The 57,671-nt window shown below is 72.5% G+C and carries 42 protein-coding genes (2 of these 42 running past the window's edge); 13 read left to right on the forward strand and 29 right to left on the reverse strand.

Going from position 1 to position 57,671, the window contains the following annotated elements; all coding sequences use genetic code 11:
- On the forward strand, positions 1–253 hold the end of the coding sequence (locus ACFW6B_RS04775) for a YceI family protein (protein WP_386591996.1). 368 nt of this gene lie to the left of the window's left edge; 253 of the gene's 621 nt are visible here — the last part of the coding sequence; the start codon falls outside the window, past its left edge; its stop codon occupies positions 251–253.
- 187 nt (positions 254–440) lie between these two features.
- On the opposite strand, the gene ACFW6B_RS04780 is transcribed toward ACFW6B_RS04775, so the two are convergent.
- Positions 441–1,799, reverse strand: coding sequence for a hypothetical protein (locus ACFW6B_RS04780; RefSeq protein WP_386591998.1), 1,359 nt, complete (start codon positions 1,797–1,799; stop codon positions 441–443).
- A 120-nt stretch (positions 1,800–1,919) separates the two neighbouring features.
- On the reverse strand, positions 1,920–4,961 hold the full coding sequence (locus ACFW6B_RS04785) for a carbohydrate binding domain-containing protein (protein ID WP_386592000.1): 3,042 nt from the start codon (positions 4,959–4,961) through the stop codon (positions 1,920–1,922).
- Positions 4,962–5,249: 288 nt separating this feature from the next.
- On the opposite strand from ACFW6B_RS04785, the gene ACFW6B_RS04790 reads away from it, so the two are divergent.
- Positions 5,250–7,112 (forward strand): ricin-type beta-trefoil lectin domain protein, encoded by a 1,863-nt coding sequence (locus ACFW6B_RS04790; protein WP_386592002.1) that lies wholly within the window; start codon positions 5,250–5,252, stop codon positions 7,110–7,112.
- Between the two features lie 119 nt (positions 7,113–7,231).
- Here ACFW6B_RS04790 and cimA read toward each other — a convergent pair whose 3' ends face one another.
- The 5 genes from cimA to ureA all read right to left on the reverse strand — a co-directional run bounded on the left by cimA (position 7,232) and on the right by ureA (position 13,234).
- Complete coding sequence (gene cimA, locus ACFW6B_RS04795; RefSeq protein WP_386592005.1) at positions 7,232–8,836, reverse strand: citramalate synthase; 1,605 nt, start codon at positions 8,834–8,836, stop codon at positions 7,232–7,234.
- 333 nt (positions 8,837–9,169) lie between these two features.
- Positions 9,170–9,760, reverse strand: coding sequence for a TetR/AcrR family transcriptional regulator (locus ACFW6B_RS04800; RefSeq protein WP_386592007.1), 591 nt, complete (start codon positions 9,758–9,760; stop codon positions 9,170–9,172).
- Between the two features lie 15 nt (positions 9,761–9,775).
- Positions 9,776–10,813 carry an agmatine/peptidylarginine deiminase gene (locus ACFW6B_RS04805; protein WP_386592009.1) on the reverse strand — a complete coding sequence of 346 codons (1,038 nt, stop codon included), beginning with the start codon at positions 10,811–10,813 and terminating at the stop codon, positions 9,776–9,778.
- A 10-nt stretch (positions 10,814–10,823) separates the two neighbouring features.
- Positions 10,824–12,533 carry an urease subunit alpha gene (locus tag ACFW6B_RS04810; RefSeq protein WP_386592011.1) on the reverse strand — a complete coding sequence of 570 codons (1,710 nt, stop codon included), beginning with the start codon at positions 12,531–12,533 and terminating at the stop codon, positions 10,824–10,826.
- Positions 12,530–13,234: an urease subunit gamma gene (gene ureA, locus ACFW6B_RS04815; protein WP_386592013.1), complete on the reverse strand. Its 705-nt coding sequence runs from the start codon at positions 13,232–13,234 to the stop codon at positions 12,530–12,532. The genes ACFW6B_RS04810 and ureA overlap by 4 nt, the downstream gene beginning before the upstream one ends.
- A gap of 165 nt (positions 13,235–13,399) precedes the next feature.
- Between ureA and ACFW6B_RS04820 the strand changes: the two genes are divergently transcribed.
- The gene (locus tag ACFW6B_RS04820; protein ID WP_386592015.1) at positions 13,400–14,833 is read left to right on the forward strand and encodes a cytosine permease; all 1,434 of its coding nucleotides are present in this window, start codon (positions 13,400–13,402) and stop codon (positions 14,831–14,833) included.
- Between the two features lie 112 nt (positions 14,834–14,945).
- Here the strand turns inward: ACFW6B_RS04820 and ACFW6B_RS04825 are convergent, their stop codons facing one another.
- Together ACFW6B_RS04825 and ACFW6B_RS04830 are read right to left on the reverse strand one after the other, a co-directional pair.
- Entirely contained in the window at positions 14,946–16,034 is a 1,089-nt protein-coding gene (locus ACFW6B_RS04825) for a branched-chain amino acid aminotransferase (protein ID WP_386592017.1), read from the reverse strand.
- A gap of 267 nt (positions 16,035–16,301) precedes the next feature.
- Entirely contained in the window at positions 16,302–17,345 is a 1,044-nt protein-coding gene (locus ACFW6B_RS04830) for a 3-isopropylmalate dehydrogenase (RefSeq protein WP_386592019.1), read from the reverse strand.
- A 208-nt stretch (positions 17,346–17,553) separates the two neighbouring features.
- Here ACFW6B_RS04830 and ACFW6B_RS04835 point away from each other — a divergent pair, with 208 nt between their 5' ends.
- Entirely contained in the window at positions 17,554–19,155 is a 1,602-nt protein-coding gene (locus tag ACFW6B_RS04835) for a purple acid phosphatase family protein (protein ID WP_386592022.1), read from the forward strand.
- A gap of 129 nt (positions 19,156–19,284) precedes the next feature.
- On the opposite strand, the gene ACFW6B_RS04840 is transcribed toward ACFW6B_RS04835, so the two are convergent.
- Positions 19,285–19,416 (reverse strand): hypothetical protein, encoded by a 132-nt coding sequence (locus ACFW6B_RS04840; RefSeq protein ID WP_386592024.1) that lies wholly within the window; start codon positions 19,414–19,416, stop codon positions 19,285–19,287.
- 204 nt (positions 19,417–19,620) lie between these two features.
- Positions 19,621–21,051: an MFS transporter gene (locus tag ACFW6B_RS04845; protein WP_386592026.1), complete on the reverse strand. Its 1,431-nt coding sequence runs from the start codon at positions 21,049–21,051 to the stop codon at positions 19,621–19,623.
- 67 nt (positions 21,052–21,118) lie between these two features.
- Here ACFW6B_RS04845 and ACFW6B_RS04850 point away from each other — a divergent pair, with 67 nt between their 5' ends.
- From ACFW6B_RS04850 to ACFW6B_RS04860, 3 genes are all read left to right on the forward strand, one after another.
- Entirely contained in the window at positions 21,119–22,090 is a 972-nt protein-coding gene (locus tag ACFW6B_RS04850; RefSeq protein ID WP_386592028.1) for a LysR family transcriptional regulator, read from the forward strand.
- A 160-nt stretch (positions 22,091–22,250) separates the two neighbouring features.
- Positions 22,251–23,117, forward strand: a complete 867-nt coding sequence (locus tag ACFW6B_RS04855) for an alpha/beta fold hydrolase (protein ID WP_386592030.1) — start codon at positions 22,251–22,253, stop codon at positions 23,115–23,117.
- 89 nt (positions 23,118–23,206) lie between these two features.
- Complete coding sequence (locus ACFW6B_RS04860) at positions 23,207–23,413, forward strand: DUF5988 family protein (RefSeq protein ID WP_386592032.1); 207 nt, start codon at positions 23,207–23,209, stop codon at positions 23,411–23,413.
- Between the two features lie 118 nt (positions 23,414–23,531).
- On the opposite strand, the gene pruA is transcribed toward ACFW6B_RS04860, so the two are convergent.
- Both pruA and ACFW6B_RS04870 read right to left on the reverse strand, forming a co-directional pair.
- Positions 23,532–25,163: an L-glutamate gamma-semialdehyde dehydrogenase gene (gene pruA / locus ACFW6B_RS04865; RefSeq protein ID WP_386592034.1), complete on the reverse strand. Its 1,632-nt coding sequence runs from the start codon at positions 25,161–25,163 to the stop codon at positions 23,532–23,534.
- Positions 25,164–25,414: 251 nt separating this feature from the next.
- On the reverse strand, positions 25,415–26,341 hold the full coding sequence (locus tag ACFW6B_RS04870; RefSeq protein ID WP_386592036.1) for a proline dehydrogenase family protein: 927 nt from the start codon (positions 26,339–26,341) through the stop codon (positions 25,415–25,417).
- Between the two features lie 164 nt (positions 26,342–26,505).
- Here ACFW6B_RS04870 and ACFW6B_RS04875 point away from each other — a divergent pair, with 164 nt between their 5' ends.
- The gene (locus tag ACFW6B_RS04875) at positions 26,506–27,747 is read left to right on the forward strand and encodes a PucR family transcriptional regulator (RefSeq protein ID WP_386592038.1); all 1,242 of its coding nucleotides are present in this window, start codon (positions 26,506–26,508) and stop codon (positions 27,745–27,747) included.
- A gap of 40 nt (positions 27,748–27,787) precedes the next feature.
- On the opposite strand, the gene ACFW6B_RS04880 is transcribed toward ACFW6B_RS04875, so the two are convergent.
- Positions 27,788–29,215, reverse strand: a complete 1,428-nt coding sequence (locus ACFW6B_RS04880) for a PLP-dependent aminotransferase family protein (protein ID WP_386592040.1) — start codon at positions 29,213–29,215, stop codon at positions 27,788–27,790.
- A 47-nt stretch (positions 29,216–29,262) separates the two neighbouring features.
- Here ACFW6B_RS04880 and ACFW6B_RS04885 point away from each other — a divergent pair, with 47 nt between their 5' ends.
- Positions 29,263–30,579, forward strand: coding sequence for an MFS transporter (locus tag ACFW6B_RS04885; RefSeq protein ID WP_386592042.1), 1,317 nt, complete (start codon positions 29,263–29,265; stop codon positions 30,577–30,579).
- Between the two features lie 87 nt (positions 30,580–30,666).
- Here the strand turns inward: ACFW6B_RS04885 and ACFW6B_RS04890 are convergent, their stop codons facing one another.
- A complete protein-coding gene (locus ACFW6B_RS04890; protein ID WP_386592044.1) occupies positions 30,667–31,254 on the reverse strand; it encodes a TetR/AcrR family transcriptional regulator in 588 nt (195 codons plus the stop codon).
- Positions 31,255–31,377: 123 nt separating this feature from the next.
- On the opposite strand from ACFW6B_RS04890, the gene ACFW6B_RS04895 reads away from it, so the two are divergent.
- Together ACFW6B_RS04895 and ACFW6B_RS04900 are read left to right on the forward strand one after the other, a co-directional pair.
- A complete protein-coding gene (locus tag ACFW6B_RS04895) occupies positions 31,378–32,961 on the forward strand; it encodes an MFS transporter (RefSeq protein ID WP_386592046.1) in 1,584 nt (527 codons plus the stop codon).
- Positions 32,962–33,198: 237 nt separating this feature from the next.
- Positions 33,199–36,171 carry an AAA family ATPase gene (locus tag ACFW6B_RS04900; RefSeq protein ID WP_386592048.1) on the forward strand — a complete coding sequence of 991 codons (2,973 nt, stop codon included), beginning with the start codon at positions 33,199–33,201 and terminating at the stop codon, positions 36,169–36,171.
- A gap of 81 nt (positions 36,172–36,252) precedes the next feature.
- Here ACFW6B_RS04900 and serA read toward each other — a convergent pair whose 3' ends face one another.
- The 6 genes from serA to ACFW6B_RS04930 form a co-directional block, all read right to left on the reverse strand.
- The gene (serA, locus tag ACFW6B_RS04905; protein ID WP_386592050.1) at positions 36,253–37,842 is read right to left on the reverse strand and encodes a phosphoglycerate dehydrogenase; all 1,590 of its coding nucleotides are present in this window, start codon (positions 37,840–37,842) and stop codon (positions 36,253–36,255) included.
- Between the two features lie 305 nt (positions 37,843–38,147).
- Complete coding sequence (ilvC, locus tag ACFW6B_RS04910) at positions 38,148–39,149, reverse strand: ketol-acid reductoisomerase (protein ID WP_386592052.1); 1,002 nt, start codon at positions 39,147–39,149, stop codon at positions 38,148–38,150.
- 135 nt (positions 39,150–39,284) lie between these two features.
- Positions 39,285–39,812 carry an acetolactate synthase small subunit gene (gene ilvN, locus ACFW6B_RS04915; protein ID WP_037622651.1) on the reverse strand — a complete coding sequence of 176 codons (528 nt, stop codon included), beginning with the start codon at positions 39,810–39,812 and terminating at the stop codon, positions 39,285–39,287.
- A gap of 20 nt (positions 39,813–39,832) precedes the next feature.
- On the reverse strand, positions 39,833–41,689 hold the full coding sequence (locus ACFW6B_RS04920; RefSeq protein WP_386592055.1) for an acetolactate synthase large subunit: 1,857 nt from the start codon (positions 41,687–41,689) through the stop codon (positions 39,833–39,835).
- Positions 41,690–41,916: 227 nt separating this feature from the next.
- Complete coding sequence (locus ACFW6B_RS04925) at positions 41,917–45,132, reverse strand: EAL domain-containing protein (protein WP_386592057.1); 3,216 nt, start codon at positions 45,130–45,132, stop codon at positions 41,917–41,919.
- Positions 45,133–45,522: 390 nt separating this feature from the next.
- Complete coding sequence (locus ACFW6B_RS04930; RefSeq protein WP_386592184.1) at positions 45,523–46,464, reverse strand: 2-hydroxyacid dehydrogenase; 942 nt, start codon at positions 46,462–46,464, stop codon at positions 45,523–45,525.
- Between the two features lie 75 nt (positions 46,465–46,539).
- On the opposite strand from ACFW6B_RS04930, the gene ACFW6B_RS04935 reads away from it, so the two are divergent.
- The gene (locus ACFW6B_RS04935; RefSeq protein ID WP_386592059.1) at positions 46,540–47,547 is read left to right on the forward strand and encodes an aldo/keto reductase; all 1,008 of its coding nucleotides are present in this window, start codon (positions 46,540–46,542) and stop codon (positions 47,545–47,547) included.
- 122 nt (positions 47,548–47,669) lie between these two features.
- Complete coding sequence (locus ACFW6B_RS04940) at positions 47,670–48,824, forward strand: PQQ-dependent sugar dehydrogenase (protein WP_386592060.1); 1,155 nt, start codon at positions 47,670–47,672, stop codon at positions 48,822–48,824.
- Between the two features lie 10 nt (positions 48,825–48,834).
- On the opposite strand, the gene ACFW6B_RS04945 is transcribed toward ACFW6B_RS04940, so the two are convergent.
- The 8 genes from ACFW6B_RS04945 to gatB form a co-directional block, all read right to left on the reverse strand.
- On the reverse strand, positions 48,835–49,050 hold the full coding sequence (locus ACFW6B_RS04945) for a DUF6191 domain-containing protein (RefSeq protein ID WP_386592186.1): 216 nt from the start codon (positions 49,048–49,050) through the stop codon (positions 48,835–48,837).
- 46 nt (positions 49,051–49,096) lie between these two features.
- Complete coding sequence (locus ACFW6B_RS04950; RefSeq protein WP_386592062.1) at positions 49,097–52,183, reverse strand: AAA family ATPase; 3,087 nt, start codon at positions 52,181–52,183, stop codon at positions 49,097–49,099.
- A 182-nt stretch (positions 52,184–52,365) separates the two neighbouring features.
- On the reverse strand, positions 52,366–52,563 hold the full coding sequence (locus tag ACFW6B_RS04955; RefSeq protein ID WP_386592064.1) for a hypothetical protein: 198 nt from the start codon (positions 52,561–52,563) through the stop codon (positions 52,366–52,368).
- Positions 52,564–52,765: 202 nt separating this feature from the next.
- The gene (locus ACFW6B_RS04960; protein ID WP_386592066.1) at positions 52,766–53,377 is read right to left on the reverse strand and encodes a hypothetical protein; all 612 of its coding nucleotides are present in this window, start codon (positions 53,375–53,377) and stop codon (positions 52,766–52,768) included.
- Between the two features lie 34 nt (positions 53,378–53,411).
- Positions 53,412–53,987 carry a GNAT family N-acetyltransferase gene (locus ACFW6B_RS04965; protein ID WP_386592068.1) on the reverse strand — a complete coding sequence of 192 codons (576 nt, stop codon included), beginning with the start codon at positions 53,985–53,987 and terminating at the stop codon, positions 53,412–53,414.
- A gap of 4 nt (positions 53,988–53,991) precedes the next feature.
- A complete protein-coding gene (locus tag ACFW6B_RS04970) occupies positions 53,992–56,307 on the reverse strand; it encodes an MMPL family transporter (protein WP_386592070.1) in 2,316 nt (771 codons plus the stop codon).
- A gap of 183 nt (positions 56,308–56,490) precedes the next feature.
- The gene (locus ACFW6B_RS04975) at positions 56,491–57,012 is read right to left on the reverse strand and encodes a hypothetical protein (RefSeq protein ID WP_386592072.1); all 522 of its coding nucleotides are present in this window, start codon (positions 57,010–57,012) and stop codon (positions 56,491–56,493) included.
- Between the two features lie 99 nt (positions 57,013–57,111).
- Positions 57,112–57,671: the final stretch of an Asp-tRNA(Asn)/Glu-tRNA(Gln) amidotransferase subunit GatB gene (gene gatB / locus ACFW6B_RS04980; protein WP_386592074.1), read on the reverse strand. The gene runs 955 nt beyond the window's last position; only the last 560 of its 1,515 coding nucleotides appear in the window; the start codon falls outside the window, past its right edge — the gene reads right to left on this strand; its stop codon occupies positions 57,112–57,114.

The following is a 57,671-nucleotide window of genomic DNA, read 5'->3' on the forward strand; positions in this document are numbered from 1 at the left end:
CGGTGACGACTACCGGATCACCGGCGACCTGGAGATCCTCGGCACCACCAGGCAGATCAGCATCGACCTGGAGTTCAACGGCACCGCGAAGGACCCGTTCGGCAACGAGCGCGTGGGCTTCGAGGGCAAGGCCGAGATCCTGCGCTCCGAGTGGGGCCTCACCTGGAACGCGGCCCTGGAGACCGGTGGCGTCCTCGTCTCCGACAAGATCAAGCTGAACTTCGACATCTCGGCGATCCGCGACGCCGCCTGAGCGGCCGGCTCCCCGGCCCGCGCCGGGCCGACCCTTCCGGCACCGGCCGGCCCCGCGACATCCCGAGCGCGCCCGCCCGCTTTCTCCGTACGGAGGAGGCGGGCGCTCTCGTGTCTTCCCACGATCCGCCCGCGGGCCGGTCTCCGGGCGATCCGCCGCCGGGGCGCACCACCGGGCGCGCCGGGCCTCAGAAGCCGCCCCCGAAGTCGCCGCCGCCCCCGCCGAAGTCGCCTCCGCCGCCGTCGCCGAAGCCGCCCCCGAAGTCGCCGGGGTCGAAGTCGGCGCCGGAGACGTCGCCCCCGTCGTGGCCACCGCCGAAGTCGCCGTAGCCGGTGCCGTACGCGGCGCCGTACCCGGGGCTCGCCATCATGCCGCCGAGCACGGTCCCGACGAGCAGGCCCGGCAGCACACCGCCGCCGAAGTAGCCGCCCGCCCAGGGGCCGTACGCCGGGCCCGCGTCCCAGTACGGGCGGCGGCCGTACTCCGTCTCGACCTCGCGGACCGCCGGTTGCTCGCCACCGGTCAGGCGCATCCAGTCCGCCTTGCAGACCGGGACCTCACGGGGCGCTCCCCCGGCGGGTGTCCAGGCCGCGTCCGTGACGGACGGACCGTGCCGGGGGTCGAAGAAGCAGGGCGCGCGGCGTTCGGGGACCGGGCGGCCCTCGCGGCGCGCCGCGAGCACGGCGAGGGAGAAGCGGCCCTCCTCCAGGGCCTGGGTCACGGCGCGCACGTCCTCGGGCCGCCGGGCCTCGGCCATGTACGACTTCGCCTGTTCGTAGGCGTCCAGCGCGCGTTCGTAGTCCGCGCGCATCGCGTCGTCGGCACCGGCCTCCGCGGGATGGAAGTCGAGCCGGTCGAGTTCCTCGCCGAAGGCGGTGATGTCCTCGTCCACGACCACGCGGAGCCGGTCGAGCGCGGCGCGCTGCTCCTCCTCCTTGCGGCGCCGGTTGCGCCGCACGACGGTGTACGCGCCCGCGCCGCCGACGACGGCCAGCGCGCCGACCGCGATCAGCGCTCCCGTCGGGACGCCTCCGCCGTCCGCGGCACCGTCGCCCCAGCTCGCGGGGGCCGAACCGTGGATGTCGGCGAGCGCGCGGTCGGTGAACTCGTTGAGCTGGGTGTTCGCGTCCGAGACGCCCTGGACGCCGGCGACGAGGTTCTGCACGGCCGAGCGGGACATCACGGCGGAGTCGGCGCGGGCGTCGAAGCGGTCGCCCAGCCTGATCGCGTAGAGGCCGGTGATCCCGGTGTCGGTGCGCAGGTTCCGGAAGAGGTCCTGGGTGGGGAAGTCCGCGGGGAGCACGGCGACGAAGAGCGGCTTGTCCGCCTTCTCGATCTTGGCGGCGAGGGCGTCGGCCTCCGGGGCGGAGAGCAGGCCGGAGGCTGCCGGGTCCACGTAGACCGGGCCCTCCTTCAGGGCCGCCGCGACGGTGGAGACGTCGGTGGCGGCGTGGGCCCGGGGCGCCGGGAGCCACACCGTCGCCAGGGCCGCGAGTATCAGTGCGACCCACAGACCTGGATGTGCTCGGGTGCGTGCGGCCCTCATGCCTTGAAAGTACCCGAACCGGGGCGAAAGCAGACATCGGGAGAGTGAGGCCCGCCGCCTCCGGAACACGGGCCGGCCGGGGCTGACGGTTCAGCCCCGGCCGGCCCTGCGCTTTCTCCCTCACGCCGCGCGGTACGCCTGGGCCAGCTTCGCCACCGCCTCCCCGTAGTGGCCGGTCAGCAGCAGGTGATCCGCGTCCGCGAAGGGACCCGCGTTCGCCGCGGTGACCGACGTGCCGATCTTCTGCTGGACGAGCAGGCGGGCCTTCGTCACGACCCTGCGGGCGATCTCGTCGGCGCCGGACCGCTCCGCCGCCGCGGCCACCCGGGCGAGCTGGCGGAGCGTGGTGGCGCCACCCTTCGGTGTCTCCGTCAGCGTGGTGAGCCCCCATCCGTACGGGAACTGCGGGTCGTAGGAGGTGTCACCGACGTTGATCGGGAGCTGGGACTGGGACTTCGGCCAGGTGACCGGGAGCTGCCCGGTGAAGGCGCGCTTCCCGTAGAGGACGTCCGCGACGCCGTCGCCCTCGGTGCCCGGGAGCCAGGAGGCCACGAGGGCGTCGATGTCGCCGAGCCGGTCGCCGATGAGCTGCGGGCGGCCCGAGACGATCAGCACCGCGCACTTCATGGCCGCGCACACCTTGTCGACGGCCGCCTTGTCGGCCGCGGTCAGCTCCAGGTCGTTGCCGTTGCCGACGTCGCCGACGCCCTCGGCGTACGGGGTCTCGCCGACGACGACCACGCCGACGTCGTACCCGCCGGTCGGTGCCGAGGCGTCCTTGGAGTAGGTGACGTCACCGCCGGCGTTCCGCATGCCCTGGAGGATCGTCGTGCCCTCGGTGATGTTCCCGGACGAGCCCTGCCAGGTGATGGTCCAGCCGCCGCTCTGGTTGCCGATGTCGTCGGCGTTCGAACCGGCGACGTACACCTTCTGGGACTTCTTCAGCGGCAGTGCGCCGCCCGCGTTCTTCAGCAGGACCTGGGACTCGGCCGCCGCCTGCCGAGCGACGGCCCGGTGCGCGGCCGAGCCGATCCGCGAGGCGCCGCTCGTGTCCGCGTACGGCTTCTCGAAGAGGCCCAGCTCGAACTTCTGGGTGAGGATGCGCGCCACGGCGTCGTCGATCCGCCGCCCGGTGACGCGGCCGGCCTTCGCCTCGTCCGTGAGCGTCGTGCTGAACTCCTTGTACGAGTACGGCACCATCATCATGTCCACGCCCGCGTTGACCGAGGTGCGGACCTGCGAGGCGTAGTCGCCGGGGAGCTGGTCGATGGCGTTCCAGTCGCTGATCACGAAGCCGTCGAAGCCCATCCGGCCCTTGAGCGCGCCGTTGATCATGTCGGCATCGGCGTGCATCTTCACCGGGCCCCGGCCGTCCCCGACGACGTCGAGCGAGGAGAAGGACGGCATGACCGAGCCGACGCCCCGGTCGACCGCGGTCCGGAACGGCGCCAGGTGAACGGCCTCCAGTTCCTTGCGGGTGACCTTGGTGACGCCCTGGTCCACTGTGTACGAGCCGGTGGTGGACGTGCCGTAACCGGTGCCGCCGTCGCCGACGAAGTGCTTGGCGGTGGCGAGCACCTTGTCGTCGTCCTTCAGGTCGCTGCCGTCGCGGGCGCCCTGGAATCCCTGGACGACCGTCTCCATGGACTCCACGAGCGCCGGGTCCTCGCCGAAGGACTCGTAGGAGCGGCCCCAGCGTTCGTCGCGTGACACGCACAGGCAGGGGGCGAAGTCCCAGGGGACGCCGGTGGCGCGGACCTCGGCCGCGGTCACCGCGCCCGTCCGTCCGGCCAGGGCGGGGTCACGGGTGGCGCCGAGGCCGATGTTGTGGGGCATGACCGTCGCGCCGACGAGGTTGTTGTGGCCGTGCACCGCGTCCACGCCGTAGATCAGCGGGATCTGGAACCGCGTGGCCTGCGCCCGGAGCTGGTAGCCGTCGATCATCTTCGCCCAGGCCGCGGCCGTGTTGGGGGTCGGCGTGGAGCCGCCGCCGGAGAGCAGGGACCCGAGGCCGTAGGAGGCGATGTCGCCGCCGGTGCCGATCGCGCCGCGCTCGGCCTGGGTCATCTGCCCGGTCTTCTCCTCCAGGGACATCCGGGAGAGCAGGTCGGCGACGCGCTTCTTCACGGACAGCTTCGGGTTCAGATACGGCAGCCCGTGGGCGTCGACGACGACCTGCGGGGTCTCGGCGGGGGCCTTGGCCCCGGTCACCGTCAGCTTGAGGGGGATCGTCTCGGCCGCTTCGGCGGACTTGTCGCGCAGGGTCCGGACGGCGACGGTGCGGCTCGCGCCGGACGCCGTGCCCGCCGGGAAGGTGATCTCACCCTTGACGGGGGTGTAGTCCCTGCCCGGCCGGGCGCCTCCGCCCGCGCTCTCGTACGCGACGGTCACGGGCTCGCCGATCGGGGCGGAGCCCGTGGTGGCGACGGAGATCCTCACCCGCGCCGTGCCGCCCTCCTCGACCGGGTAGACCGCCGAGTCGGTGGTGACGGAGGCGCGCAGGGACTGGTCGGCCCTGCCGTACAGCTCGACGCCGTCCATGGCGAACTGCCCCCGGACGCCGGCCGGCAGGCTGACGGCGTAGCCCCACATCCCGGTCAGGCCGAGGACGTGGTCGATTCCGCCGACGGGCTGGTAGTCCGTGCGGTAGACGAAGTCGGCGAAGGGGATCTCGATCCGTTTCCAGCCGCTGAAGTCATCGGTGAAGGAGGTCGTCCACAGCTCCGACGCCTCTCCGTGTGCGCCGCCGTCCTTGATCTCGAAGGTGATCTTCTTGCCGGTGGCGCGGCCGTCCCACCAGAAGCGGACGCCCTGGTGCGCGGACCAGTCGTGGGCGGGCCGGTCCGCCGCGAAGTCGTGGGTGAACCCGCCGTAGCCGCTGATGTCGTAGTCGCCGGTGAGGACCTTGGTGCCCTCGGGCGCGTCGGACCGTGCGGTCAGGGCTAGCTTCGGCGGGTCGTCGCTGTCGCCGCCCCAGGTGAAGATGCCCTCGGCGGGCTGGTTCGCGAAGGGCACCTCGCCCTCGAAGCGGTCGATCGGGACGGGCGCCGGATCATCGGCCGCCGCCGTGCCCGCCGAGGCGAACGGAAGCAGTCCGGCGATCAGCGCGGCACCGGCCAGCAGAGCGGTTCTTCGTACGGAATTCCGATCGAGCCCGGTCAATGGGGTTCCCCTCGACTCTCACGTGGTGGTGACGACGTGCTTCCCGACGATGACGTGCTGCTCCGTTCCTCGCTCTTCTTACGACTTAGATCACGGCGTGAGTTAACTGGTGCCCCGGCAACCCGTCAAGACTTCACGTCAGAACCGGTACAGACCCAAGTCCCGGCCGGATCAGGGCGGTTGTTCCTTCAAAATCTGAACGCGCGACCCCTTGACGCGACTTCACAGCCGTCATTTACTCACGCCTCGCACGCCTCCCAACCCCCACCTCCAGAAGGGCGGCGCTCCATGAGGAGATCCACCAGGGCGGCCCGGCTGATCGTCGCCGGGCTGCTCGCCACCGCCGGGTTCACGGCGGCCACGCCCGCGCACGCCGCGGGCGAACAGGTCACCGCGTACCTGACGACGACGGACGACGACGGCGGACGCCATGTCGTGCGCGGGCTCCAGGCCCAGGCCCCGTTCGCCTTCCAGCCGGGCAGCGGCGGCGGCGGCGAGAACATCACCGTCGACGAGAACACCCGCTACCAGACCTTCACCGGCGGCGGCGCGTCCTTCACGGACACCGCGGCCTGGCTGATGAACGGCAGCGGCGCGCTGTCCCAGAGCACCCGTGACGCGACGATGCGCAAGCTCTTCTCCCCCACGGACGGGATCGGACTGTCCTTCCTGCGCAACCCGATGGGCGCCTCCGACCTCGCGCGCTACGGCTACACCTACGACGACGTGCCGGCCGGGCAGAGCGACCCGGACCTGACGCGGTTCTCCGTCGCGCACGACCTGGCCGACGTGGTACCGCTCACGAAGCAGGCGCTCCAGCTCAACCCGTCCCTGACGGTGATGGCCTCGCCGTGGACGGCACCGGCCTGGATGAAGGACAGCGGGGCGCTGAACGGCGGCTGGCTGAAGGCCGAGCACTACGGCGCGTACGCCTCGTACTTCGTGAAGTACCTCCAGGCCTACCGGGACCAGGGCGTCCCCGTCTCGTACGTCACCGCCCAGAACGAGCCGACCTGCTGCTCGGGCTACCCGTCGATGAGCTGGAACGCCTCGGGACTCGCCTACTTCACCAAGAGCGAGCTGCTGCCGAGGCTCCAGGCGGCCGGGCTGTCCACGAAGGTGCTCGCCCACGACTGGAACTGGGACGTGTACGACTCCTACGCCGCCCGGACCGTCGACGACGCGGCGGTCCGCTCGCACCCGAACTTCGGCGGGATCGCCTGGCACGGGTACGGCGGTGACATCGCGAAGCAGACGTCCGTGCACAACCAGTACCCGGGTCTCGACGCCTTCGGGACCGAGCACTCGGGCGGCACCTGGATCGCCAACCAGCAGCGCGAGGACATGCTCGACATCGTCGGCTACACCCGCAACTGGGCGAAGTCGGTGACCAAGTGGTCGCTCGCCGTGGACCAGAACAAGGGCCCGCACAACGGTGGCTGCGGCACCTGCACCGGGCTGATCACCGTGCACAACGGGGACGGGGCGAGCGGGACCGTCGACTACACGGTCGAGTACTACACGATGGGGCACCTGACGAAGTTCGTCCGGCCCGGGGCGCAGCGGATCGCCTCCACGGCCTCGTCGGCCGTCCCGAACGTCGCCTGGCGCAACCCGGACGGGTCGAAGGCTCTGATCGCCTACAACGACGGGGCGGCGGCGAAGACGGTCACGGTCAACTGGGGCGGCCAGCACGCGACGTACTCGCTGCCCGGAAAGACGTCGGCGACCTTCACCTGGTCCGGCACCCCGTCGGGCGGGGGCGGACAGACGGGCGCGTTCACCGGGCTGGCCGGCAAGTGCCTCGACGTGGCGGGCGCGTCGAGCGCCGACGGCACCGCGGTGCAGCTCTACGACTGCAACGGGACCGCCGCGCAGTCCTGGACCGTGGGGGCCGACGGCTCGGTGCGCGCGCTCGGGAAGTGCCTCGACGTCACGTCGGGGTCCACGTCCGACGGCGCCAAGGTCCAGCTCTACGGCTGCAACGGCTCGGGCGCCCAGCGGTGGTCGTACAACTCGTCGACGGGTGACGTGGTCAACACCGCGGCGAACAAGTGCCTCGACGTGACGGACAACTCGTCGGCGAACGGGGCGCGGGCGCAGATCTGGTCGTGCACGGGCGCAGCCAACCAGAAGTGGCAGCTGCGGTAGCGCTCCGGCCGCGGCCGGGAGACGGCGAACGCCGGAGGGGCGCGGTTCCGCCGCCCCTCCGGCGTTCACGGCCGGCCGCGCCGGAGGGTGCGCCCGCGCCCCGCCGGCGTCCGGGCCGGTTACGACGCGGGTTCCACCCCGGCCCGCAGGAGGCCGTAGGTGTAGGCGTCCTCCAGTGCCTGCCAGGAGGCGGCGATGACGTTCTCGGCGACGCCCACCGTGGACCACTCCCCCGCGCCGTCGGACGTGGAGATCAGGACGCGGGTCGTGGACTGCGTGCCGTGCTTGCCCTCCAGGATGCGGACCTTGTAGTCGACCAGCTCCAGGCGGGCGAGCTGCGGGTAGATCTGCTCCAGGCCCACGCGCAGGGCGCGGTCCAGGGCGTTGACCGGGCCGTTCCCCTCGGCGGTGGCGACGATGCGCTCGCCCTTGGCGAAGAGCTTGACCGTGGCCTCGTTGGCGTGGGAGCCGTCGGGGCGGTCCTCGACGATGGCCCGCCAGGACTCGACCTCGAAGTAGCTGCGCACCCTGCCCTCGGCCTCGGCGCGCAGCAGGAGTTCGAAGGAGGCGTCGGCGGCTTCGTAGGTGTAGCCCTTCAGTTCGCGCTCCTTGACGCGTTCCACGACCCGGCCGACCAGTTCGCGGTCGCCGCCGAGGTCGACGCCCAGTTCCTTGCCCTTGAGCTCGATGGAGGCGCGGCCGGCCATGTCGGAGACCAGCATGCGCATGGTGTTGCCGACCTGCTCGGGGTCGATGTGCTGGTAGAGGTCGGGGTCGACCTTGATGGCGGAGGCGTGCAGGCCGGCCTTGTGCGCGAAGGCGGAGACACCCACGTAGGGCTGGTGGGTGGAGGGGGTCAGGTTGACGACCTCGGCGATCGCGTGCGAGATCCGGGTCATCTCCCGCAGCGCGCCCTCGGGGAGCACCTTCTTGCCGTACTTGAGCTCCAGGGCGGCGACCACCGGGAAGAGGTTGGAGTTGCCGACCCGCTCGCCGTAGCCGTTGGCGGTGCACTGGACGTGGGTGGCGCCCGCGTCGACGGCGGCGAGGGTGTTGGCGACGGCGCAGCCGGTGTCGTCCTGGGCGTGGATGCCGAGGCGGGCCCCGGTGTCGGCCAGGACGGTGGAGACCACGGCCTGGACCTGGGCGGGGAGCATGCCGCCGTTGGTGTCGCACAGCACCACCACGTCGGCGCCGGCCTCGTGCGCGGCGCGCACCACGGACTTCGCGTACCGCGGGTTGGCGCGGTAGCCGTCGAAGAAGTGCTCGCAGTCCACGAACACGCGGCGGCCCTCGGCGACCAGGTGGGAGACGGTGTCGCGGACCATCTCCAGGTTCTCCTCCAGCGTGGTGCGCAGCGCGAGCTCCACGTGCCGGTCGTGGGACTTGGCGACCAGCGTGATCACCGGGGCACCGGAGTCCAGGAGTGCCTTGACCTGGGGGTCCTCGCTCGCCTTGCCGCCGGCCCTGCGGGTGGCCCCGAAGGCCACGAGCTTCGCGTGCCGGAAGTCGATCTCCTCCTGGGCGCGGGCGAAGAACTCGGTGTCGCGGGGGTTGGCGCCGGGCCAGCCGCCCTCGATGAAGCCCACCCCGAAGTCGTCCAGGTGCCGCGCGATGGCCAGCTTGTCCGCCACGGTGAGGTTGATGCCCTCGCGCTGCGCGCCGTCGCGCAGCGTCGTGTCGAAGACGTGGAAGGAATCGTCGACTTCGCTGGTTTCCGTCATGGTCTCAAGACTCCTGTGTTGAAACTCGGCCTACCGGAATGACCGGCTCCACCGTCCCCCAATGATCCCGCGCGCGCCGCGCTCCCGGCTGAAGGTGGGCCAGAAACGCGAAAAACCCCTCGCGGGTGCGAGAGGTCTGCGCGCGGGTCGAGGACGACGGTGTCCGCCCGCACCTGGTCGTGCGTGGCGGTCACTGCGGACCGGCGCGCCTGCTGCCAATAATCATGGCGAACGAGAGCACGGGGGCAGTGTGGCACATACCGCCCGCGTGATCACACGGCGTCTCAGGATGCGAGCACTGGGCTACCTGCCCGGGACGGGCGAAACACCCGTTCAGCCCAGCGAGGAGTCGAGGAACTCCTTCACGTGGGACAGGACCTGCTCGCGGTCGGTGCCGCGCAGGCCGATCGCCACGTGGATGGAGAAGCCGTCCAGCAGGGCGCGCAGCCGGGCGCCGAAGCGGTCCGCGTCGACGGGGCGGAACTCGCCGCGCGAGACGCCCTCGGCGAGCAGGGCGACGAGGTCCCGGTGCCAGGCGCCCTCGATGGCGGCCTGCCGTTCGCGGGCGTCGTCGTCCGCGTTCTGGGAGTGGTTCCAGACCTCCAGCCACAGGGTCCAGTGCGGGTCCCGGGGGCCGTCGGGGACGTACAGGTCGACGTAGGCGTCCAGGCGCTCGCGGGCGGTTCCGCGCGCGGCGAGCAGCCGGCCGCGTTCGGTGCCGAGGCGGCCCTCGCTCCATTCCAGGGTGCGCAGCAGCAGCTCGCCCTTGGAGCGGAAGTAGTAGAGGAGGTGGCCGCTGCTCATGCCGACCTCACGGCCGAGCGCCGCCATGGTGAGGTTCTCCAGACCGCGCCCGGCGATCATCTCCATGGCGACGGCGAGGACCTCCTCGCGCGGTGGCGCGTTCTTCCGCGCACCGGCCATCCGCGACTCCTGTTGTCAGACCTTCGGCTGCTGCTGGGTGATGCAGTGGATGCCACCGCCGCCCGCGAAGATCGTACGTGCGTCCACCAGGGTCACGCTCCGCTCGGGGAACAGCTTCCGGAAGATGTCCGCCGCGGTCTCGTCGCGCGGGTCGTCGAAGCCGCACAGGACGACGCCGCCGTTGCAGAGGTAGTGGTTGATGTACGAGTAGTCGGCCCAGTGGCCGTCGGCCTCCAGGACGGTCGGGGCGGGGACCTCGACGACCTCGACGGCACGCCCGCGCGCGTCGGTCTGGGCCCTCAGCAGTCCGATGACCTCCCGGCTGACCTCGTGGTCGGGGTGCGCGGGGTCCTGCTGGGAGTGGGCGACGATCACGCCGGGCCGGGCGAAGGCGGCGACGATGTCGACGTGGCCGAGGGTGCCGAAGCCGTGCGGGGGGTAGTCGCCGGTCAGGCCGCGCGGCAGCCAGATGGCCTTCTCCGTGCCGAGCTGGGCGTGGATCTCCGCCTCGACCTCCTCGCGGCTCCAGCCGGGGTTGCGCTCGGGACCGAGCTGCACGGTCTCGGTGAGCAGCACGGTGCCCTCGCCGTCGACGTGGATCGCGCCGCCCTCGTTGACCAGCCGGGAGGCGTACGTCTTCGCGCCGGCGAGGTCCGCGACCTCGGCGCCGATCCTGGAGTCGCGCTCCCAGCGGGCCCAGCGCTGGGCGCCCCAGCCGTTGAACGTCCAGTCGACGGCGGCGAGTCCGCCCTGCCCGTCGGTGAGGAAGGTGGGCCCGATGTCGCGCATCCAGGCGTCGTCGAGTTCCCGCTCGACGGTGTCGACGCCGGGGCCGAGGAGTTCGGCGGCCTGCGCGGACTGGCCCGGGCCGCACACCACGGTGACGGGTTCGAAGCGGCGGACCGCGCGGGCCACCGCCGCCCAGGCGGCACGGGAGGCGGCGAGGTCCTCGGGGCTGTCGAAGGTGGGGTTGGGGCCCGGCCACGCCATCCAGGTGCGCTCGTGCGGGGTCCACTCGGCGGGCATGCGGAAGCCGTCGGCGGCAGCAGACATGGGGTGATCCTTACAAGAAGTACAGGCGGTTGAGGGAGACCGAGTCGGCGGGATCGGAGCGCAGCGGTTCGCCGTCGAGGGTGACCAGGCCGGTGCGTCCGTCCACGTCGACCGCTCCGGTACGGGAGTTGCGGCGCAGGTCGGCGGGTCCGATGCCGCGGGTGCCGCGGACCGCGACGCGGCGGCGGCGGGTGGGCATGGTGTCGTTGCCCTGGTCGAGGGCGGCCTGGGCGACGAAGGCCACCGAGATCTCGGCGGGGGTCGCGCCGTGGGCCCCGAACTGCGGTCCGAGGACGAGGGGTTCGCAGGTGTCGGTGGCGGCGTTCGGGTCGCCGACCACTCCGTAGGCGGGGAAGCCGGCCTTCAGGACGAGCTGCGGTTTGGCTCCGAAGTACTCGGGGCGCCACAGCACGATGTCGGCGAGCTTGCCGGTCTCGATGGAGCCGACCTCGTGGGCGAGGCCGTGCGCGACGGCCGGGTTGATCGTCAGTTTGGCGATGTAGCGCAGGACGCGTTCGTTGTCGTGGTCCTCGGGGGCGCCGAACTGCGCCTTCATCTTCCCGGCCATGGCGAAGGTGCGGCGCACGGTCTCGCCGGCGCGGCCCATGCCCTGGGCGTCGGAGGAGGTGATGCCGATGGCGCCCAGGTCGTGCAGCACGTCCTCGGCGCCCATGGTCCCGGCGCGGATGCGGTCGCGGGCCATGGCGGCGTCGCCGGGCAGGTCGGTCTTCAGGTCGTGGACGGAGACGATCATGCCGTAGTGCTCGGCGACCGCGTCCCGGCCGAAGGGCAGGGTCGGATTGGTGGAGGACCCGATGACGTTCGGGACACCCGCCATCTTCAGCACGTTGGGGACGTGCCCGCCGCCGCAGCCCTCGATGTGGAAGGCGTGGATGGTGCGGCCTTCGAGCACCGCGAGGGTGTCCTCGACCGACAGGCACTCGTTCAGCCCGTCGCTGTGCAGGGCCACCTGGACGTCGTGCTCCTCGGCGACCCGCAGGGCCGTGTCCAGGGCCCGGGTGTGCGCGCCCATGTCCTCGTGGACCTTGAAGCCGCTGGCCCCGCCCTCGGCGAGCGCCTCGACCAGCGGAGCGCCGTGGGAGGAGGAACCCCGGCCGAGGAAGCCGATGTTGACGGGCCAGGCGTCGAAGGCGGAGAACGCGTGGCCCAGCGCCCAGGGCGAGTTGACGCCGACGCCCCACACCGGGCCGAACTCCTGGCCGATGACGGTGGTGACGCCGGAGGCGAGCGAGGCCTCCATGATGCGCGGTGACAGCAGGTGGACGTGGGTGTCGACGGCTCCGGCGGTGGCGATGAGTCCCTCGCCGGAGACGATGGAGGTGCCGGTGCCGACGACCACGTCGACGCCGTCGAGGGTGTCGGGGTTGCCGGCCCGCCCGATCGAGCTGATGCGGCCCTCGCGGATGCCGATGGACACCTTCCGGACGCCCTGGACGGCGTCGATCACCACGACGTTGCTGACGACGACGTCGCAGGTCTCCCGGACGGCGGCGGCCTTCAGGTGCAGCCCGTCGCGGGCGGTCTTGCCGAATCCGGCGAGGAACTCGTCCCCGGGGAGCTGGGCGTCGGACTCCACGCGGACGGTCAGCCCCGAGTCGCCGAGCCGGATGCGGTCGCCCGCGCGCGGGCCGTGGGTGGCGGCGTACTCGTGGGGGGTGAGGCGGCGGGCCTCGGCGGGGTGGCCTCCGGGGCGGCTCATCGCTCGGTCTCCTGGTCTCGGGTGTCCGGTACGCCGAGGTAGCCGCAGGCGGCGGCCCGGCGCAGGGCCTCTTCCCTGGCTCCGGGCGCGTCCAGCGGTCCGTCGACCAGGCCGGCGAAGCCGATGGCGACGCGGGCTCCGCCGATGGGCAGCAGACCCACCTCGGCGCTCTCCCCCGGGCCGAAGCGGACGGAGGAGCCGGCGGGCACGGCCAGCCGCATGCCGTAGGCGGCCGGGCGGTCGAAGTCGAGCCGGGGGTTGGCCTCGAAGAAGTGGAAGTGGGAGGTGACGGAGACCGGGACGGCGGCCGTGTTCGTCACGGTCAGGCGGACGGCCGCCTCGGGCTCGGCGTGCTCCGGGCCCGGCAGCAGGGCGCCGGGCGCCCGCTCGCCGAGGCCGCCGCCGATGGGGTCGCTGACCACGGCGAGGCGCGAGCCGTCGTCGAAGACGGCCTCGACGTGCACCTCGGTGACGATGTCCGCGACGCCGGGCAGGACGTCGTCGGGGCCGAGGACCGAGCGGGCCGCCTCGACGGCCTCGGCCAGCCGCCCGCCGTCGCGCGCGGTCTCGCAGACGGTGTCCGCGATCAGCGCGGTGGCCTCCGGCACGTTGAGCCTGAGCCCCCGCGCCCGGCGGGCGCGGGCCAGCTCGGCGGCCGAGAACAGCAGCAGTCGGTCACGTTCCGTGGGGGTCAGTCTCACGCCGCGACACCTCCTCGCCTTCCTCCATTTAGAGCGCCACTCTAAACGTGGATTTCATGGAAGGGAATCATTGACGGAGAGGCATCGAAGACGTCACATTGAACGCCGCTCTAACTCTTGGTGCTGTCCCGCACCACGCCAGGCGGCCGTCAAAGGAGACCAGCCATGCCGATCGAACAGCGCGGAGTCGACACCATCCCCGAGGAGGAACGCACCAGCGGGCCGCGCGACCTCGTCTCGATCCTGCTCGGTTCCAACCTCTGCCTCGGGGTGATCATCTTCGGCTGGCTGCCGCCCTCGTTCGGACTCGACTGGTGGTCCTCGGTCAGCTCGATCGTGGCAGGCACGGTCGTCGGGACCGCGCTCACCGCGCCGCTGGCGCTCGTCTCCCTGCGGACCGGCACCAACCTCTCCACCTCCTCCGGCGCGCAGTTCGGCGTGCGCGGACGGCTGGTCGGCTCGGTCGTCGGCCTGCTCCTCGCGCTCGGCTACACCGCGCTGACCGTGTGGATCGGCGGCGACGTGATGGTCGGCGTCCTCGGCCGCCTCTTCGGCCTGCCGGCGGACGGGCTGTCGTACGCCGTGGTGTACACGGTGCTGGCCGCCGCCACCGTCGCGGGCGCCGTCTACGGCTACCGGGTGCTGCTCGCCATGTCCCGCGCCCTCGCGATCGGCATGTCGGCCCTGCTGGTGGCCGGCGTGATCGCGTACGCCCCGCACTTCACCACCGCGGCGCTCCCGGAGGCCGGCGGCTATCTGCTCGGCTCCTACTGGCCCACCTGGCTGCTCGCCGCGGTGGCGGCGGGCCTGTCGGGCCCGATCGCGTTCATCACGCTGCTCGGCGACTACACCCGCTACATCTCGCCCGAGCGCCACTCCTCCCGCACGGTCCTGCGCGGCACCTGGCTCGGCCTGATCGCCGGTCTGCTGGTCCCCCAGCTCTTCGGCACCTTCACGGCGTACGGGGCACGCGCGGCCCTCGACTACGCGGGCCCGCTGGTGTCCGCCTCCCCCGGCTGGTACCTGGTCCCGCTGCTGCTGGCCGCCTCCGCGGGCTCGGTGGGCAACGCCGGTCTGATGCTCTACTCCATGGGCCTCGACCTCGACGCGATCCTGCCCCGCGCCTCGCGCGCCCGTGCCACCTGCGCGGTCGCCGTCGTCGCCATGCTCTGCGTGTTCGCCGGCCACTACGCCTGGGACGCCCAGTCGGCGATGACGTCCTTCGTCCTGCTGCTGACCGCGATCGGCACCCCGTGGGCGGTCATCACCCTGATCGGCTTCGTCCGCTGCCGCGGGGTCTACGACGCCGACGCCCTCCAGGTCTTCAACCGCCGCGCGCGCGGCGGCGTCTACTGGTACCGGGCCGGCTGGAACGCGCCGGCCACGGCGGCCTGGGCGCTGGGCGCCGTCGTCGGCCTCCTGGCCGTGTCCCTGCCGTCGTACGAGGGCCCGCTGCTGTCCCTGACGGGCGGGGTGGACTGCAGCTTCATCCTCTCCGGCCTGGTCGGCGGCATCGCCTACCTGGCCCTGGCACCGAACCCCGCGTCGCACCGGGTCGAACCCGCCCGGGAACCGGCCCACGCCGAGAGCGGGCTCTAGTACCGCGGCACCGGGTCGCTCCACCGTGTGGCGCGGCCCGGTGCGCGGCGAGGAAACGGCCGGTCCCCGTGACCCTGGGGGGAAACGGGGACCGGTGGCGGGAACGGGGGGATCAGCCCAGCGGGTGCATCCAGCCGTGGGTGTCCTCGGTGATGCCGCGCTGGATGTCGAGCAGGGCCTCGCGCAGGCGGAGGGTGACCTTGCCGGGCTCGCCGCCGGACTGGAGCCACTCGGTGCCCTCGCGCTTGACCGTACCGACGGGGGTGATGACGGCGGCGGTACCGCAGGCGAAGACCTCGGTGAGGGTGCCGTTCGCCGCGTCGGTCTGCCACTGGTCGATGGAGACGCGGCCCTCCTCGGCGGTGTAGCCGAGGTCGCGGGCGACGGTCAGCAGGGAGTCGCGGGTCACGCCCTCCAGGATGGAGCCGGTGAGGGAGGGGGTGACGATCCTGTCGCCGTACACGAAGTACAGGTTCATGCCGCCGAGTTCCTCGATCCACTTGTGCTCGACCGCGTCGAGGTAGCAGACCTGGTCGCAGCCCTTGGCGGCGGCCTCCTTCTGCGCGAGCAGCGAGGCGGCGTAGTTGCCGCCCGTCTTCGCGTCGCCCATGCCGCCGGGGACGGCGCGGACGCGGTCCTCGGAGAGCCAGATCTTCACGGGCTTCACGCCACCCGCGAAGTAGGCGCCGGCGGGCGAGGCGATGACGAGGAAGAGGTACTCGTTGGCGGGCTTCACGCCGAGGCCGACCTCGGTCGCGATCATGAAGGGGCGCAGGTACAGGGACTCCTCGCCGCCGTGCGCGGGAACCCAGTCGCGGTCCTGGCGGACCAGCGCGTCACAGGCCTCGATGAAGGTCTCCACGGGAAGCTCGGGCATGCCGAGCCGACGGGCGGAGGCCTGGAAGCGCTTGGCGTTCTTGTCGGGGCGGAAGGTCGCGACGGAGCCGTCGGGCCGGCGGTAGGCCTTGAGTCCCTCGAAGATCTCCTGCGCGTAGTGCAGGGTCATGTTCGCCGGGTCGAGGGAGAGCGGTCCGTACGGGACGAGCTGGCCGTCGTGCCAGCCGCGGCCCTCGGTCCACTTGATGGTCACCATGTGATCGGTGAAGTGGCGGCCGAACCCCGGGTTGGCCAGGATCGCCTCGCGCTCGGCGACGGCGAGCGGACTGGCGGAGGGCTTGAGCTCGATCGTGGGCTGCGTCATGAGTGGTTTTGTCCTTCACCGGTTGTATGTGACGGGCCGCACTCGCACCCGGACCGTCCGTGGCCAGTGCTAGGACGTCCGAGCATTCCCTCGTTCCGCGGCTCCGCCCTCGATTATCGCGCGCGGAGGACCATGGACGAAACGGGGTGAACACGGCCCAGGGAATGACCCAGGGGACTGATGGTGGCACCCGGCGAGGGAACGGCGAAAGCCGCCGGGTGCGGATGCGACCCGGCGGCTTTCACGGAACGTGGGTGGTGCGCCGGGTCAGCCGGCTACGCGCAGGGCGAGCGCGTCGCCGATCTCCTCGGTGCTGCGGGCGGGCTTGCCGACGCGCTCGGCGAGGTCGGCGGAGACGGCCTCCTCGATCCGGGCGGCCTCGGCCTCGTAGCCGAGGTGGCGCAGCAGCAGGGCGACGGACAGCACGGTGGCGCTGGGGTCGGCCTTGCCCTGGCCCGCGATGTCGGGCGCCGAGCCGTGCACGGGCTCGAACATCGAGGGGAACTCGCCGCTGGGGTTGATGTTGCCGGAGGCCGCGACGCCGATGCCGCCGGAGACGGCCGCGGCCAGGTCGGTGATGATGTCGCCGAAGAGGTTGTCGGTGACGATCACGTCGAAGCGCTCGGGCTGGGTGACGAGGAAGATCGTCGCCGCGTCCACGTGGATGTAGTCGGTGGTGACCTCGGGGAACTCCTCGGCCACCTTGTTGAAGATGTTCGTCCACAGGTGGCCCGCGAAGGTCAGCACGTTGTTCTTGTGGACCAGCGTCAGCTTCTTGCGCGGGCGGGCCTGGGCGCGGGCGAAGGCGTCACGGACGACGCGCTCGACACCGAAGGCCGTGTTGACGGAGACCTCGGTGGCGACCTCGTGCTCGGTGCCCTTGCGGATGGTGCCGCCGTTGCCGGTGTACGGGCCCTCGGTGCCCTCGCGGACGACCACGAAGTCGATCTCCGGCTGGCCGGCGAGCGGGGTCGCGACACCGGGCAGGAGCTTCGACGGGCGCAGGTTGACGTGGTGGTCGAAGGCGAAGCGGAGCTTGAGCAGGAAGCCGCGCTCCAGGACGCCGGACGGGACCGAGGGGTCGCCGATCGCGCCGAGCAGGATGGCGTCGTGCCCCTTCAGGGCGTCGAGGTCGGCGTCGGTGAGGGTCTCACCGGTGGCGTGGTAGCGCTTGGCGCCGAAGTCGAACTCCCTGGTCTCCAGCTTCACGTCCTGCGGGAGGACGGCGGAGAGGACTTTGAGGCCCTGGGCCACGACTTCCTGGCCGATGCCGTCACCGGGGATCACTGCGAGATCGATGCTGCGAGACATGACGGCACCGTACTCCTTGTCCCATGGAATGACACGCGATGTCCGCCATACGGACAGCACGGTGTCGTGGGACGTCCGCGTTCCGGTACGGCGGGTGTCGCGGGGCGGCCGTGTTCCGGCACGGCGGGCGCCGCGGCACGCCTACGCTTCGACACACGTTCACCCGTACGTATGAACGCCGTTGACGCTGGATGGGAACTTTCCACACATGACCGCTCCCTCCGCGGGGACCTCCCCCGAGTCCCCCGTCCCCGATGTCGGCATCCCGTACCAGCTCGCGCGCAACATGAGCATGGCCGAGCAGTACGAGTACCTGAGGACGAAGCTCACGCGGCGCCGGGCGCTCGTCGCGGCGAGCGCCTTCGCGGGCGGCGGGCTGCTGGCCGGCTGCGCCCGGGGAGCCGAGGCGCCCGACCGGGCGGCGTCCGTCTCCTCGCCGCGCCCGGCGACCAGCCGGGTCCCCGGCTCCGCCGTCACGCCGTTCGGCCGCCACCTCGCCTTCGGCGCGGACCCGAAGACCCAGATGCGGATCTCCTGGCAGGTGCCGTTCGCGGTCAGGAAGCCGTTCGTCCGGGTGGGCCCGACGCCCTGGAACCTGAGCCGCAGGATCGAGGCCGAGGTCCGCCACCTGCACACACCGGGCCTCACCGGGCAGCGCGCGGCCCTGGACCAGTACTACCTGCACGCGGCGCTCGACGGACTGCGCCCCGGGATGACGTACTACTACGGCGTCGGCCACGAGGGCTTCGACCCGGCGGGCAGGGAACGGCGTTCCACGATCGGCCACTTCCGCACGGCACCGGCCCACCCGGGGAAGTTCGTGTTCACCGCCTTCGGCGACCAGGGCGTCAACTCCGACGCCCTCGCCAACGACAAGGTGCTCCTCGGCCGCGGCCCCGCCTTCCACCTGCACGCGGGAGACATCTGCTACGCGAACGGGACCGGCTCCGGAAAGCAGTCGGACGTCTACGACCCGGCCGCCTGGGACCTGTTCCTCAAGCAGACCGAGACGGTGGCGAGGACCGTGCCGTGGATGGTGACGACGGGCAACCACGACATGGAGGCCTGGTACTCGCCGAACGGCTACGGCGGCCAGTCGGCGCGCTGGACGCTCCCGGACAACGGCTTCGACCCCCGCGACGCGCCGGGCGCCTACTCGTTCGTCTACGGCAACGTCGGCATCGTCGCGCTGGACGCCAACGACGTGTCGTACGAGATCCCCGCCAACAAGGGCTACTCGGACGGCAGACAGACCGCCTGGCTCGACAGGCGGCTCGGGGAGCTGCGCGGGCAGGTCGACTTCGTCGTCGTCTTCTTCCACCACTGCGCCTACTCGACGTCGACACACGCCTCCGACGGCGGGGTGCGCGACGCCTGGGTGCCGCTGTTCGCCAAGCACCAGGTGGACCTGGTGATCAACGGACACAACCACGTGTACGAGCGCACCGACGCCGTCAAGGGCGGCAGGGTGGGCAGGCAGGTCCCGGTGGGCGCCTCGACCGATCCGACCCGGGACGGGATCGTCTACGTCACGGCGGGCGGCGCGGGCAAGAGCCTCTACGGCTTCCCCACGGGGGTCAAGGACAGTTACGAGGGCAAGGTCACGCGGCGCGAGGCCGTCGAGACCTTCCAGTGGACGAAGTCGCAGCGGAAGAAGGCGGACACCGTGGAATGGTCGCGGGTGCGGTACACCGGCTACTCGTTCCTCTCGGTGGAGGCGCAGGCGGGCCCCTCGCCCCGGCTCACGGTGTCGGCGCTCGCCCAGAGCGGCGAGCGCATCGACCACTTCGAGGTGCGGCGCGGAACCTGACGGCGCGGCACGGTCCGGGCCGGCGCATCACGATGCGCCGGCCCGGACCGGCACGTCGAGGTGCGGCGCGGGGCCGGGCCCCGCGCCGCACCCCTGCGGGTGCGGCTCCCGGTTCGAGGGTGTCGGGCCTCAGTGGCCCGTCTCTCCGCCGTTGTCCCTGCGGTCGAGGGCGCGCTGGAGCGCGGCGGCGGCGTTCTTGCGGTCGGACTCGCTGCTCGTACGGGAGATGTGACGGACTCGGCGGACGGTCGTCTCGGCCATGATGAATCGACTCCTTGCCTCCGGCGGTGCCCGCACGGGCGGCCGGAAGTGCGATGAGGGATTTACGAGACGCCGGAAGGGGCGGGGAGCGGTGCCGCAGGGGTTGCCTGCAAAGGGCTCCGGCTCACGACCGCCATTCGCTTGGTCGAGCGAGACGTTCGGCTTATTCCAAGCTAGGCGAGGACCGGGCATCTGTCTCCACGATTACTCGGACTTCCTACTATCTGAGACAGCGGATTGCGTCACACCGCTCCGACCTGGGACGACGGTCCGCGCGGCGTCACCGGCCCCGGGGTGCAGCCGGAGGGCGCCCACCGTCGCCGGCAGGCACAGCGCACCGAGCACCACGAACGCGACCGCGTACGCCGGGCGGGCGCCGTCCGTCAGGGCCGCGCCCCCGCGCAGCGCGACCGTCGCGACCGCGATCCCGAGTCCGGCGGCCAGCTGGTGCGAGGTCGCGAGGAGGGCGTTCGCGTCGCGCAGCCGCTCCTCGCGCGTCTCGCTGAACGCGATCGTCGCGTAGCCGCTGAGCCCGACCGAACGGGCGACCCCGCCGACGGCCACGGCGACCGCGATCACCGCGACCGGCGTCGCCGCCGTGAACAGCGCGCAGCCCGCGGTGGCGAGCGCGAGTCCCAGGGTGGAGACGGTCAGCAGCGGCCGGAAGCCGAACCGGTTGATCAGATGCGTCGTGGCCGGCTTGATGCCGATGTTCCCCGCGAACACGAACAGCACCACGGCGCCCGACTTCACCGCGCTCCACCCGAAGGCCTCCTGGAAGAGCAGGGGCAGCAGGAAGGGCGCGGCGGAGACGACCGCCATGCAGAGGGCGCCGTCGAGCGCCGCGGCCCGGAAGGACGGGACCTCCAGGGCCCGCAGGTCGACCAGCGGATGCGGGGCGCGCAGCAGATGGCGTACGGCCGCCGTCAGGGCCACGGCCGCGACGGCACCGCTCACGGCCGTCCCCGCCGCGCCGCCGCCCCCGGAGACCAGGTGCGCGGTCCAGGTCAGGGCGGCGAGCCCGGTACCGGTGAGGAGCACGCCGGGCACGTCGAGCGGTGCCGCCCCGCCCGGCGCGCCCGGCGCGACCAGACGGCGGGCGACGAGCAGGGCGACCGCCCCGAGCGGCACGTTCAGCAGGAAGATCCACTGCCAGGAGGCGTACGTGGTGATCGCGCCGCCGAGCAGCGGTGCGACGACCGGGGCGGCGAGGCCCGGCCACACGATGTGGGCGACCGCGCGCGGGAGGTCCTGCTTGGCGGTCCCGGCGACCACGACGAGCCGGCCGACCGGCACCATCATCGCTCCCCCGGCCCCTTGCAGGACCCGGGTGACGACCAGGACGCCGAGGCCGGGCGCGAGGGCGCACGCCAGCGAGGCGAGGGTGAAGACGGTGATCGCGGCGAGCAGGACCCGGCGCGGCCCGAAGCGGGAGGTGAGCCAGCCGGACAGGGGGACGAGGACGGCGAGGGTGACGAGGTAGGCCGTGACGACCAGGCCGACCGAGGCGGGTGTGGTGTGCAGGTCGGCGGCTATCCGCGGGGCGGCCGTCGACACGATCGTGCCGTCCAGCATCTCCATGAAGAAGCAGCCCGCGACCAGGAGCGCGGTGCCGCGCTGACGCGTATCCATCATGCGTCCAGGCTCGGGTCGGACCAATGCTGCACACAAGGTCCGATTGCTTCACGTAGCGTTGCGTCTCATGCAGCATTTGCGATCCACTCCTTCCGGTGCGGCCGGCGCGGCCCCCTTCCCGGACATGAACCTGCTCCCCGCCCTCGACGCCCTGCTGCGCACGGGCAGCGTCGCGGGCGCGGCGGCCGAACTGAGCGTGTCCCCCTCGGCGATGAGCCGCACCCTGGGCCGGCTGCGCCGGGTCGTCGGCGACCCGCTCCTCGCCCCGTCGGGCCGGGGGCTGACCCTCACGCCCCGCGCGCGCGAGATGCGGCCCGGCGTCCAGGCGGCACTGGCGTCCGCGGTGGCCGCGCTGAACCCGCCCCGGGACATCGAACTCTCCACCCTGCAAAGGGAGTTCAGGATCCGCGTGAACGACGGCGTGGCGATGTCCCTGGGCGCTCCGCTGCTGGAGCTGACGGCGCGTGAGGCACCGGGCGTGCGGCTGCGGCTGCTTCCGGAGGGCGACGAGGACCCGGCGGACCTGCGCACCCATGTCGACCTGGACGTGGGCGAGTTGCCGCAGCGGCTGCCGCACGACGTACGCAGCTCCACCCTGCGCGCGCACCGGTACGTGGCCGTCGCCCGCGCCGACGCCCCCTTCGCGCGCGGCCCGTTGACCGCCGCGCGCTTCGCCGGACTGCCGCACATCACGGTCACCCGGCGGGGCCGCACGCACAGCGTGGTGGACGAGCGCCTCGCCGGACTCGGCCTGAGCCGCGACGTCCTGGCCACCGCCCCCACCTACGGGGCGGCCTGCTTCTTCGTCCTGCGCACCGACGCGCTGGCCCTGGTCCCCTCGGAGGTCGCCGCCGAGGCGTCCCGGGCGATGCCGCTCGCGGTCCTGGAGATCCCGCTGGACCTGCCGGAGGCGACGTCGGCGCAGGCGTGGCACGTCCGGCTGGACGCGGATCCGGCCCACCGGTGGCTCAGGAGCGCGCTCGCCCGCGTGGCCGGGGAGGCCGGCCACGCCGCGGACGGGACACCCACGAACGGCTGACCGGCCGAACGGCCGAACGGCCGACCGGCGCACGGCCCGACGGGAGGCGAGCCCGCGACCCACCCCGCCTAACCCTTAAAAACATCTTGACCGGTTAGGTGCAGTCATGCTGAACTTGCCTCACCACCAAAGATGACTTCAAGGGTTAGGTGATCCGATCATGAGCAGCCACCCGGTCCACCACCGCACCACCACCGTCGACGGCCACGTGATCGCCTACCGCGAGGCGGGCCCCGCGGACGCGCCCGTCCTGCTGCTGCTGCACGGCTTCCCGACCAGCTCGCACATGTTCCGGGACCTGCTGCCGCTGCTCGCCGACCGCTACCACCTGATCGCCCCCGACCACCTCGGCTTCGGCCGCTCGGACGCCCCGGCGGCCACCGACTTCCCGTACTCCTTCGAGCGGCTGGCCGAGCTCACCGGGGAGTTCACCGAGCAGCTCGGACTCAAGGAGTACGCGCTCTACATCCAGGACTACGGCGCCCCGATCGGCCTGCGCCTGGCACTCGCGCACCCCGAACGGGTGACCGCGATCATCACGCAGAACGGCAACGCGTACGAGGAGGGGCTCGGCGCGGACGCCTGGGCGCCGGTGCTGGCGCTGATCGAGGAGCGCACACCGGAGACGGAGGCGCCGGTCCGGGCGATCAGCGGCCCGGACGGCATCCGGTGGCAGTACCTGACGGGCGTGCCGGACCCGACCCGGGTCAGCCCCGACGCCTACGAGCACGACACGGCCCTGATGGCCCGCCCCGGCCAGCCGGAGATCCAGCTCGACCTGATCTCCGACTACGGCTCCAACTTCGCGCTCTACCCCGCGTTCCAGGAGTACTTCCGCACCAGCCGGGTCCCGCTGCTGGCGGTCTGGGGCGGCGGCGACGAGATCTTCGTCCCGGAGGGCGCCCTCGCCTTCCGCCGCGACCTCCCGGACGCCGAGATCCATCTGCTCCCGACGGGGCACTTCGCCCTGGAGACGCACGCGGCGCAGATCGCGGCCCTGATCCGGGACTTCCTCGGCCGCGTCTGACGGCCGGCGACGGGCAGGCGGATCACCCGCACGACTGATCCTCCGCGCGGCATGCCACATCGGGCTCCGGCGCAGGGAACGGTCACGTCATGAGCGACACGACCAGAGCACTGCTCGAAGGCGGACCGGACGACCTGCCCGAACGGATCGTCCCCGCCCCGGACCCCGGATCGGACGTGAAGATCGAGTTCCGCGGCGGATACGAACACTTCAGGCCGACCCCGCGGCAGGCGGACTCGCCGGAGGGCACGCTGCCCGTGTACGAGTGGTGGGAGCGGACGGAACTTCCCGGATAGCGCCCGCGCCCGGCCGGAGACTGGAACCGCCCCCGCTCCACGGACGGGGGAGACCGTGGGGCGGGGGCGGAGCGGGTGGGCGGCGGCCGGCTCGTGGGCCGGCCGCCGCGTTCGGCCGTCAGCCCATGTGCGGGTAGCCGTAGTCGGTCGGCGGGACCAGCGTCTCCTTGATGGCGCGGGTCAGCGTCCAGCGCATCAGGTTCTGCGGGGCGCCCGCCTTGTCGTTGGTGCCGGAGGCACGGCCGCCGCCGAAGGGCTGCTGGCCGACGACGGCGCCGGTCGACTTGTCGTTGATGTAGAAGTTGCCCGCCGCGTAACGGAGCTTCTCCATCGTGTACGCGGCCGCCGCGCGGTCGCCGGAGATGACCGAGCCGGTGAGCGCGTAGTCGGACGCCGACTCCATCTGGGTCAGCATCTCGTCGTACTCGTCGTCCTCGTAGACGTGCACGGCGAGGAAGGGACCGAAGTACTCGGTCGTGAAGACCTCGTTCTCCGGGTCCGTGCACTCGACGACGGTCGGGCGCACGAAGTAGCCGACGGAGTCGTCGTACGTGCCGCCCGCCACGACCGTGCAGGTCGGGTCGGACTTCGCGCGGTCGATGGCCGCCTTGTTCTTGGCGAAGGACCGCTCGTCGATGACCGCGCCGATGAAGTTCGACAGGTCGGTGACGTCACCCATGGTCAGCCCGTCGACCTCGGCCGCGAACTCCTCCTTGAAACCGGAGTTCCAGATGGAGGCCGGGACGTAGGCGCGGGAGCTCGCCGAGCACTTCTGGCCCTGGAACTCGAAGGAACCACGGGTCAGGGCGGTCTTGAGGATCGCGCGGTCGGCCGACGGGTGGGCGACCACGAAGTCCTTGCCGCCGGTCTCGCCGACCAGACGCGGGTAGGAGCGGTACTTCTCGATGTTGTTGCCGACCGTCTTCCACAGGTACTGGAAGGTCTTGGTCGAGCCGGTGAAGTGGATGCCCGCGAGGTCGCGGTGCTCCAGGGCGACCTTGGAGACCTCGATGCCGTCACCGGTGACGAGGTTGATGACGCCCTTGGGCAGGCCCGCCTCCTCCAGGAGCTGCATCAGCAGCACGGCGGCGTGGGTCTGCGTCGGGGACGGCTTCCAGACGACGACGTTGCCCATGAGCGCCGGGGCGGTGGGCAGGTTGCCCGCGATCGCCGTGAAGTTGAAGGGCGTGATCGCGTAGACGAAGCCCTCCAGCGGGCGGTGGTCCATGCGGTTCCACACGCCCGGGGAGTTCGCCGGCGGCTGCTCGGCGAGGATCTGGCGGGCGTAGTGGACGTTGAAGCGCCAGAAGTCGACGAGCTCGCACGGGGTGTCGATCTCGGCCTGCTGGGCGGTCTTCGACTGGCCGAGCATGGTGGAGGCGGCCAGCGTCTCGCGCCAGGGGCCGGCCAGCAGTTCGGCGGCGCGCAGGATGATCGCCGCGCGGTCGTCGAAGGCCATCGCGCGCCAGGCGGGGGCGGCGGCGAGGGCCGCGTCGACGGCGTCCTGGGCGTCCTGCTGCGTGGCGTTGGCGTAGGTGCCGATGCGCGCCTTGTGGTTGTGCGGCTGCACGACGTCGAAACGCTCGCCGCCGCCCATGCGCTTCTCGCCGCCGATGGTCATCGGCAGGTCGATCGGGTTCTCGGCCAGCTCCTTGAGCTTGACCTCCAGGCGGGCGCGCTCGGGCGAACCGGGGGCGTAGCCGTGCACCGGCTCGTTGACGGGGGTGGGGACCTGGGTCACGGCGTCCATGAGCTACCTCTTCCGGGTGAATGCCTGCTTTCGGCCCGCAAGAACCGAAGCCGTCTAAGTACGTTGGGTGGTGGTCAGGGCTTGACCGTCATGAGCTCGCTGCGGCGTGCGAGTGAGAAGCCCCCGCAGGGGCGGAGTCACTTTTTCCGTAACTCCTTATGCGGAAACGGGTCGGCTCAGCCGACCGATGAGCGGTAGCTGCCGTCACCCAGGATGCACCCGGATGCCGACAGCTGCCGCTCGCCTTCACATCAGCCCTTGGTGAGGATCGAGCGCGCGAAGAAGAGGAGGTTGGCCGGCTTCTCCGCGAGGCGGCGCATGAAGTAGCCGTACCAGTCGGTGCCGTACGCGGTGTAGACGCGCATGCGGTGGCCCTCGGCGGCGAGCCGCACGTGCTCGTCGCTGCGGATGCCGTACAGCATCTGGAACTCGTACTCGTCCAGTTTGCGCCCGGCGGTCCGCGCGAGCTCCTGCGCGATGGAGATGAGGCGCGGGTCGTGGGACCCGATCATCGGGTAGCCCTCGCCCTCCATCAGGATCTTCAGGATGCGGACGTACGCCTTGTCGGTCTCCGACTTCTGCTGGTACGCGACCTCGGCGGGCTCCTTGTAGGCGCCCTTCACCAGACGGACGCGGCTGCCGCTCTCGGCGAGGCGGCGGGCGTCGGCCTCCGTGCGGAACAGGTAGGCCTGGATCACACAGCCGGTCTGCGGGAAGTCCTTCCGCAGCTCCTCGTGGATCGCGAACATCGAGTCGAGGGTCGTGTGGTCCTCGGCGTCCAGCGTGACGGTGGTGCCGATGGCGGCGGCGGCCTCGACGACCGGACGGACGTTGGCGAGGGCCAGCTCGTGGCCGCCCTCCAGCGCCTGTCCGAACATGGAGAGCTTCACCGACATCTCGGCCTTCGTGCCGAGGCCGAGCTCCTTCAGGCGGCCGATCAGCTCCAGGTACGCGTCACGGGCGGCGTACGACTGCTCGGGGGTCGTGATGTCCTCGCCGACGACGTCCATCGTGACCTCCAGGCCCTTGCCCGTGAGGTCCTTGATGATCGGGACGACCTGGTCGACGGTCTCGCCGGGGATGAAGCGGTCGACGACCGGCTTGGTCACCGGGGCGGCCGAGATCAGGCGGCGCATCCTGTCGCTGCGCGAGGCGGCGAGAATCACGGGACCCAGCACGGGGAACCTCCACAACGAAGTCAGAAGGAGGCCGAATCCCGACGGCTCGGGTACGGCACGGAGAACCACCGTGAAACCTAGGGATCCCTCCGATCCTGGGCCATCGACAGCTGTCACGCATCCCCGACCCAGATCTCAGACATATGTATGAAGGGTTCACAGGAATGCGCGAGAATGCCGGGGTGAGCGGTGAACACAGAGGCGACTACCAAGAGCTGGTCGACGAGATCTCGGCGCTGCTCGGCGTCCCCGCGACGCTGGAGAACCGCGATTTCGAGCTGCTCGCCTTCGGCGCGTACGACAGCGAGGGCGACCTCGACCCGTCCGCCCTGGACCCCGTGCGCACCCGCTCGATCCTCACCCGGCGGTCCACGACCGCCGTCCGCACCTGGTTCGAGGGTTTCGGCATCACCCGCGCGACCGGCCCCGTCCGCATCCCGCCGACCCCCGAGGCCGGGGTCTACCGGGGGCGGATCTGTCTGCCCGTACGCCATCGGGGCGTCGTCCTCGGCTACGTCTGGCTGCTCGACGACGACCCGGGGCCCACGGACGCCCAGCTCGCCGGGGCCATGCAGGTGGCCTCCCGCATCGGCGCGCTGCTCGCGGACGAGGCGCAGGCCGGTGCGGACCTCACCCGGGAGCTGCGTGCGGTGCTGACCGCCGAGCGCGGCTGGCAGCGGGACATGGCGGTGGCGGAGCTGCGCACCGCGCTCGGCCCGCGCGGTGCGGGTCTGCACACGGTGGTGTGCGTGGCGCCGTGGCCCTCGGCCGACCCGGACGACGCCCCCTCGGCCCGTACGGTGCCGGGGGCGACCGCCCTGTGCACCGTCCCGTGGGGCACCGCCGGCCAGAGCCTGGCCCTGCTGGTCCGGCTGCGTTCTCCGGACGTCCTGACTCCGGCGCTGACGGCGGCCGGCCGGTTCGTACGGGAGGCCGCGGGCGCCCGCGGCAAGGGCGCCGCCCCCGGCGGCCCGGGAGCCGGCTCGCCCGGCGGTGCGGTGGCCGCCGGGGTCGCCGCGGCCCGGGAGGGGCTCGGGGAGCTGGGTGCCGCGTGGCGCGAGGCCGCCGCGGCCGCGCGCGCCGTGCTGGCAGAGCCCCGGCTCGGCCCGGTCGCCGAGTGGGGCGCGATCGGCCCCTTCCGGCTCCTGACCGCCCTGCCGCCGGACGCGGCCCACGACCCCGCGGTGAGCACCCTGTTGGACACCGCCCACCGCGAACTCGCGCGCACGGCCGAGGTGTTCCTCGACCGTGCGGGCCAGGCCGGGCGCACGGCCGCTGAGTTGGGCATCCACCGCCAGACGCTGTACTACCGCCTGTCCCGCGTGGAGCAGCTCACCGGACTCGACCTGGACGACGGCGAGGACCGGCTGCTGCTGCACATGGCCCTGAAGGGCGCGCGGCTCTAGAGGCCGTCGGCCCCGGCCGCGGTCGGGGCGTCCGGTGGGCTCAGGAGCGGCCCCGCCGGCGGGGCGTTCCGGTCAGCAGGTCGGCGACGGCTGCCACGCCCTCGGTGATCGCCCGCTCCCCCACGTCACCGAAGCCGAGGACCAGACGGGCCGGCGTCGTCGCTCCGTCCGAGCGGCACGGGCTCATGCCGTACAGGCCGACGGAGCGTTCCCGGGCCGCGGCGACGACGGAACGCTCGTCGGTGTCCGGCGGCAGGTGCAGGACCGCGTGGAAACCGGCGGCCAGCCCGGTGAGCCGGACCTCGGGAGCGTACGTGGCCAGCGCCTCGACCAGGACGGCGCGCCGGGCCGCGTAGACCGTGCGCATCCGGCGCAGGTGGCGGTCGTGGCGCCCGGACTCGATCAGCCTGGCCAGGGCGAGCTGGTCGAGGGCCGGGGAGCCGCGGTCGGCGACGCGCTTGGCCTCCGTCAGCGGGGCGGCGAGCGCGGGTGGGCAGAGGATCCAGCCGATGCGCAGCGCCGGGGCGAGCGACTTGCTGACGGTGCCGATCGACACGACCCGGTCCGCGGCCAGCCCCTGGAGGGCGCCCACCGGCTCCCGGTCGTAGCGGAACTCGGCGTCGTAGTCGTCCTCGATGACGTACGCGTCCCGCCGCATGGCCCACTCGATCAGGGCGATCCGGCGTTCGGGGGCGAGGACGACGCCGGTGGGCCACTGGTGGGCCGGGGTGACGATGACGGCTCGGGCGCCGGTCGCGTCGAGCGCGCGTACGTCGACGCCGTCCTCGTCGACCGGGACGGGCACGGCCTTCAGCCCCGCGGTCCCGGCGGCGGCCGACGCGGTGGCGGGGCTGCCCGGATCCTCGTACGCCACCGCCCGCACACCGGCGAGCGCCAAGGCGCGCAGTGTCAGCCCGAGCCCCTGCGCGTAGCCGGAGCAGACGACGATCCGTTCGGGGTCGGCAGCGGCCGCCCGCACCCGGCGCAGGTATCCGGCCACCACCTCGCGCAGTACCGGACTCCCGCGCGGATCACCGTAGTCGAGATCCGATGTCGGCATCGCGCGGGCCGCCTCGCGGGTCGCCCAGAGCCAGTCGGGGAGCGGGAAACCGCCCAAGTCCGGTACGCCGTGCCGGAAATCGGCGATCAGGCGCGGGGCGGCCCGGTCCCGGGAGGCGGACGCGGGCGGCGCGTGCGCTCCCGCGGCGACCCGGGTGGCGGAGCCGGCCCGGGTCACCAGGTAGCCCTCGGACTGGAGTTGGGCGTAGCAGTCCTGGACCAGGCCGCGCGACAGACCGAGTTCGAGGGCGAGTGCGCGGGAGGAGGGGAGCCGCTCTCCGGCACCGAGCCGGCCCGTGCGGATCGCGTCGCGCAGCTGCCGCTCGAGCTGGGCGTGCAACTGCTCGCCGCTGTCCCGGTCGACGGACAGCAGCAGCTCGGGGGACGAACCGGCCCACTGCGGAGACATGGAACTGGAGCTTATCGGCGGTCCGGCCGGAACCTAGCGTCGTTCCCATGACGCCTTCCCCGATACGACGGACCACCCGGCCGGCCGCACGGACGCCGGTCCCGGCGTCCACGGCGGACCCGGTCACGCCCCCGGACCACGCGCCCGTCACGCCGGAGGCGGATCCGGCGTCCACGGCGGACCCGGCTGCCGCTCCGGTGGCCGGGGCGGTTCCGGACCCGGCCACCGCCGGACGGCCGCCGCTGCTCACCCGGCCCCTGATGCTCCGCTTCGTGAGCATGATCGGGGCGTCGGTGAGCTTCTTCCTGCTGCTGTCGGTCGTCCCCGCCTACGCCACGGCGTCGGGGGCCGGCCCGGCCACCGGTGCGCTGATGCTGGCCACCGTGCTCGGTGAACTGGCCGCCCCCCGCCTGGTGACGCGCTACGGGCACCGGGTCGTGCTGGCCGTCGGCCTCTCGCTGCTCGGGGCTCCGGCGCTCGTCCTGACCCTGTCGCACTCCCTGGCGTGGATCGTGCTGGTCTGCCTGGTCCGTGGCCTCGGCTTCGCTCTCACACTGGTGGCCGGCGGGGCGCTGACCGCCTCGCTGATCCCGGCCGAGCGGCGGGGCGAGGGGCTGGCGCTGGTGGGCGTGGTCTCGGGCGTGCCGTCCCTGATCGCCCTGCCGCTCGGCGTGTGGCTGGCCGGGCACGTGGGTTTCACCCCGGTCGCCCTCGCCGCGGGGGTGGCCGCGCTCGCCGCCGTGGCGTCGGTGCCGGCGCTGCCCGGCCGGGAGCGTGCGCCGGAAGAGCCCGTGGGGATGGTGGCGGCGCTGCGCACCGGTGATCTGGCCCGGCCCGCCGCCGTCTTCGCGACCACGGCCCTGGCGACCGGCGTCGTCGTCACCTTCCTGCCGCTGGCGGTACCCGCCGCTGTCTCCGGGGTCGTCGCGGCGGCCCTCTTCGCGCAGCCCGCCGCGTCGACCGCGGCCCGGTGGGCGGCGGGCCGGTACGGCGACCGGCGCGGACCGGCGGGGCTCGTGGTGCCGGGTCTGCTCCTGTCGGCCGCCGGCATGCTGATCACCGCGTTCACCGGGAGCGCGGTCGCGGTCCTGACCGGGGTGGCCGTTCTCGGAGCCGGTTTCGGCATCGCCCAGAACGCGACCCTGAGCCTGATGTACGCACGGGTCCCCGCCTCCGGCTACGGCACGGTCAGCGCGCTGTGGAACCTCGCCTACGACGGCGGCATGGGCGTCGGCGCCCTCGGCTTCGGCGTCCTGGCGGCACCGGCGGGGTACGCGTCGGCCTTCGCCGTCACGGGCGCGCTGATGCTCGTGGCGCTGGTCCCGGCCCTCCGCGACCTGCAGGCCCCGGTTCCCCGGGAATGAGCGAGAGCGGTCACCCGGCCGGCCGGGAACGGGGGCTGTCACCCGGCGACGGGCGACGGCGGTCCTCCCGCGAAGGTCTTCCCCCGCTCACCCCGCCTCGCGCACCCCTTCGATCACCCGCCGCAGCCCCTCGGTCAGCTCCTTCGCGTCGGTCGCCGACTGCGGGTCGAAGAGCCACTGCACACAGAGCCCGTTGAGCAGGACCTGGTAGAAGCCGCCGAGCGAACGCATCATGGCGTCGTCGACGTCGGCCTCCGAGCCGCCGGCAAGCATCGGGACGATCCCGCGGCGGCCCTCGTCCGAGGCCTTCGCCAGGTGTTCGCGGACCGTCGGAAGCCGGTCGGAGTTGATGATCACCTCGAAGGTGAGCATCCAGACGGACCGGTCCTCGACGAAGGACCGGGTGACGCTCTCCCATGCCTCCTGGAAGCGCTCCAGGGAGCCGGGCGCGCTCGCGGTGTCGGTCATCGCGAACGCGCCGAACGTGTCGCCGACGTCCGAGATGAGTTCCACGTACGCCGCGGCGAGCAGCGCGTCCTTCGAGCCGTAGTGGTAGCCGATGGACGCCAGGTTCGTCCCCGACTCCTTGACGATGTCGCGCGCCGTGGTGCGCGCGAAGCCCTTCTCCAGCAGGCAGCGCTTGGCGCCTTCGAGCAGATCCTCACGGTGTCCCATGCCGGTCAGCGTACCCCCGATCTAGACAACCGTCCCATACGAACGTCAAGCACGAACGTATAAAACGCTCGTCCTATACGCGCGTACTAGACAAGCGTTTAAGACGTGCGTACAGTCCCTGCCATGACGAACCCGACGAGCACGCCCCCCGCCTCCGGCGCCCTGGCCGGCCGCCGTGAATGGACCGCCCTCGGCGTCCTGATGCTTCCGCTGCTCCTGGTCTCGATGGACGTCTCCGTCCTCTACTTCGCGATCCCTTCGATCAGCGCGGACCTGGAGCCGAGCGGCACCCAGCAGCTGTGGATCTTCGACATCTACGCGTTCGTGCTCGCCGGCCTGCTGATGACGATGGGCTCCCTCGGCGACCGCATCGGGCGCCGCAAGCTGCTCCTGCTCGGCGCCGCCGCGTTCGGCACCGCATCGGCGCTGGCCGCCTACGCGAACAGCCCCGAGACGCTGATCGCGGCCCGCGCGCTCCTCGGCGTGGGCGGCGCGACCCTGATGCCGTCGACCATGGCGATCATCCGGACGATGTTCACGGACCCCGGACAGCGCGTGAAGGCGGTCGGCCTGTGGTCCGGCGTCATGACCGGCGGCGTCGCCCTCGGTTCGGTGATGAGCGGTGTCCTCGTCGAGTACTTCTGGTGGGGCTCGGTCTTCCTGGTCAACCTGCCCGCGATGGCGCTGCTGCTGGTCCTCGGCCCGTTCCTGCTGCCCGAGTCCAGGAACCCGGAGCCGGGCCGCTTCGACCTGGTGAGCGTGCCGCTGTCGATGGCCGCCGTCCTGCCGGTGATCTACGGCGTCAAGGAGATCCCGTCCGAGGGCTGGAGGACCGAGTACGTCGTCTCGGTCCTCGTCGGCCTGGTCTTCACCGCCCTGTTCGTCCACCGCCAGCGCACCGCGAAGTCCCCGCTGATCTCCCCCGCCCTGTTCCGCGGCCGCGGCTTCGCACCCGCCGTCGTCCTCAACCTGGTCTCGTCCTTCGGCATGATGGGCTCGGCGTTCTTCACCACCCAGTACCTCCAGTCGGTGCTCGGCAAGAGCTCCATGGCGGCCGCCCTGTGGTCCCTGCTTCCGACCGTCCTGGTGGGTGTGGCCGCGCCGGTCGCCGCGCAGCTCGTGCACAAGGGCGTCCACCGCGCCCACGTCGTCTCCGGCGGATTCGTCATCGCCGCCTGCGGCTACGGCCTGCTGGCCTTCGCCGGCACCGACTCCCTGTGGCTCGTGCTGGCCGGCGCGGGCGTCCTCGCCTCCGGGATCGTCACCGTGATGTCGCAGATGATGGACCTGGCCCTTAGCACCGTGCCCGTCGGCAACGCGGGCGCCGCCGCCTCCCTGCTGGAGACCGGGGCCGAGCTCGGCGGCGCCCTCGGCATGGCGGTCCTGGGCTCCATCGGCACGGCCGTCTACCGCCACGACATCCCGGCCGGCGTCCCGGCCGCGGCGCACGAGACGCTGGGCGGCGCGCTGGCCGCGGCCGGGCAGCTGCCGGGCGACACCGGAGAGGCACTGGCGGCCGCCGCGCGGGAGGCGTTCACCCACGGCATGCAGGCGGCGGCCGTCGCCGGTGCGGTCCTGCTGCTGGGCGCCGCGGTCCTCGCCTCGGTGAGCCTGCGCAAGGCGACGGTGCGCGAGGACCGCGCCCTCCTCGACGCCGGGACCGGCGAGCCGCTGGAGACGGCGGCTCCCGAGCGGGCGAACGGCTGACACCGCCTCGCCCCGACCACCGGGGCGAGCACGCCCTTACCGCCCGCCGGGCGGACGACGGCCACCACGAACGCCCCCGCCGGGCGGACCGGAGAATCCGGCCCGCCCGGCACCGGCATCGGCATCGGCACCGGCACCGGCACCGGGGACGCCCTTCGTACGGCCGGTGCCCGGACCGGCTCCCGATCAGGACCACCGAGCCGGGGAGTTGTCGGCGGGGCGTGCCAGGATGGGCCTGTGACACAGACATCCGGTACGCCGTTCATCGGCCGGGGAGACGAACTCGCCCGGCTCACCGGCGTGCTGGAGCGCGCGAGGGGCGGCGAGCCGCGCGCGGTCCTGGTGGCCGGGGACGCCGGTGTCGGCAAGACCCGCACGCTGACGGAGGCCGCGGCACTCGCCGCCGCCTCCGGGACGACCGTCCTGACCGGCCACTGCGTGGACCTCGGCGACGTGGGCCTGCCGTACCTCCCGTTCACGGAGATCCTGGGCGCGGCGGCCGCCGACGACCGTCTCGCCCCGGCGTTCGCGGCCCACCCGGCCGTCGACCGGCTGACCGGCTCCGGTCCGGGACCCGGCGGCGCGTCCGACCCGGGCGACCGGCTCCGGCTCTTCGAGGCCGTCGCGGGCCTCCTCGCCGACCTGGCCGGCATCACCCCGCTCCTGCTGGTCATCGAGGACCTCCACTGGGCGGACCAGTCCTCCCGCGACCTGCTGCGCTTCCTGTTCAGCCGGGGCATGCTCCAGGGGGCCGCCACCGCGGGCCCCGCCCGTCGCCTCGCGGTCTTCGCCTCGTACCGCGCGGACGACCTGCACCGCCGCCACCCGCTGCGCCCCCTGCTCGCCGAGCTGATCCGGCTGCCCGCCGTCGACCGCCTGGAGCTGCGGCCCATGGCCGACGCCGACGTGGCCCGGCTCGTGCGCGCGCTGCGCACCGGCCCGGTCCCCGACAGCACGGTCCACGGCATCGTCGAGCGCGCCGAGGGCAACGCCTTCTACGCCGAGGAACTGCTCGCCGCGCTGCCCGCCGACGACGCGCCCGTCTCCCCCGCCATGCCCGGCGGACTGGCCGACGTCCTCCTCATCCGCATCGAGCAACTCTCCGGCACCGCCCAGCAGGTGCTGCGCACGGCGGCCGTCGCGGGGCGCCGCGTCGAGCACGAACTGCTGCGTGAGGCCGTACAACTCCCGGAGGAGGAGCTGGAGTCGGCGCTGCGCGAGGCCGTCGGCCACCAGCTTCTGGTGCCCGGGGACGACGCGACGTACTCGTTCCGCCACGCGCTCACCCGCGAGGCCGTGTACGCGGACCTGCTGCCCGGTGAACGGGTCCGGCTGCACGGCCGGTTCGCCGGACTCCTCGCCGGACCCGCGCGTTCGGCGAAGAACGCGGCGGAGCGCGCCCACCACTCGCGCGAGAGCCACGACCTGGCCGACGCGCTCACCGCCTCCCTCGAAGCCGCCGATCACGCCCAGTGCGTCGGCGCGCCCGCCGAGGAGCTGCGCCATCTGGAGACCGCGCTCGAACTGTGGCCCACGGTGGACGCCGGCGCCCGCCCCGACGGCGGCACGGTCGCCCTCACCCTGCGCGCCTCGGCGGCCGCCGCCCGCGCCGGGGAGAGCCATCGCGCGGTCCACCTCACCCGCGACGCGCTCGCCAGGGCCGGCTCGGACGCCGACTCCGAGCTCGCCGCCCGGGTCCGGTACACCCTCGCGGGCAACCTGATGCGGATCGACAGCCTGAAGGACGCGTTCGCGTACAGCAGCGAGGCGCTCGCGATGATCCCCGCCGAGCCGCCCTCGTACACCTGGGTGTGGGCGGCGGCGACCCATGTCAGGGCGGCCCGCTACGTGGGACGCGACGAGGACGCCGAGCGGGTCGCGCGACAGGCGCTCGCCACCGCCGAACGGCTCCGGCTGGCCGACGCCCAGGCCGACCTGACGATCTCCCTGATCGGCATGGAAGCGGACAGCCGGCGCACCCCGAAGGGCCGCGAGCACCTGCGCCGGGCCCGTGAACTGGCCCACGGCGCCGGGAACTTCCCGGTGGAGATGCGGGCGCTGTTCAACCTGGCCATCGGGGCCTACGAATCCGGCGACCTGGAGGAGTGCCTGAGCTGGCTCGGTGACGGCGTGGACCGCGCCCGCCGCACCGGCCTCCTCTCCTCGCCGTACGCCCTGGAGCTCCGCTACCTCCAGTCCCTGGTGCTGTACGCGCTGGGCCGCTGGGACGAGTGCGCCCGGGCGGCCGCCGAGGACGCCGGACTGCTGCCGGTGGCGTCCCGGATCGCGACGGGCCCCGCCCTGTACGTCGCCCTCGCCCGCGGAGAGCGCGAGGCGGCCGTCGCCGGAGCCCGTGCCCTGCTCGACCCGCCCTTCGACTGGATGTCGGCGCTCGTCGCGAGCATCGTGCTGACCGACGCGGCCGCACTCGACGGCGACGCCGAGGGCTCCGTGCGACGGCTGCGCACCGCGGTCGAGACGCTCACCGAGGCCTCCGGCTCCGACCGGCCCGACGTCGTGGTGCGGCTCGCCGCGCTCGCGCTGTCGGCGGTCGCGGACGCGGCCGAGGAGGCCCGGCTGTCCGGCGATCCTGCGGGCGCCGACCGCTGGGCCCGGACCGCGGCCGAACTGGTGGAGCTCGCCCGGGGCCCGGCCGCCCTGGGCGAGGACGGCACCCCGCAGGGGCCCGAGGGACTGGCCTGGTTCGCCCGTGCCGAGGCGGAGGGGCTGCGCGCCCGCACCGGTCCGGACGTGGCGGCCTGGGAGCGGGCCGTCGCGGCGTTCGGCTACGGCGATCCGTACGAGCTGGCCAGGAGCAGACGGCGGCTCGCGGAGGCCCTTCTCGCGGCCGGCCGCCGCGACGAGGCGGGTGAGCAGGCCCGTGCCGCCCACGACACCGCCGTACGGCTCGGCGCGGTGCCGCTGCGCGAGGCCCTGGAGTCGCTCGTGCGGCGCGGCAACCTCGGCGGTCCACCGGCCGCCGGGGAGCGGGTCGCCGCGCTGACCGCCCGGGAGAGCGACGTGCTGCGGCTGCTCGGCCACGGGCGCACCAACCGGCAGATCGGCGAGGAGCTGTTCATCAGCGGCAAGACGGCGAGCGTCCACGTCTCCAACATCCTCGCCAAGCTGGGGGCCGCGAGCCGCACCGAGGCCGTGGCGATCGCCTACCGCGAGGGGCTGATCGAGCCGGAGACGACCCCGTCCGCGTGACCGTACGAAACGGCCCGGGGCCGGGACACCGGCTGGTGTCCCGGCCCCGGGCCGTCGTACGGGAAGCCGTCGTGGTGCGGCTCAGACCAGGTTGACCGAGCGGACCGACGTCGCGCCGATCTCCGCGGAGAGCTCGGTGAGGACGCTCTGCGGCACGGTGTCGTCGACGGTGAGGACCGCGAGGGCCTCGCCGCCGGCGTCCGCGCGGGCGACCTGCATGCCGGCGATGTTGAGGCCGGACTCGCCGAGGATGCGGCCGACGGTGCCGACGACACCGGGACGGTCCTCGTAGCTCAGGACGAGCATGTGGTCGGCGAGCGCGAGGTCCACGTCGTACTCGCCGACGGCGACGATCTTCTGCAGGTGCTTCGGGCCGGCCAGCGTGCCGGAGACCGCGATCTCCTGGCCGTCGCCGAGCGTGCCGCGCACGGTGACCACGTTGCGGTGGTCGGGGGACTCCGAGCTCGTGGTCAGACGGACCTCGACACCGCGCTCCTGGGCGAACAGCGGGGCGTTGACGTACGACACGGTCTCGTCGACGACGTCCTCGAACACGCCCTTGAGCGCGGAGAGTTCGAGCACCTTGACGTCGTGCTGGGTGATCTCGCCGTACACCTCGACGTCGAGGCGGACCGCGACCTCGCCCGCGAGGGCGGTGAAGATGCGGCCGAGCTTCTCGGCGAGCGGCAGACCGGGCTTGACGTCCTCGGCGATGACGCCGCCCTGGACGTTGACCGCGTCCGGGACGAGCTCACCGGCGAGGGCGAGGCGCACCGAGCGGGCGACGGCGATGCCGGCCTTCTCCTGGGCCTCGTCCGTGGAGGCGCCGAGGTGCGGGGTGCAGACGACCTCGTCGAGCTCGAACAGCGGGGAGTCCGTGCAGGGCTCCTTCGCGTACACGTCGAGGCCGGCGCCGGCGACGCGGCCCTCCTTGAGCGCCGAGTACAGCGCCGCCTCGTCGACGATCCCGCCGCGCGCGGCGTTGACGAGGCGCACGGTCGGCTTGACCTTGTGCAGGGCCTCGTCGCCGATGAGACCGAGGGTCTCGGGGGTCTTCGGCAGGTGCACGGTGATGAAGTCCGAGACCTCGAGCAGCTCGTCGAGGGTGAGGACCTTGACGCCCATCTGCGCGGCCCGCGCGGGCTGGATGTAGGGGTCGTAGGCGACGACCTTCATGCCGAACGCCGACATGCGCTGCGCGACGAGAGCGCCGATGCGGCCGAGGCCGACGACACCGAGGGTCTTCTCGGCGAGCTCGACACCGGTGTACTTGCTGCGCTTCCACTCGCCGTTCTTCAGCGCCGTGTTGGCCTGCGGGATGTGGCGCGCGGTGGCGAGGAGGAGACCGCAGGCCAGCTCGGCGGCGGTCACGATGTTCGAGGTGGGGGCGTTGACGACCATCACGCCGGCCTTGGTGGCGGCGGAGACGTCGACGTTGTCCAGGCCGACGCCGGCTCGTGCGACGACCTTCAGCTTCTTGGCGGCGGCGACGGCCTCGGCGTCGACCTTGGTGGCCGAGCGGATCAGGATGGCGTCGACGTCGGCGATGGCGGGCAGCAGCTCGGCACGGTCCGCGCCGTTGCAGTGCCGGATCTCGAAGTCCGGGCCCAGGGCGTCGACGGTCGCGGGCGACAGCTCTTCAGCGATGAGTACGACAGGTTTCGAGCTCACGTGAGTCCTCACAAGTCCAATGCGGACGGCCGTCCCGACGGCCGCAGGCGGTGGAGGGTTTGCAGCGGCCCCGGGGTGTGCCTGCACTTCTTGGGGGGTCGCTCGAGCCGCGTGGAAGACGCACGACGCTGTGGGCCTGACGCGTTGTTGCTGTGCAGTGTAGTGGCGTCGCGGGGGTCGTCCTGCGCCTCCGCGGAAGGATCACCCGTCCGTGGCTGGACGGGATGTCCAACACCGTGTCCCCGGGCATTACCCGGGGTTCGACGAAGGGCCGGAGCATACCGCTCCGGCCCCCGTCGTCAGGCTCACGCCTCGTCGTCGTTGACCCACGACATGAGCTTGCGCAGCTCCTTGCCGGTGGTCTCCAGGAGGTGGTTCTCGTCCTGGGTCTTGTACTCGTTGTACTTCTTCAGACCCGAGTGGTACTCGTCCATCCAGTTGCGGGCGAACGTGCCGTCCTGGATCTCGGCGAGGACCTTCTTCATCTCGGCCTTGGTGGCGTCCGTGATGATGCGCGGGCCGGTGACGTAGTCGCCCCACTCGGCGGTCTCGGAGACGGACCAGCGCATCTTCTCCAGGCCGCCCTCGTACATGAGGTCGACGATGAGCTTCAGCTCGTGGAGGCACTCGAAGTACGCGATCTCCGGCTGGTAGCCGGCCTCGGTCAGCGTCTCGAAGCCGGCCTTGACCAGGGCGGCGGTGCCACCGCAGAGGACGGCCTGCTCACCGAACAGGTCGGTCTCGGTCTCCTCGGTGAAGGTCGTCTTGATGACGCCGGCGCGGGTGCCGCCGATGCCCTTGGCGTACGAGAGGGCGAGCTTGAAGGCGTCGCCGGTCGCGTCCTGCTCGACGGCCGCGATGCAGGGGACGCCGCGGCCCTCCTCGTACTGGCGGCGCACGAGGTGACCCGGGCCCTTGGGGGCGACCATGCAGACGTCGATGCCGGCCGGGGGCTTGATGAAGCCGAAGCGGATGTTCAGGCCGTGGCCGAAGAACAGCGCGTCGCCGTCCTTCAGGTTGTCCTTGATGGACTCCTCGTAGACCTGGGCCTGGATCGGGTCCGGGACCAGGATCATGATGACGTCGGCCTCGGCGGCGGCCTCGGACGGGGTCACCACGCGCAGGCCCTGCTCCTCGGCCTTCGCCTTGGACTTGGAGCCCTCGTGCAGACCGACTCGGACGTCGACGCCCGAGTCGCGCAGGGACAGCGCGTGGGCGTGGCCCTGGCTGCCGTAGCCGATGACCGCGACCTTGCGGCCCTGGATGATGGACAGGTCTGCGTCGTCGTCGTAGAACAGCTCGGCCACTGGGGTTCTCCTTGTTTTCCGGTATTTCCGGTGTTGCGTCCCACCGTACGGCGGGCGGGGGAAGTGAAGTTCTCGGGTCTCGGCATACGGGCGGACCGGATGGACGGTCCGCCCGTACGACCGGTGTCCTACGGCCTAGGCCGACCGGTCCAGCGCGCGCAGCGACCGGTCGGTGATCGAACGCGCCCCGCGTCCGATCGCGATCGTGCCGGACTGGACGAGCTCCTTGATGCCGAACGGCTCCAGCATCTTGAGCATGGCCTCCAGCTTGTCGGCGCCGCCGGTGGCCTCGATGGTGACGGCCTCCGGGGAGACGTCGACGGTCTTGGCACGGAACAGCTGAACGATCTCGACGATCTGGGAGCGCGTCTCGTTGTCGGCGCGCACCTTCACCAGAACGAGTTCCCGCTGAACGGCCGAACCGGGCTCCAGCTCGACGATCTTCAGGACGTTGACGAGCTTGTTGAGCTGCTTGGTGACCTGTTCGAGCGGGAGTTCCTCGATCACGTTCACCACGATGGTGATGCGGGAGATCTCGGGGTGCTCGGTGACACCGACGGCGAGGGAGTCGATGTTGAAGCCGCGCCGGGAGAACAGGGCGGTGATCCGGGCGAGGACACCGGGCTTGTTCTCGACGAGGACGGAGAGGGTGTGCTTGCTCATGGGTCTGACTCGGCTCTCTCTCAGTCGTCTTCGTTGTCGCCGAAGTCGGGGCGGACGTCCCGGGCGAACATGACCTCGTCGTTGGAGGTGCCGGCGGCGACCATCGGCCACACCATCGCGTCCTCGTGGACGATGAAGTCGACCACGACCGGGCGGTCGTTGATCGAGTTCGCCTCCTCGATCACCTTGTCGAGCTCGTCCGGGGACTCGCAGCGGATGGCGTGGCAGCCCATCGCCTCCGACAGCTTGACGAAGTCGGGGACGCGGGTGCCGGCGCTCGGCTGCTTGCCGTCCGCGTCCGGGCCGCTGTGCAGCACGGTGTTGGAGTAGCGCTGGTTGTAGAAGAGGGTCTGCCACTGGCGGACCATCCCGAGGGCGCCGTTGTTGATGATGGCGACCTTGATCGGGATGTTGTTCAGGGCGCAGGTGGTGAGTTCCTGGTTGGTCATCTGGAAGCAGCCGTCGCCGTCGACCGCCCAGACCGTGCGGTCCGGCTGTCCGGCCTTGGCGCCCATCGCGGCCGGGACCGCGTAGCCCATCGTTCCGGCGCCGCCGGAGTTCAGCCAGGTGGAGGGCTGCTCGTACTGGATGTAGTGCGCGGCCCACATCTGGTGCTGGCCGACGCCGGCCGCGAAGATCGTGCCCTCCGGGGCGAGCTGGCCGATGCGCTCGATGACCTGCTGCGGCGAGAGCTGGCCGTTGTCGGGCTGCTCGTAGCCGAGCGGGTAGGTCTCGCGCCAGCGGTTGAGGTCGCTCCACCAGGCGGTGTAGTCGCCGGTGTTCCCCTCGGCGTGCTCCTTCTGGACCGCCTGGACCAGGTCGGCGATGACCTCGCGGGCGTCTCCGACGATCGGCACGTCGGCGGCGCGGTTCTTGCCGATCTCGGCCGGGTCGATGTCGGCGTGGACGATCTTGGCGAAGGGGGCGAAGCTGTCCAGCTTGCCGGTGACGCGGTCGTCGAAGCGGGCGCCGAGGGCGACGATCAGGTCGGCCTTCTGCAGCGCGGTGACGGCGGTGACCGAACCGTGCATGCCCGGCATGCCCACGTGCAGCGGGTGGCTGTCGGGGAACGCGCCGAGCGCCATCAGGGTGGTGGTGACGGGCGCTCCGGTGAGCTCCGCGAGGACCTTCAGCTCGGCGGTGGCGCGGGCCTTGAGGACGCCGCCGCCGACGTACAGCACGGGCCGCTTCGCCTGGCTGAGCAGTTTGGCGGCCTCGCGGATCTGCTTGGCGTGGGGCTTGGTCACCGGACGGTAGCCGGGCAGGTCCTGGGCGGGCGGCCACTGGAAGGTGGTCCGGGCCTGGAGGGCGTCCTTGGCGATGTCGACGAGGACCGGGCCGGGCCGGCCGGTGGAGGCGATGTGGAAGGCCTCCGCGATCGTCCGCGGGATGTCCTCGGCCCTGGTGACCAGGAAGTTGTGCTTGGTGACCGGCATCGTGATGCCGACGATGTCCGCCTCCTGGAAGGCGTCCGTGCCGATCGCCTTGGAGGCGACCTGCCCGGTGATCGCCACGAGCGGCACCGAGTCCATGTGCGCGTCGGCGATCGGGGTGACCAGGTTGGTCGCGCCGGGACCGCTGGTCGCCATGCAGACGCCGACCTTGCCGGTGGCCTGCGCGTAGCCGGTGGCCGCGTGGCCGGCGCCCTGCTCGTGCCGGACCAGGACGTGACGCACCCGGGTGGAGTCCATCAGCGGGTCGTACGCCGGAAGGATCGCACCGCCGGGAATGCCGAATACGGTCTCGGCCCCGACCTCCTCGAGCGAGCGGATGAGGGACTGCGCACCCGTGACGTGCTCGGGGGCGGACTGCTGTCCTCCGGAACGGGGCCGCGGCTGCGGATGGTGGGCCCCGGTGGCCTGCTCGGTCATCGGCATTCTCTTCTCGATGCTGAGGGTTTTTGCGACTTTTGTGCGGTGTACGACTGATGCCTGTGCAACAAAAAACCCCTCGTGCCGGGAGGCAAGCGAGGGGAGCGCGCCGGGTGCGGTCGCTGGGTGTTCCGGACCTTTCCGGAGGCCACCTAGCTTCAGCCGACGCGCTTTCCAAGTACGAGAATTCGGGTGCGCATGGCATTGACCCTCCCCCCGGCACGCACCGACTGTCAAGTGGGTGGGACGGGAGTCTCATTATGTGAGCGGAGGGCGGTTCCGCCCCCCAGGACGACGGGCACTCCACTCGTATACACCCCCGCGCCCCCTCCGCCCGCGAACACCGGCTCGACAGGGCCGCTCGGCACCGGATAGTGGCCGGAAGAGAGCGCTCGGCGCAGCCGGTACTCGTCCAGCGGCCCGGAGAACGCCATGCCCTGCCCATGGGTGCAGCCCATCGCGCGCAGGGCGACGACCTGCTCCGGGAGGTCCACCCCGTCGGCCACGGACTGGAGTCCCAGATCCGCGGCGATCCGCAGCAGCCCGCTGGTGATCTTGTGCAGCCGGGCGGACTCGACGACCCCTTCGACCAGGCTCCGGTCGAGGCGCAGGACGTCGAGGGGGAGCCGTCTCAGTGCCGTGATCGCCGCGTACCCGCTGCCGAAGCCGTCCAGGGCGATCCGCACGCCGAGACGCCTGAGCGCGTTGAGCCGGCGCTCCAGCTCGTCCAGGGGGACCCTCGGATCGGTGTCGGACAGCTCGACGATCAGGCCGCCGGAGGCGAGCCCGTGCCGGGTGAGCAGGGACTCCACGGAACCCAGCGGCATCGAGCGGTCCACCAGGCGCCGGGCGGTCATCCGGACCGTGACCGGCACGGCGACCCCGGCGGCGGTGCGCTCGGCGGCCTGCGCGACGGCCTCGTCAAGCATCCAGCGGCCGAGTTCGGCGGTCTTCTCGCTGTCCTCGGCGACCCTCAGGAACTCGGCCGGCGTGAAGAGCACTCCTTGGGAGGAACGCCAGCGCGCCTGTGCGGTGACCGACGCGATCCGGCCGTTCTCCAGCGACACCACGGGCTGGTGCAGCAGGGCGAACTCACCGTCCTGCAGCGCGGAGCGCAACCGGGTCGCCAGCTCCGCCCTGCGGACCACGTCCTGCTGCATCTGGGGCACGTACAGCTCGACGCGGCCCTTTCCGGCCGCCTTCGCGCGGTACATGGCGAGGTCGGCGTTGCGCAGCAGCTCGCCGGCGCCCAGACCCGGTTCGGCGAAGCCGACGCCGATGGACGCGGCGACCCGGACATCGTTGCCGTCGATGCAGTAGGGCTGGGAGAGCCTGATCCGCAGGCGGTCGGCGAGTTCCCGCACCTGCTGCTCGCGGGCGGAGCGGTCACGGCCTCCGTCACCGACGATGAGGGCCGCGAACTCGTCCCCGCCGAGCCGGGCGGCGGTGTCGCCGTGCCGGACGGAGTCCTGGAGCCTGCGGGCGGCCTGGACGAGCAGTTCGTCGCCGGCCTGGTGCCCGATGGTGTCGTTGACGGCCTTGAAGCCGTCGAGGTCGATGAACAGGACGGCGGTGCCCCGGTCGCTGGAGCGGCGCCCGGACAGGGCCTGCTGGACGCGCCGGGTGAACAGCGCGCGGTTGGGCAGGTCGGTGAGCGGGTCGTGCTCGGCGTTGTGCTGCAGCTGCGCCTGGAGCCGTACGCGTTCGGTGACGTCACGGCTGTTGAAGATGAGACCGCCGTGGTGCCGGTTGACGGTGGACTCCACGTTGAGCCAGCCACCGCCACCGGAGCGGAACCGGCACTCGATCCGGGTGGTGGGTTCCTCGGCGTGGCTGGCCGCGAGGAACCGCCGCACCTCGTGGACCACGCAGCCGAGGTCCTCGGGGTGGATGAGCGAGGCGAGCTCGGAGCCGACCAGGTCCTCGGCGTCACGGCCGTAGACCCCGGCGGCGGCCGGGCTGACGTATCTCAGGATGCCGTTCGGCGCGGCGATCATGATGACGTCGCTCGAACCCTGCACCAGCGAGCGGAAGTGGTTCTCCTTCTGGGCCAGCTCCTGGGTGAGGGTGATGTTGTCGAGCAGCATGATGCCCTGGCGCACCACGAGGGCGAGCACGACGAGACCGGCGGTGACGAGCACCACGCGGTCCACCCTGCGTCCGTTCAGGATGTTGTAGAGGATCCCCAGCGTGCAGACGGCGGCGGCCAGATAGGGCGTCAGCGCGGCCAGCGACCCGGTGATCGGACGCGCCGCGGCGGAGCGGCCCGGTCCGGGGCCCTGGGGGTTCGCGGGCGCGGGCGCGCCCTGCCGCGGTCCGCGGGGAGGGTCCGGCTCCTCGTGCGGCCCCTGGTCCTCGTGGGACCCTGGCCCCTCCTGCGGGGCTCCCGGTCCGTACGGCGGACGGGTCTCCTGGGGTCCGGGTGACACGTGGCTTCCCGGGGGACCGTACTGCCCTTCCCGGCGCTGCCCGGGGATGCCCTCGTGCGCCACGCGCGCGTGCTCCTCCGATCCCTGCTCGTCCGGCCCGCGCGCCTCCGGTCCCCGCACCTCCGGGCCGCGCGGTTCCGGTCCGTACGCGTCGATGCCGTGCTCGTCGACGCCGTGCTCCTCGGTGCCGTGCTCCTCGGTGCCGTGCTCCTCGGTCTCGTTCCCGTGCCGGGTGACGACCCAGGGGGCGTACGCGAGGAGCAGCGATCCGGCGAACCAGCCCGCGTCGAGGAGCTGGCCCGAGTGGTAGCTGTCGTGCAGGAGGGGCGAGGTGAACAGCGCGTCGCACATCACGGTCAGGGCGAGCGCCCCGATCGCCGTGTTCACCGCCGACCTGTTCACCGACGAGCGCCTGAAGTGCAGTGCCAGCACCATGCTGACCAGGGCGATGTCCAGCAGCGGGTACGCGAGCGACAGCGCGGTGTGCGCGACGCTCGGCCCGTCGAACTGCGCGGCCTGGGCGAGCGCCAGACTCCAGGACAGGGTGAGCAGCGATCCGCCGATCAGCCAGGCGTCCAGCGCGAGGCACACCCAGCCCGCTCTGGTGACGGGCCGCTTGGCGAGCACCAGCAGTCCCACGATGGCGGGCGGCGCGAAGCAGAGGAAGAACAGGTCGGCGTAGCTCGGGGTGGGCACGGGACGGTCGAGGACGACCTCGTACCATCCCCAGACCAGGTTCCCGAGCGAGGCCATCGCCGAGGAGAGCGCGAACAGCAGCCACGCGGGCCGGAAGCGGCTGCGGCGGCTGCGGGCGTAGAGGAAGCAGGAGACCGCCGCGGCGCCCGCGGCGACGCTCAGCCCGAAGTCGCCCATGACCAGCGCGAGGCTCGTGGAGCCCCAGCCGAGCGCGGAACCGACGGCGTAGGCCGCGCACACCAGGGCCAGCACGAGTTGCGAAAGCAGGCCCGTCCCTCCGTCGGACACCGTCCGACGGGTCAGCAGCGCTCCTGGGGAGCTCACCGGGCCCACCCGGTCCGTGCCCCGGGGTCCTGCCGGTCCCGGTGCGCCGAGTGCCCGTGCCTCCGGCGGGTCTGGTTCCTGCGGTGGTGATGGCCGCCGTGACCGCGGCTGTGCGTGGTCGCGCGCCAGGGTCGTCGTCGGCGGCCCCGCCGCGTCGGATCGTTGGTACATAGGCCGTGCATCGCCCGTCGCCCCCCTCGCAGTCTCCATGTCCGTCCCCGGCGCCGAGCGGTGCGCGGCGCAGCCCCTGTCCGGACGATACACCAGTCTCGTCACTCAGGGACATAGTTCCTCTACTCTCCGTAACTACCAGGGACTATGCCGACACTGCCCGCGTTCGGAGAACTGCGGAGAGTGCCCGAGGGGGGACGGCGGGCGGCCGGGCGTCGCTCAGGTGCCGGTGGTAAGGACCACGTTGCGCAGTGGCTCCCGGTTCACGAAGCGGGTCAACTGATCCGCGAGCAGCCGCTTGGCGCGCGGCCAGAACGCCGATGTCGGACCCCCGACATGGGGGCTGACCAGCAGACCGGGCGCGTGCCACAACGGGTGGCCCGGGGGCAGCGGTTCGGGGTCGGTGACGTCGAGGGCCGCGGTGATGCGCCCGCTGTTCAGCTCGCCGAGCAGCGCGTCCGTGTCGACGACGGGGCCGCGGGCCACGTTCACCAGGAGCGCGCCGTCCTTCATCCGGGACAGGAAGCCGGCGTCCACCAGGCCGCGGGTGCTGTCCGTGAGCGGCAGGGACAGGATGACCACGTCGAACTCGGGAAGCAGGGAAGGGAGTTCGGCGAGGGGGCGCACAGGACCGCGCTCCGTGGCACGGGCGGAGCGCGCGACGCGCGCCACCCGCGCGAGCTCGAACGGCGCGAGCCTGTCCTCGATGGCGGCCCCGATCGACCCGTACCCCACGATGAGGACGGACCTGTCGGCCAGTGAGGGCCGGAAGCCCGGGCGCCACTCCTGTTTGTCCTGGCCCCGCACGAAGTCGGGGATCCCGCGCAGCGAGGCGAGGACCAGCGCGAGAGCGAGTTCGGCGGTGCTCGCCTCGTGCACCCCGCGGGCGTTGCACAACACCACGCCGGAGGGAAGGGAGTTGAGGCTCGGCAGGACGTGGTCGACGCCGGCGGAGAGCGTCTGCAGGGCCTGGACCGAGGTCATTTCGGCCATCGGCCGCTGCGAGACCTCGGACGGCTTCATGTAGGGCACGACGTAGAACGCGCAGTCGGCCGGATCCGCGGGGAACTCCTGACCGCCGTCCCAGAAGCGGTAGTCGGGCCCTTCGGGGAGTCCGTCGATCTCGTCCGCGTGAAAGGGGAGCCAGACATCAAAGGTCATGGTCAGGAGGTTATGCCAGGCGCTCATGCGCGCAGAGGTTAGGTTGGGGGCCAGCAGAAGGGGGATCACGGCCAGGTGGAGCGCAGAACGATCGGGGCCGCGGGGCTCGGTGTGGGGGCGGTCGGACTCGGATGCATGCCGATGAGCTGGGCTTACACCGGGTCGCAACAGCGCGGCGAGGAGTCGCTGCGCGCGGTGAACGCGGCGCTGGACCAGGGTTCGACGCTGCTCGACACGGCCGACATGTACGGGCCCTTCACCAATGAGCTACTCGTCGGGCGTGTCCTGAAGGAGCGGCGCTCCGAGGCCTTCGTGTCGACCAAGGTCGGGCTGCTGGTGGGTGATCAGCACCTCGTGGCCAACGGCCGCCCCACCTATGTGAAACGGGCGTGCGACGCGTCGCTGCGCCGGCTCCAGACGGATGTGATCGACCTCTACCAGCTCCACCGCGCGGACCCGGAAGTGCCGGTCGAGGAGACGTGGGGCGCGATGGCCGAGCTCGTCGCGGCCGGAAAGGTCCGCTCGCTCGGGCTGTGCGCGGTGGGCGCGGGGGCCGGCCGGCGGGCGGGCGCGCGGGTGCACGACGGAACGATCCGGCTGCTGCGGCGGGTGCAGCAGGTCTTCCCGGTGAGCACCGTGCAGGCCGAGCTGTCGGTGTGGTCGACGGAGGCGCTGGACGCGCTGCTGCCGTGGTGCGCGGCGCGCGGTGTCGGGTTCCTCGCCGCGATGCCGCTCGGCAGCGGCTTCCTGACGGGCACGCTGACCCCCGGCGAGGGCTTCGAGCCCGACGACGCGCGGGCCCGGCATCCCCGCTTCACCGCCGAGATGATGGCCGCGAACCAGACCGTCGTCGTCGGTCTGCGGCGCGTCGCGCGGCGGCACGGGGACGGTGCCCGTCCCGTCACGCCCGCGCAGGTGGCGCTGGCGTGGGTCCTGGCGCAGGGTCCGCACGTCGTCCCGGTGCCGGGGGCCAAGCGGGAGCGCTGGGTCACCGAGAACGCGGGCGCGGCCGGACTGCGGCTGACGGCGGAGGACCTGGCCGAGGTGGCGGCGCTGCCGGGGGCGCTGGGATCCTGGGACTGAGCGGTGCTTCGGGAGCCCGGCGCGGACCGTCCGGCCGGGACCGGGAACCCCCGGGGCCGCCGGCGGTGTTTGAACAGGAGGACCGCCGCGTCGAAGGGACACTGATGGTGCAGATCCGAGCAGTGACAGTCGTGTTGGCCGCCGCCGCGCTCGTGGTGACGGCCGGCTGCTCCTCCGGCGAGGGGGGAGGGGCGGACGGCCCGGGCGCGTCGTCCGGGACCGGGAGCCCGGCCTCTCACGCGCCGTCCGCCCCGGCCGCCACCGCCGACGAGACGCCGCCCGCGAAGGGCTCGGCGAAGGTCCTGCGCACCGTCACCGACGGCCTCGACACCCCCTGGGGCCTCGCGCCGCTGGCCGGGGGCGGTCTGCTGGTGTCCTCGCGGGACGAGGGGACGATCACCCGGATCGACGAGAAGACCGGCGCGAAGACGCCGCTGGGCGAGGTCCCCGGGGTGGCCCCGGCCGGTGAGGGCGGCCTCCTGGGCATCGCGCTCTCGCCGGACTACGCCTCCGACCACATGATCTACGCGTACCTGACCACGGCCTCCGACAACCGCATCGTCCGCATGCTGTACGACGAGCGGAAGCCGTCCGGAGAGCAGCTCGGCGCGCCGGACACGGTCTTCAAGGGCATACCCAAGGGCATGATCCACAACGGTGGCCGGATCGCCTTCGGTCCGGACAGGATGCTGTACGCGGGCGCGGGCGAGACGGGTGACCGGGGCCTGGCCCAGGACAAGGAGTCGCTCGGCGGGAAGATCCTGCGCATGACGCCGGAGGGCGAGCCCGCGCCGGGCAATCCGTTCCCCGACTCGGTCGTGTACTCGTACGGGCACCGCAACGTCCAGGGTCTCGCCTGGGACCGCGAACAGCGGCTGTGGGCCGCGGAGTTCGGCCAGGACACCTGGGACGAGCTGAACCGGATCGAGCCGGGCGGCAACTACGGCTGGCCCGTGGTGGAGGGGATCAGCCACAACTCCGCGTACCGCGACCCGGTCGCCCAGTGGCACACCGACGAGGCCTCCCCGAGCGGGATCGCCTACGCCGAGGGGTCCCTGTGGATGGCGTCGCTCAGGGGCGAGCGCCTGTGGCGCATCCCGTTGAACGGCACCGAGGCGTCCGCGGCACCGGAGGATTTCCTGACGGACAGGTACGGCCGTCTGCGCACGGTCGTCTCCGCGGGCGGCGACAGGCTCTGGCTGACCACGAGCGAGACCGACGGCCGCGGCACTCCCGAGAAGGGCGACGACCGGCTCGTGGAGCTGGAGGTGAGGTAGGAGAGCGCGGCTACGGGGCCTGCGTGGACTCAGGGCCCGGTCCGGTATCCGCCTGCCGTCCGGGCCGGTGCTCCTGCCGCGGGAGCCGTACGACCGCCTTGCCCGAGGCCAGGTCTATCGGGCCGCGGCCCGGGTCGCCGTCGTACAGGTCGACCCGGGACACCTCCAGTCGCTTGCGTTCGTCGTCGGTGTGCTTGCGGCCCGGTGCGAAAAGCTCCTCGATCATGTTGAACACGGCTTCCTCCTCTGTCCGGTCCCTCGCGGCGCGGCTCTCAGCCGGCCGCCCGGGTGGGCGGGGTGTCCGGCGGGAAGAGCCGCAGCCCGTGCGCCAGCGCCGCCGCTTCCCCCCGTCCTGAGACGTCCAGCTTGGCCAGAATGTTCGAGACGTGGACGCTGGCCGTCTTCGGGGAGATGAAGAGTTCCTCGGCGATCTGGCGGTTGCTGCGCCCGGCGGCGACCAGGCGCAGGACGTCGCGCTCCCGGCCGGTGAGCCCGAACGCGGCCGCGGGGTCGGCGGGGGCCGTCCGGGACGGGCCGGGGGTGTGCTCCAGGGGGAGACGGGCCCGCCGGGCGAGCAGCGCGACGGCGTCGGCGAGCGGACGGGCCCCGAGGTGTCCTGCGACGGCGCCCGCCAGCCGCAGGAGTTCCGCGGCGCGGGCGCGCTCGTCGTCGTCCGCGCCCGTGAGCAGCAGGGACTCGGCGAGGCGGAGGCGGACCCGGGCGAGGTCGTAGGGGCGCTCCAGCGGTTCGAAGGCCCCGGCGACCTCGGACCACCGGTCCGGGTCGGACACGCCGTCGGCCCGCCGCAGTTCGGCGCTCACCCATGCGGCGTGGGCGTTCCAGACGGGCGCTCCGGTGGCCAGGGCTCTCGCGGCCTCGCGGATGCGTTCGAGGGCCGGGGCGCGGCCGGGTGCGGCGACGGGCAGGCCGCGGGCGTCGGCCTCCGCGGTGACGGCGGCCAGCAGCAGCGGCCAGCCGTAGCGCTGGGTGCCGGGCGGGAAGCCCTCGGCCAGTGCCTCCTCCAGGGCGGTGCGGGCGTCGAGGAGGCGGCCCTCGCCCGCGGCGATGCCGATGGCGGTGCACAGCAGCGGCAGGGAGTGCTGGGGCATCGGGTCGTGGGTGCCGAAGTGGCCGCGGGCCTCGGCCAGTTGGTGACCGGCCTCGACGAGGTCGCCGCGGGCCAGGGTCACCGGCACGAGCCTGGAGGCGCCCACTCCGGAGGCCTTGCCGCCCAGCCCCATGGCCAGGGCGTTGCGGGCGGCTTCGGTGGCCTCGTCCCAGCGGCCGAGCACGTACAGCGATTCGGCGAGGTTGCCCCAGACCCAGGCCTGGGTGTCCGACAGGCCTTTCCGGAGCGCCAGTTCTATGCCCTCGCGGAGGATGGCGACGGCCTCGCGGGAGCGGCCGACCGATTCCAGATGGGAGGGCAGGTTGATGTGCACACGGCCCACGACGTACGCGGCGCCCTGGCGGTCGGCACGCTCCCTGACCCGGCGCATCTCCGCGAGCCCGGCCTCGACGTCCCCCGCGTCGACCATCAGGCCGCCGAGGGTGAGCCGGGCGTTCAGCTCGGTGTCCCGGGCGCCGACCATGTGCGCGTACTCCACGGCGCGTTCGGCCGCGGAGAGGGCTCCGCGGCCCGGCCGGCGCACCATGCACCAGGCGGCGACCATGGACAGGACCTCGGCGTGCACCTCGGAGGGCGGCAGACCGCGCACCAGGTCCTGGGCGGTGGCGAGTTCCTGCCAGCCGTCGCCGCGGACCTGTGCCTGGACGAGCCGGGAGCGCTGGATCCAGAACCACGCGGCGCGCAGCGGGTCGTCCTCGTCCTCCAGGAGGTGCAGGGCCCGCCTGGTCGTCTTCAGGGCGCGTTCGCGCTCCCCGCACAGCCGGCCGGCGACGGCCGCTTCCGCCATCAGGTCCAGGCAACTCAGCGGTGTGGTCGCGCTGTCGGGGTCTTCGGGGGTCTTTCCGTGCCCTTCGGGCAGCGGGCGGGGATAGGCCTCCACGTAGTCGATGGGGCGCAGTTCGGCCCGTACGGCGTCGGGGACCACCTCCCACAGCTCCATCGCCCGCTCCAGGAGCCGCAGTTGCTCGGCGTGGGCATGGCGGCGGCGGGCCTCGACCGAGGCGTCGAGGACGACGGGCAGGGCCTTGGCCGCGTCGTGGGCGTGGTACCAGTAGCTGGCCAGCCGGGTGACCCTCTCGTCGGCCGGTACGAGTGCCGGGTCGGCCTCCAGCGCCTCGGCGTAGCGGCGGTTGAAGCGGGAGCGCTCGCCGGGCAGCAGGTCGTCGCTGACGGCCTCGCGGACGAGGGAGTGGCGGAAGCGGTAGCCGTCGCCGCCGGGCGAGGCGATGAGGATGTTGGCGCCGACGCAGGCGCGCAGGGCCTCGATGAGGTCGTCCTCGGCGAGCCGTGCCACGGCGGCGAGCAGGGGGTACTCGACGGTGCTGCCGCCCTCGGCGACGATCCGGGCGACCCGCTGGGCGCTCTCGGGCAGTCCCTCGACGCGGACGAGGAGCAGGTCGCGCAGGGTGTCCGTGAGTCCGGTGCGACAGCCCTCGCGGGCGGCGACGGCGAGTTCCTCGACGAAGAACGCGTTGCCGTCGGAGCGGGCGAAGATCTCGTCGGCCTGGGCGGTGTCGGGTTCGCGGGCGAGGATCCCGGCGATCTGACGGCCGACCTCGGACCGGTCGAGACGGCCCAGGTCGATGCGGCGGACCGTGCGGAGGCGGTCGAGCTCGGCGAGCAGGGGGCGCAGCGGATGGCGGCGGTGGATGTCGTCGGCGCGGTAGGTGGCGATCACGACGAGGCGGCCGCCGCGCAGCGTGCGGAAGAGGTAGGCGAGCAGATGGCGGGTGGAGGCGTCGGCCCAGTGCAGGTCCTCCAGCACGAGGACGACCGTGCGGTCCTCGGCGACCCGTTCCAGCAGGCGGACGGTGAGCTCGAAGAGGCGGGCCGTGCCGTCCTCCTCGTACTGCCGTCCGCGGGTCGTCCGCGCGAGCTCGGGGAGGAGGCGGGCGAGTTCCTCCTCCTGTCCGGCGGCCGCGGCGGCGAGCTCGCCGGGCAGCGAGCGGCGCAGGGCGCGCAGGGCGGTGGAGAAGGGCGCGAAGGGGAGGCCGTCGGCGCCGATCTCGACGCAGCCGCCGCAGGCGACGACGGCGCCCTCGCGGCGGGCGGCGGCGGAGAACTCCTCCAGGAAGCGGGTCTTGCCGACGCCGGCCTCGCCGCCGAGCAGGAACGCCTGCGGCCCTCCCCCGGCGGCGGCGCGGGCGAGGGCGTCGTTCAACACCTCCAGTTCGTCGGCGCGTCCGACGAACACCGGGCTGACGGACCTGGTCTCCACGGGCCCGAGCATGGCACAGGGGTCCGACAAGGGGGCACCGGTCACCGGGACGGCGACCAGTGCCCCGGCCGCCGGCCGGCCGCCGTCGCCCGGCAGGTGACGGCCGTCCGTCGTGGGACGGCCGTCCCGCACGGCCCGTGGACGGCCGGACGGCGCCCTGCCGTCCACGGGCGCCCCCGCCCCCACCCCCGTGCTCACGTGGCACGGGCGGGCCGGTGCCGGCGGAACCAGCCGCCATGGGGCCGTTCCTCGGCGTCACCCTGTGCGGACCGCGGGGCGGCGGCACGGCGGGCGGCACGGCGGTCGCCCGCGGCCTCCCTGGCGAGCCGGTAGGCCCGGGCCTCCCGGATCAGTTCCTCGGACCGGATCCGCTGGAGCTCCAACTCGAACATCTCGTACCCCTCGTGATGAGTCGGTTTCGGTCTCGCTCGTTCGCGATGCCTCGACCTTCCTCTCCCAGAGGGGTGCGCCACATCGGGAGAGTTCCCCATCCTGGGAACGCGAAGGGCCTTAGGACGGCGGCCGGTTTCCCGTGCCGGCCCTAAGGCCCCTCTGAGGTGTCGGTTTTTTCCTGCCCCGACGGGCGCGCGGGACTCAGCCGGCGGAGGGCAGTCCGAGGAGGACGTCGGAGTACTTGGCGGCCGCGAGCACCAGGCCCACGACGCCGAGGGAGACGCCCGCCCAGGCGACGGACCTGATCCAGGCGGCCTGCGGCCTGCCGGGGGCTCCGAACGCGGGCCTGACCAGCACGAGGACGCCGACGACCAGAGCGGCCAGCGCGAAGAGGCCGCCGACCAGCGCGGTGGTCGCCCAGGCGTCGCCGTAGACCTCCTTGACCTGCGTGGCGACGCTCGCCTCCGACGAGGTCCGGAGCTGGCCGATCAGGGTCTCCCGGGCGGCGGCCACCGTGGCGACCCAGCTGCCGGTCAGCGACACCACGCCGAGTCCGGCGGACACCACGGCGGCGGCACCCTGGCCGACACCGGCGTCGCGTCCCGTCGCGGACTCCTCGGGGCCCGCGGACTCCTCGCCGTCCTCGTCCCGCTCCTCGGCGTCGGCCGCGGCCTCGGCCCCTTCGTCCGTGGACGCCCCGGCCGCACCGGCCCCGGTGACCTCCGCGGTCCGCTCGTCGCGCTCCGCCTCGGCACCGGTCTCGGTCTCGGCCCCGGTCTCGGCCCCGGTCTCGTCAACTGTCCTGGTTCCCATGCGGGCACCGTACGGACGCTGTCTGAGAGGTTCCTTAACGGTCCGCGGACGCGCTCTTCGCGCGTGCGGCACGCCAGTCGGGCGCGAGCACGGACCACACCTCGAGGTCGTGCCGGACGCCGTGGTGGGGGTGCTTCTCGCGGAGCACGCCGTCCCGGCTCATGCCGAGCCGCCGGGCCACGTTCAGGCTCGGGACGTTGCCCGCCGCGGCGACCCACTCCACTCGGTGGATCCCGCGTCCCTCGACCGCCCAGTCGATGAGGATCCGCATCGCGCGGGTGACCAGACCGCGCCCGGAGGCGGCGGGTTCCAGCCAGCAGCCGACCTCGCAGTTGCCCCGGTCCGCGTCGAAGTTCAGGAAGAGCACACCGCCCACGAGCTTCCCGTCCAGCCACAGGCCGTGCAGGGAGCCGGTGTCGGCGCAGCGCATGTCCGCGTACCGCTGGAGGTGCGCCCGTGCGGACGGCACGTCCGTGGAGCTGGACCCGAAGGGGACGAACCGTCCGATGAACTCGCGCCCGCGGTCCAGGTGCGCGAGGAACTCCTCGGCGTGCCAGGGCTCCAGGGGCCGCAGTTCCGCTCCGTCGTCGCCCAGGGATATCGCGTACATCGCGTCACCGCTCCTTCGTCGTCACGTCCGACATCCCGGCGTCCGACACCCCGGTGTCCACCGTCTCGACGTCCGTCACCCCGGCGTCCCGCACCTCGGCGTCGGCCGCCGCGCGGCCCAGTACGTCCGCCGCCTCGGCGTCCGTGGCCTCGGCCAGCCTCTCATGCGCGGCCCGGCACTCGGGCGGCTCGATGCTGATGCGCGGCAGCCTCCGGTCGAGCCAGCGGGGCAGCCACCAGTTGGCGCTGCCGAGCATGTGCATGAGGGCGGGGACGAGCAGCGTGCGCAGGACGAAGGCGTCCAGGGCGACGGCGGAGGCCAGCGCGATGCCGAACATCGCGATGACGCGGTCGCCGCTGAGCACGAAGGCGAGGAAGACCGAGATCATGATGACGGCGGCGGAGTTGATGACCCGGCTGGTCTCGGCGAGGCCGACGCGTACCGCGCGCCGGTTGTCGCCGGTCTCCAGCCACTCCTCGTACATCCGGCTGACCAGGAAGACCTGGTAGTCCATGGAGAGGCCGAAGAGCACCGACACCATGATCACGGGCAGGAACGGCTCGATCGGGCCCGCGCGGCCGAGGCCGAGCAGTTCGCTCCCCCAGCCCCACTGGAAGATCGCGACGACGACTCCGAAGGCGGCGGCGACGGCGGCGACGTTCATGGCCGCGGCCTTGATCGGGATGCCGATCGAGCGGAACGCGAGCAGCAGCAGGACGCAGCCGAGGCTGATCACGACGCCGACGAAGAGCGGCAGCTTGCCGATGATGATGTCGGCGAAGTCGTCGTAGCTCGCCGTCACGCCGCCGATCTGCACGTCGAGGGAGGTGCCCGACTCGGCACGCGGCAGGACGTCGGTGCGCAGCCGGTCGACGAGGTCGCTGGTCTTCTGGGACTGCGGCGCGGAGTCCGGGACGACGGTGAGGAAGGCGGTGTCACCGGTGCTGTTGTACGTCACCGGGGTCGCCGCGGCGACGCCCTCGGTGGCCCGGAGCGTGGCGTCCAGGTTGTCCAGGGCGAGCCTGTCCCCGGCGCCGCCGACCTCGGTGACGAGGGTCAGGGGCCCGTTCATTCCCGGGCCGAAGCCCTCCGAGATCAGGTCGTACGCCTGCCGGGTGGTCGTCGTCCTCGGGTCGTTGCCCTGGTCCGACGTGCCCAGGTGGAGGGAGAGGGTGGGCAGGGCGAGCACGGCCATCACGGCGACGGCCACGACGCCGAGCAGCTTGGGGTGGCGCTCCACGAAGGCGGACCAGCGGGCGGCGAACCCGGTGACCGTCTCCGGCTCGGGTCCGTGCTCCTCCAGCCGTCGCCGTTCCCGGCGGCTGAGCGCGCGCGGACCGATGAAGGAGAGCAGCGCGGGCAGCAGGGTCACGGAGGCCGCGACGGTGAGGACGACGGTCAGGGAGGCGGCGATCGCCACGCCGTTGAGGAAGTTGAGCCGCAGGATGAGCATGCCCAGCAGGGCGATGCAGACGGTGGCGCCGGCGAAGACGACCGCGCGTCCGGTGGTGGCCACGGCGTTCTGCGCCGCCTCCGCCACCGGCAGTCCGCGCTTGAGGCCGCGCCGGTGTCTGGTCACGATGAACAGCGCGTAGTCGATCCCGACGCCGAGGCCCACGAGCATGCCGAGCATGGGGGCGAAGTCGGCGACGGTCATGGCGTGTCCGAGGAGCACGATGCCGAAGTACGCCGTGCCGACGCCGACCAGGGCGGTGGCGATGGGCAGCATGGAGGCGGCGAGCGAGCCGAAGGCGAGGAAGAGGACCACGGCGGCGACGGCCACGCCGACGATCTCGGCCGTGTGACCGCCGGACGGCTTGGTGAGGGCGATGGCGGTGCCGCCCAGTTCGACGTCGAGCCCCTCGGCCTCGGCGGCCTTCGCGGCGGCGACGACGGCCTGGACCTCACCCTTGTCGAGGTCCTCGGCCCGGTCGGTGAAGGTGACGGTCGCGTACGCCGTACGGCCGTCCTCGCTGATCCGTCCCGCTCCCTGGTGCCCGTACGGGCTCTCGACGGAGGCCACTCCGGGGAGCTTCTCCATCTTGTCCAGGGCGCGGGTCATCGACTGTTCGACGTCGGCGGAGCGGACCGTGCCCGACCCGGTGTGCCAGACCACGGTGTCGCTGTCGCCGCCGAGCCCGGAGAAGCCGTCGTTCAGGAGCTGCGTCGCGCGGCCCGACTCGGTGCCGGGGACCTCGTAGTCGTTGGAGTACGCGGAACCCGTCACGGCGGCGGCGGCGGTCACACCGCCGAAGGCCAGAAGCCAGAGCAGGACGGCTACGAGGCGGTGCTGGACGCACCACCGTGCAAGGGCTGCCACGAGCGAGCTCCCCGGGGGATTTGTGGATCTTTACCGGGAAACGCCCGCAAAGAACACATGACCAATTCCCCATCACTCTTACAGCCCGAAGTGATCCTTTGTCCCATTCGTGGCCTTACTCACGGGACTGCGACTGATGTCACAACATGTGAGCGTGGCGCGTGTCACCTCGGGGGTCGCGGCTCAGTCCAGCTGGTCGCCCACGGCCATGACCATCACGCCGGCGATCATCAGCCACAGGGCCCGCCGGGTGCGGCCCCTGGCCCCGAGCGCGGACGCTCCGGCGCACAGGACGGCCCCGGAGGCGTAGGAGAGGGGTATGAGCGCGGTCCCCGAGCCCCCGGTGCGCATCACCGACGCGGCAAGCCCCGCGACGGTCAGCAGGGCTCCCGTGGCGACCGCGGTCCAGCGCGCCCGGCGCACCTCCGGGTCCTGGTCCTCGTCCTCGTCGCCCCGGGCCTCGTCGTCCGGCTCCGCCGGGTCGTGATCCTCGGGGTCTTCCGGGTTCTTGGGGCTCTCGGGGCCCTCGGCGCTCTCGGCGCTCTCGGCGCTCTCGGAGTCCTCAGGGCCCTGCGTGTCCTGGTCCTGCTCGCTTCGGTCCCGGGTCGCCGGGGTCCGGGTTTCCGGGCCCTCGGCCCCGCCGTCGCGGGTCTCGCGGTCCTGCGTCGTGCGGTCGTGCGTCTCGGAGTCGGTGCTTCCACTCATGGCGCGGGAGCGTAGCGCGTTGATCTGAGCACGCCGACACAGACCCCGGGGGGCGCGTCGGTCGCGACGCACCCCCCGGGATGTGGGAAAACCTGGACCTCAGCCCTCGGAGACGCCCAGCTTCTCCAGGATGAGCTCCTTGACGCGAGCGGCGTCGGCCTGGCCGCGGGTGGCCTTCATGACCGCGCCGACGAGCGCGCCGACGGCCTGGACCTTGCCGCCGCGGATCTTGTCGGCGATGCCCGCGTTCCCGGCGATGGCCTCGTCGACGGCGACGGTCAGCGCGCCCTCGTCCGAGACGACCTTCAGGCCGCGCTTCTCGACGACCTCGTCCGGGGTGCCCTCGCCGGCGAGGACGCCCTCGATGACCTGACGGGCCAGCTTGTCGTTCAGATCGCCGGAGGCGACCAGCTCGGACACCCGGGCGACCTGCGCCGGGGTGATCGGCAGGTCCTCCAGGGCCGTGCCCGACTCGTTGGCGCTGCGGGCCAGCTCACCCATCCACCACTTGCGGGCGGAGGCGGAGTCGGCACCGGCCTCGATCGTCGCGACGATCGAGTCGATGGCGCCGGCGTTGAGCATCGACTGCATGTCGTGGGCATTGACGTCCCACTCCTCGCGCAGCCGGTTGCGGCGGGCCAGCGGCTGCTCGGGCAGTC

The organism is Streptomyces sp. NPDC058751 (assembly GCF_042746485.1).
Classification (GTDB): Bacteria; Actinomycetota; Actinomycetes; order Streptomycetales; family Streptomycetaceae; genus Streptomyces.

What these genes read in the sequence shown, in the direction of transcription:
- ACFW6B_RS04975 (WP_386592072.1), bottom strand. Translation starts at nt 57,012, where the DNA reads ATGAGTGGAAGCACCGACTCCGAGACGCACGACCGCACGACGCAGGAC.
- ACFW6B_RS04840 (WP_386592024.1), bottom strand. Translation starts at nt 19,416, where the DNA reads ATGGCCGAGACGACCGTCCGCCGAGTCCGTCACATCTCCCGTACGAGC.
- ACFW6B_RS04805 (WP_386592009.1), bottom strand. Translation starts at nt 10,813, where the DNA reads ATGTCTGCTGCCGCCGACGGCTTCCGCATGCCCGCCGAGTGGACCCCG.
- ACFW6B_RS04845 (WP_386592026.1), bottom strand. Translation starts at nt 21,051, where the DNA reads ATGATGGATACGCGTCAGCGCGGCACCGCGCTCCTGGTCGCGGGCTGC.
- ACFW6B_RS04830 (WP_386592019.1), bottom strand. Translation starts at nt 17,345, where the DNA reads ATGTCTCGCAGCATCGATCTCGCAGTGATCCCCGGTGACGGCATCGGC.
- ACFW6B_RS04930 (WP_386592184.1), bottom strand. Translation starts at nt 46,464, where the DNA reads ATGACCTTTGATGTCTGGCTCCCCTTTCACGCGGACGAGATCGACGGA.
- ACFW6B_RS04880 (WP_386592040.1), bottom strand. Translation starts at nt 29,215, where the DNA reads ATGTCTCCGCAGTGGGCCGGTTCGTCCCCCGAGCTGCTGCTGTCCGTC.
- ACFW6B_RS04780 (WP_386591998.1), bottom strand. Translation starts at nt 1,799, where the DNA reads ATGAGGGCCGCACGCACCCGAGCACATCCAGGTCTGTGGGTCGCACTG.
- ACFW6B_RS04825 (WP_386592017.1), bottom strand. Translation starts at nt 16,034, where the DNA reads ATGACGCAGCCCACGATCGAGCTCAAGCCCTCCGCCAGTCCGCTCGCC.
- pruA (WP_386592034.1), bottom strand. Translation starts at nt 25,163, where the DNA reads ATGGACGCCGTGACCCAGGTCCCCACCCCCGTCAACGAGCCGGTGCAC.
- ACFW6B_RS04945 (WP_386592186.1), bottom strand. Translation starts at nt 49,050, where the DNA reads ATGATCGAGGAGCTTTTCGCACCGGGCCGCAAGCACACCGACGACGAA.
- ACFW6B_RS04860 (WP_386592032.1), top strand. Translation starts at nt 23,207, where the DNA reads ATGAGCGACACGACCAGAGCACTGCTCGAAGGCGGACCGGACGACCTG.
- ACFW6B_RS04890 (WP_386592044.1), bottom strand. Translation starts at nt 31,254, where the DNA reads ATGGGACACCGTGAGGATCTGCTCGAAGGCGCCAAGCGCTGCCTGCTG.
- ACFW6B_RS04790 (WP_386592002.1), top strand. Translation starts at nt 5,250, where the DNA reads ATGAGGAGATCCACCAGGGCGGCCCGGCTGATCGTCGCCGGGCTGCTC.
- ACFW6B_RS04835 (WP_386592022.1), top strand. Translation starts at nt 17,554, where the DNA reads ATGACCGCTCCCTCCGCGGGGACCTCCCCCGAGTCCCCCGTCCCCGAT.
- ACFW6B_RS04965 (WP_386592068.1), bottom strand. Translation starts at nt 53,987, where the DNA reads ATGTACGCGATATCCCTGGGCGACGACGGAGCGGAACTGCGGCCCCTG.
- ACFW6B_RS04875 (WP_386592038.1), top strand. Translation starts at nt 26,506, where the DNA reads ATGCGCGAGAATGCCGGGGTGAGCGGTGAACACAGAGGCGACTACCAA.
- ACFW6B_RS04885 (WP_386592042.1), top strand. Translation starts at nt 29,263, where the DNA reads ATGACGCCTTCCCCGATACGACGGACCACCCGGCCGGCCGCACGGACG.
- ACFW6B_RS04820 (WP_386592015.1), top strand. Translation starts at nt 13,400, where the DNA reads ATGCCGATCGAACAGCGCGGAGTCGACACCATCCCCGAGGAGGAACGC.
- ACFW6B_RS04950 (WP_386592062.1), bottom strand. Translation starts at nt 52,183, where the DNA reads ATGCTCGGGCCCGTGGAGACCAGGTCCGTCAGCCCGGTGTTCGTCGGA.
- cimA (WP_386592005.1), bottom strand. Translation starts at nt 8,836, where the DNA reads ATGACGGAAACCAGCGAAGTCGACGATTCCTTCCACGTCTTCGACACG.
- ACFW6B_RS04810 (WP_386592011.1), bottom strand. Translation starts at nt 12,533, where the DNA reads ATGAGCCGCCCCGGAGGCCACCCCGCCGAGGCCCGCCGCCTCACCCCC.
- ACFW6B_RS04955 (WP_386592064.1), bottom strand. Translation starts at nt 52,563, where the DNA reads ATGTTCGAGTTGGAGCTCCAGCGGATCCGGTCCGAGGAACTGATCCGG.
- ilvN (WP_037622651.1), bottom strand. Translation starts at nt 39,812, where the DNA reads ATGAGCAAGCACACCCTCTCCGTCCTCGTCGAGAACAAGCCCGGTGTC.
- ACFW6B_RS04800 (WP_386592007.1), bottom strand. Translation starts at nt 9,760, where the DNA reads ATGGCCGGTGCGCGGAAGAACGCGCCACCGCGCGAGGAGGTCCTCGCC.
- ACFW6B_RS04855 (WP_386592030.1), top strand. Translation starts at nt 22,251, where the DNA reads ATGAGCAGCCACCCGGTCCACCACCGCACCACCACCGTCGACGGCCAC.
- ACFW6B_RS04850 (WP_386592028.1), top strand. Translation starts at nt 21,119, where the DNA reads ATGCAGCATTTGCGATCCACTCCTTCCGGTGCGGCCGGCGCGGCCCCC.
- ACFW6B_RS04920 (WP_386592055.1), bottom strand. Translation starts at nt 41,689, where the DNA reads ATGCCGATGACCGAGCAGGCCACCGGGGCCCACCATCCGCAGCCGCGG.
- ACFW6B_RS04960 (WP_386592066.1), bottom strand. Translation starts at nt 53,377, where the DNA reads ATGGGAACCAGGACAGTTGACGAGACCGGGGCCGAGACCGGGGCCGAG.
- ACFW6B_RS04895 (WP_386592046.1), top strand. Translation starts at nt 31,378, where the DNA reads ATGACGAACCCGACGAGCACGCCCCCCGCCTCCGGCGCCCTGGCCGGC.